The 57,481-nt window shown below is 70.6% G+C and carries 48 protein-coding genes, 2 pseudogenes and 1 CRISPR repeat array (2 of these 51 cut by a window edge); of the genes and pseudogenes, 22 read left to right on the top strand and 28 right to left on the bottom strand.

Going from position 1 to position 57,481, the window contains the following annotated elements; genetic code table 11:
• The 3 genes from OG700_RS10540 to OG700_RS10530 form a co-directional block, all read left to right on the top strand.
• A protein-coding gene (locus tag OG700_RS10540) for a MarR family winged helix-turn-helix transcriptional regulator (protein WP_405612133.1) crosses the window boundary here: on the top strand, positions 1-185 show its 3' end. Its footprint begins 325 nt before the window's first position; the window shows 185 of its 510 coding nt (coding positions 326-510); the start codon falls outside the window, past its left edge; its stop codon occupies positions 183-185.
• Positions 186-253: 68 nt separating this feature from the next.
• Positions 254-580 (top strand): DUF3817 domain-containing protein, encoded by a 327-nt coding sequence (locus OG700_RS10535; RefSeq protein ID WP_405612131.1) that lies wholly within the window; start codon positions 254-256, stop codon positions 578-580.
• Between the two features lie 108 nt (positions 581-688).
• Positions 689-2,407, top strand: a complete 1,719-nt coding sequence (locus OG700_RS10530) for a methylmalonyl-CoA mutase (RefSeq protein WP_405612129.1) — start codon at positions 689-691, stop codon at positions 2,405-2,407.
• A gap of 151 nt (positions 2,408-2,558) precedes the next feature.
• Here OG700_RS10530 and OG700_RS10525 read toward each other — a convergent pair whose 3' ends face one another.
• Complete coding sequence (locus tag OG700_RS10525) at positions 2,559-3,188, bottom strand: TetR/AcrR family transcriptional regulator (protein ID WP_405612127.1); 630 nt, start codon at positions 3,186-3,188, stop codon at positions 2,559-2,561.
• Between the two features lie 364 nt (positions 3,189-3,552).
• On the opposite strand from OG700_RS10525, the gene OG700_RS10520 reads away from it, so the two are divergent.
• The 4 genes from OG700_RS10520 to OG700_RS10505 all read left to right on the top strand — a co-directional run bounded on the left by OG700_RS10520 (position 3,553) and on the right by OG700_RS10505 (position 7,952).
• The gene (locus OG700_RS10520) at positions 3,553-4,530 is read left to right on the top strand and encodes a tetratricopeptide repeat protein (protein ID WP_405612125.1); all 978 of its coding nucleotides are present in this window, start codon (positions 3,553-3,555) and stop codon (positions 4,528-4,530) included.
• Positions 4,531-5,139: 609 nt separating this feature from the next.
• A complete protein-coding gene (locus tag OG700_RS10515; RefSeq protein WP_405612123.1) occupies positions 5,140-5,769 on the top strand; it encodes a DUF6230 family protein in 630 nt (209 codons plus the stop codon).
• A gap of 304 nt (positions 5,770-6,073) precedes the next feature.
• A complete protein-coding gene (locus OG700_RS10510; RefSeq protein WP_405612121.1) occupies positions 6,074-6,685 on the top strand; it encodes a DUF6114 domain-containing protein in 612 nt (203 codons plus the stop codon).
• Positions 6,675-7,952: a hypothetical protein gene (locus OG700_RS10505; RefSeq protein ID WP_405612119.1), complete on the top strand. Its 1,278-nt coding sequence runs from the start codon at positions 6,675-6,677 to the stop codon at positions 7,950-7,952. Before OG700_RS10510 ends, OG700_RS10505 begins: the two co-directional genes overlap by 11 nt.
• 141 nt (positions 7,953-8,093) lie before the next feature.
• Here the strand turns inward: OG700_RS10505 and pyk are convergent, their stop codons facing one another.
• The 3 genes from pyk to pta all read right to left on the bottom strand — a co-directional run bounded on the left by pyk (position 8,094) and on the right by pta (position 12,947).
• Positions 8,094-9,530 carry a pyruvate kinase gene (gene pyk, locus OG700_RS10500; protein WP_405612117.1) on the bottom strand — a complete coding sequence of 479 codons (1,437 nt, stop codon included), beginning with the start codon at positions 9,528-9,530 and terminating at the stop codon, positions 8,094-8,096.
• Positions 9,531-9,604: 74 nt separating this feature from the next.
• Positions 9,605-10,810, bottom strand: coding sequence for an acetate kinase (locus OG700_RS10495; protein WP_405612115.1), 1,206 nt, complete (start codon positions 10,808-10,810; stop codon positions 9,605-9,607).
• A gap of 49 nt (positions 10,811-10,859) precedes the next feature.
• Positions 10,860-12,947, bottom strand: a complete 2,088-nt coding sequence (gene pta / locus OG700_RS10490) for a phosphate acetyltransferase (RefSeq protein ID WP_405612113.1) — start codon at positions 12,945-12,947, stop codon at positions 10,860-10,862.
• A gap of 209 nt (positions 12,948-13,156) precedes the next feature.
• On the opposite strand from pta, the gene OG700_RS10485 reads away from it, so the two are divergent.
• Positions 13,157-14,182, top strand: coding sequence for an ATP-dependent 6-phosphofructokinase (locus OG700_RS10485; protein ID WP_405612111.1), 1,026 nt, complete (start codon positions 13,157-13,159; stop codon positions 14,180-14,182).
• 650 nt (positions 14,183-14,832) lie between these two features.
• Here OG700_RS10485 and OG700_RS10480 read toward each other — a convergent pair.
• Positions 14,833-15,201, bottom strand: coding sequence for a hypothetical protein (locus tag OG700_RS10480; RefSeq protein WP_405612109.1), 369 nt, complete (start codon positions 15,199-15,201; stop codon positions 14,833-14,835).
• A gap of 264 nt (positions 15,202-15,465) precedes the next feature.
• On the opposite strand from OG700_RS10480, the gene OG700_RS10475 reads away from it, so the two are divergent.
• Entirely contained in the window at positions 15,466-16,812 is a 1,347-nt protein-coding gene (locus tag OG700_RS10475) for a tetratricopeptide repeat protein (protein ID WP_405612107.1), read from the top strand.
• Positions 16,813-17,215: 403 nt separating this feature from the next.
• Here OG700_RS10475 and OG700_RS10470 read toward each other — a convergent pair whose 3' ends face one another.
• The 7 genes from OG700_RS10470 to OG700_RS10440 form a co-directional block, all read right to left on the bottom strand.
• Positions 17,216-18,478: a Clp protease N-terminal domain-containing protein gene (locus tag OG700_RS10470; protein ID WP_405612105.1), complete on the bottom strand. Its 1,263-nt coding sequence runs from the start codon at positions 18,476-18,478 to the stop codon at positions 17,216-17,218.
• Positions 18,479-18,577: 99 nt separating this feature from the next.
• Complete coding sequence (locus tag OG700_RS10465; protein ID WP_405612103.1) at positions 18,578-19,402, bottom strand: carbohydrate ABC transporter permease; 825 nt, start codon at positions 19,400-19,402, stop codon at positions 18,578-18,580.
• Positions 19,402-20,316 (bottom strand): carbohydrate ABC transporter permease, encoded by a 915-nt coding sequence (locus tag OG700_RS10460; protein ID WP_405621584.1) that lies wholly within the window; start codon positions 20,314-20,316, stop codon positions 19,402-19,404. Before OG700_RS10460 ends, OG700_RS10465 begins: the two co-directional genes overlap by 1 nt.
• An 88-nt stretch (positions 20,317-20,404) precedes the next feature.
• Entirely contained in the window at positions 20,405-21,757 is a 1,353-nt protein-coding gene (locus tag OG700_RS10455) for an extracellular solute-binding protein (RefSeq protein WP_405612101.1), read from the bottom strand.
• 85 nt (positions 21,758-21,842) lie between these two features.
• Complete coding sequence (locus OG700_RS10450) at positions 21,843-22,721, bottom strand: LLM class flavin-dependent oxidoreductase (protein ID WP_405612099.1); 879 nt, start codon at positions 22,719-22,721, stop codon at positions 21,843-21,845.
• Between the two features lie 169 nt (positions 22,722-22,890).
• Positions 22,891-23,595: a response regulator gene (locus OG700_RS10445; RefSeq protein WP_405612097.1), complete on the bottom strand. Its 705-nt coding sequence runs from the start codon at positions 23,593-23,595 to the stop codon at positions 22,891-22,893.
• On the bottom strand, positions 23,592-25,349 hold the full coding sequence (locus OG700_RS10440; RefSeq protein WP_405612095.1) for an ATP-binding protein: 1,758 nt from the start codon (positions 25,347-25,349) through the stop codon (positions 23,592-23,594). The genes OG700_RS10445 and OG700_RS10440 overlap by 4 nt, the downstream gene beginning before the upstream one ends.
• Positions 25,350-25,486: 137 nt before the next feature.
• Here OG700_RS10440 and OG700_RS10435 point away from each other — a divergent pair, with 137 nt between their 5' ends.
• Positions 25,487-26,890, top strand: coding sequence for a cation:dicarboxylate symporter family transporter (locus OG700_RS10435; RefSeq protein WP_405612093.1), 1,404 nt, complete (start codon positions 25,487-25,489; stop codon positions 26,888-26,890).
• A gap of 158 nt (positions 26,891-27,048) precedes the next feature.
• Here OG700_RS10435 and OG700_RS10430 read toward each other — a convergent pair whose 3' ends face one another.
• The 5 genes and pseudogenes from OG700_RS10430 to OG700_RS10410 form a co-directional block, all read right to left on the bottom strand.
• Positions 27,049-27,603 carry a hypothetical protein gene (locus tag OG700_RS10430; protein ID WP_405612091.1) on the bottom strand — a complete coding sequence of 185 codons (555 nt, stop codon included), beginning with the start codon at positions 27,601-27,603 and terminating at the stop codon, positions 27,049-27,051.
• Complete coding sequence (locus tag OG700_RS10425; protein ID WP_405612089.1) at positions 27,600-28,175, bottom strand: hypothetical protein; 576 nt, start codon at positions 28,173-28,175, stop codon at positions 27,600-27,602. The genes OG700_RS10430 and OG700_RS10425 overlap by 4 nt, the downstream gene beginning before the upstream one ends.
• Positions 28,176-28,353: 178 nt before the next feature.
• A pseudogene (locus OG700_RS10420) lies at positions 28,354-29,396 on the bottom strand (tetratricopeptide repeat protein); the annotation flags it as partial.
• Between the two features lie 54 nt (positions 29,397-29,450).
• Positions 29,451-30,080, bottom strand: a complete 630-nt coding sequence (locus tag OG700_RS10415; protein WP_405612087.1) for a DUF6879 family protein — start codon at positions 30,078-30,080, stop codon at positions 29,451-29,453.
• A pseudogene (locus tag OG700_RS10410) lies at positions 30,073-30,343 on the bottom strand (hypothetical protein). Before OG700_RS10410 ends, OG700_RS10415 begins: the two are co-directional and overlap by 8 nt.
• Positions 30,344-30,537: 194 nt before the next feature.
• Between OG700_RS10410 and OG700_RS10405 the strand changes: the two are divergent.
• The 5 genes from OG700_RS10405 (at position 30,538) to OG700_RS10385 (ending at position 34,865) form a co-directional block, all read left to right on the top strand.
• A complete protein-coding gene (locus tag OG700_RS10405) occupies positions 30,538-31,095 on the top strand; it encodes a hypothetical protein (RefSeq protein WP_405612085.1) in 558 nt (185 codons plus the stop codon).
• On the top strand, positions 31,092-31,490 hold the full coding sequence (locus OG700_RS10400) for a GntR family transcriptional regulator (protein WP_405612083.1): 399 nt from the start codon (positions 31,092-31,094) through the stop codon (positions 31,488-31,490). The genes OG700_RS10405 and OG700_RS10400 overlap by 4 nt, the downstream gene beginning before the upstream one ends.
• A gap of 94 nt (positions 31,491-31,584) precedes the next feature.
• A complete protein-coding gene (locus OG700_RS10395) occupies positions 31,585-32,013 on the top strand; it encodes a MerR family transcriptional regulator (RefSeq protein ID WP_405621582.1) in 429 nt (142 codons plus the stop codon).
• Positions 32,010-32,342: a thioredoxin gene (trxA, locus tag OG700_RS10390; RefSeq protein WP_405612081.1), complete on the top strand. Its 333-nt coding sequence runs from the start codon at positions 32,010-32,012 to the stop codon at positions 32,340-32,342. Before OG700_RS10395 ends, trxA begins: the two co-directional genes overlap by 4 nt.
• Positions 32,343-32,534: 192 nt before the next feature.
• Positions 32,535-34,865, top strand: coding sequence for a HelD family protein (locus OG700_RS10385; protein WP_405612079.1), 2,331 nt, complete (start codon positions 32,535-32,537; stop codon positions 34,863-34,865).
• A 57-nt stretch (positions 34,866-34,922) separates the two neighbouring features.
• On the opposite strand, the gene glgB is transcribed toward OG700_RS10385, so the two are convergent.
• The 5 genes from glgB to OG700_RS10360 form a co-directional block, all read right to left on the bottom strand.
• Positions 34,923-37,421, bottom strand: coding sequence for a 1,4-alpha-glucan branching enzyme (gene glgB, locus OG700_RS10380; protein WP_405612077.1), 2,499 nt, complete (start codon positions 37,419-37,421; stop codon positions 34,923-34,925).
• 76 nt (positions 37,422-37,497) lie between these two features.
• Entirely contained in the window at positions 37,498-39,003 is a 1,506-nt protein-coding gene (locus OG700_RS10375) for a maltokinase N-terminal cap-like domain-containing protein (protein ID WP_405612075.1), read from the bottom strand.
• 225 nt (positions 39,004-39,228) lie between these two features.
• Entirely contained in the window at positions 39,229-40,953 is a 1,725-nt protein-coding gene (gene treS / locus OG700_RS10370) for a maltose alpha-D-glucosyltransferase (RefSeq protein ID WP_405612073.1), read from the bottom strand.
• Positions 40,950-42,962: an alpha-1,4-glucan--maltose-1-phosphate maltosyltransferase gene (locus tag OG700_RS10365; RefSeq protein WP_405612071.1), complete on the bottom strand. Its 2,013-nt coding sequence runs from the start codon at positions 42,960-42,962 to the stop codon at positions 40,950-40,952. The genes treS and OG700_RS10365 overlap by 4 nt, the downstream gene beginning before the upstream one ends.
• Before the next feature lie 466 nt (positions 42,963-43,428).
• On the bottom strand, positions 43,429-44,346 hold the full coding sequence (locus tag OG700_RS10360; RefSeq protein WP_405612069.1) for an SDR family oxidoreductase: 918 nt from the start codon (positions 44,344-44,346) through the stop codon (positions 43,429-43,431).
• A 119-nt stretch (positions 44,347-44,465) separates the two neighbouring features.
• Here OG700_RS10360 and OG700_RS10355 point away from each other — a divergent pair, with 119 nt between their 5' ends.
• The 5 genes from OG700_RS10355 (at position 44,466) to OG700_RS10335 (ending at position 51,537) form a co-directional block, all read left to right on the top strand.
• On the top strand, positions 44,466-45,431 hold the full coding sequence (locus tag OG700_RS10355; RefSeq protein ID WP_405612067.1) for an AraC family transcriptional regulator: 966 nt from the start codon (positions 44,466-44,468) through the stop codon (positions 45,429-45,431).
• Positions 45,432-45,619: 188 nt separating this feature from the next.
• The gene (locus OG700_RS10350) at positions 45,620-47,095 is read left to right on the top strand and encodes a 4-hydroxyphenylacetate 3-hydroxylase family protein (protein WP_405612065.1); all 1,476 of its coding nucleotides are present in this window, start codon (positions 45,620-45,622) and stop codon (positions 47,093-47,095) included.
• A gap of 296 nt (positions 47,096-47,391) precedes the next feature.
• On the top strand, positions 47,392-48,768 hold the full coding sequence (locus OG700_RS10345) for an MFS transporter (protein ID WP_405621579.1): 1,377 nt from the start codon (positions 47,392-47,394) through the stop codon (positions 48,766-48,768).
• 250 nt (positions 48,769-49,018) lie between these two features.
• Positions 49,019-50,248: a monodechloroaminopyrrolnitrin synthase PrnB family protein gene (locus tag OG700_RS10340; protein WP_405612063.1), complete on the top strand. Its 1,230-nt coding sequence runs from the start codon at positions 49,019-49,021 to the stop codon at positions 50,246-50,248.
• Positions 50,245-51,537: a flavin-dependent oxidoreductase gene (locus tag OG700_RS10335; RefSeq protein ID WP_405612061.1), complete on the top strand. Its 1,293-nt coding sequence runs from the start codon at positions 50,245-50,247 to the stop codon at positions 51,535-51,537. The genes OG700_RS10340 and OG700_RS10335 overlap by 4 nt, the downstream gene beginning before the upstream one ends.
• A gap of 53 nt (positions 51,538-51,590) precedes the next feature.
• Here the strand turns inward: OG700_RS10335 and OG700_RS10330 are convergent, their stop codons facing one another.
• The 5 genes from OG700_RS10330 to OG700_RS10310 form a co-directional block, all read right to left on the bottom strand.
• Complete coding sequence (locus OG700_RS10330) at positions 51,591-52,115, bottom strand: hypothetical protein (RefSeq protein ID WP_405612059.1); 525 nt, start codon at positions 52,113-52,115, stop codon at positions 51,591-51,593.
• A gap of 38 nt (positions 52,116-52,153) precedes the next feature.
• Positions 52,154-52,285, bottom strand: coding sequence for a hypothetical protein (locus OG700_RS10325; protein WP_405612057.1), 132 nt, complete (start codon positions 52,283-52,285; stop codon positions 52,154-52,156).
• Positions 52,286-52,364: 79 nt separating this feature from the next.
• Positions 52,365-52,568 carry a hypothetical protein gene (locus OG700_RS10320; protein WP_405612055.1) on the bottom strand — a complete coding sequence of 68 codons (204 nt, stop codon included), beginning with the start codon at positions 52,566-52,568 and terminating at the stop codon, positions 52,365-52,367.
• A complete protein-coding gene (locus tag OG700_RS10315) occupies positions 52,565-52,744 on the bottom strand; it encodes a hypothetical protein (protein ID WP_405612053.1) in 180 nt (59 codons plus the stop codon). The genes OG700_RS10320 and OG700_RS10315 overlap by 4 nt, the downstream gene beginning before the upstream one ends.
• Positions 52,741-53,004 carry a hypothetical protein gene (locus OG700_RS10310; RefSeq protein ID WP_405612051.1) on the bottom strand — a complete coding sequence of 88 codons (264 nt, stop codon included), beginning with the start codon at positions 53,002-53,004 and terminating at the stop codon, positions 52,741-52,743. Before OG700_RS10310 ends, OG700_RS10315 begins: the two co-directional genes overlap by 4 nt.
• 39 nt (positions 53,005-53,043) lie before the next feature.
• On the opposite strand from OG700_RS10310, the gene OG700_RS10305 reads away from it, so the two are divergent.
• A complete protein-coding gene (locus OG700_RS10305) occupies positions 53,044-53,295 on the top strand; it encodes a hypothetical protein (RefSeq protein WP_405612049.1) in 252 nt (83 codons plus the stop codon).
• A 104-nt stretch (positions 53,296-53,399) separates the two neighbouring features.
• On the opposite strand, the gene OG700_RS10300 is transcribed toward OG700_RS10305, so the two are convergent.
• Positions 53,400-53,741 (bottom strand): DUF6415 family natural product biosynthesis protein, encoded by a 342-nt coding sequence (locus OG700_RS10300; RefSeq protein ID WP_405612047.1) that lies wholly within the window; start codon positions 53,739-53,741, stop codon positions 53,400-53,402.
• A 388-nt stretch (positions 53,742-54,129) separates the two neighbouring features.
• A CRISPR array of direct repeats spans positions 54,130-55,988; the repeat unit is 29 nt; unit sequence CGGAACACCCCCGCCTGCGCGGGGAGAAC.
• A 1,092-nt stretch (positions 55,989-57,080) separates the two neighbouring features.
• On the opposite strand from OG700_RS10300, the gene glgP reads away from it, so the two are divergent.
• Positions 57,081-57,481, top strand: the 5' end (the start) of a protein-coding gene (glgP, locus tag OG700_RS10295; protein ID WP_405612045.1) for an alpha-glucan family phosphorylase. It continues 2,206 nt past the right edge of the window; the window shows 401 of its 2,607 coding nt (coding positions 1-401); it begins with the start codon at positions 57,081-57,083; its stop codon lies beyond the right edge, outside the window.

Genomic DNA, 57,481 nt, shown 5'->3' with positions numbered 1-57,481 from the left:
CCAACGACGGCCGGGGCACGCTCGCCTCCATCACCGACCGGGGCCGCGAGGTCGTGGAGGCCGCGACCCGCGACCTGATGGCGATGGAGTTCGGCCTCGGGGCGTACGACGCGGAGGAGTGTGCCGAGATCTTCGCGATGCTGCGCCCGCTGCGCGTCTCGGCCAAGGATTTCGAGGAGAGCTGAGCCGAGACGGGGGCGTCGGCGGAGCCCCGCCGTCCGGGGGGATCTTTCGGGGCGTTACGCTCCTAGCCATGAAACAGAGCATCCTGACCCGCTACCGGGTCATGGCGTACATCACCGCCGTCTGGCTGCTGGTCTTCACCGTCGCCATCGTGCTGAAGTACGGCTTCGACACCGGCGACACGATGGTGATCTCCCAGATCCACGGTCTGCTCTTCATCGTCTACGTCGTGTTCGCCTTCGACCTGGGCTCCAAGGCGAAGTGGCCCTTCGGCAAGCTTCTGTGGGTGCTGGCCGCCGGCTGTATTCCGGTCGCCTCGTTCTTCGTCGAACCGAAGATCACCCGAGAGGTCCAGTCGCTGATCGTCCGGGACGAGACCGCCCCCGTCGAGGTCTGAGCCCCGCCCGAGCCCCTCCCCCCCACCCGCCCCCCACACACCGCCGCGCGGAAACTCGTGGCGGTCTACGTTCGACTTTTACTAGGACGTCCTAGTAAATTCGTGGGTATGGACGCTCACGAGCATGCCGAGACCGCAGCCATCGAGGAGGGCCGCCAGCGCTGGCAGGCCCGTTACGACAAGGCCCGCAAGCGGGACGCGGACTTCAGCACGCTCTCCGGCGACCCCGTCGACCCGGTCTACGGGCCGCGCCCCGGTGACACGTACGAGGGATTCGAGCGGATCGGCTGGCCGGGGGAGTACCCCTTCACGCGCGGTCTGCACGCGACCGGCTACCGGGGCCGTACGTGGACGATCCGCCAGTTCGCCGGCTTCGGCAACGCGCGCCAGACCAACGAGCGCTACAAGACGATCCTCGCCAACGGCGGCGGCGGCCTCTCCGTGGCCTTCGACATGCCGACCCTCATGGGCCGCGACTCCGACGACCCGCGCTCGCTGGGCGAGGTCGGCCACTGCGGCGTCGCGATCGACTCCGCCGCCGACATGGAGATCCTGTTCGGCGACCTCCCGCTCGGGGACGTCACGACGTCCATGACCATCAGCGGCCCCGCCGTCCCGGTCTTCTGCATGTATCTGGTCGCCGCCGAGCGTCAGGGCATCGATCCCGCCGTACTGAACGGCACGCTCCAGACCGACATCTTCAAGGAGTACATCGCGCAGAAGGAGTGGCTCTTCCAGCCCGAGCCCCATCTGCGGCTGATCGGCGACCTGATGGAGCACTGCGCGGCGTCCATCCCCGCGTACAAGCCCCTCTCCGTCTCCGGCTACCACATCCGCGAGGCCGGGGCCACGGCCGCGCAGGAGCTGGCGTACACCCTCGCCGACGGCTTCGGCTACGTGGAGCTGGGCCTCTCGCGCGGCATGGACGTCGACGTCTTCGCGCCCGGCCTGTCCTTCTTCTTCGACGCGCACCTCGACTTCTTCGAGGAGATCGCCAAGTTCCGCGCCGCGCGCCGGATCTGGGCGCGCTGGATGAAGGAGATGTACGGCGCCGAGAGCGACAAGGCGCAGTGGCTGCGCTTCCACACCCAGACGGCGGGCGTCTCGCTCACCGCGCAGCAGCCCTACAACAACGTCGTACGGACCGCGGTCGAGGCCCTGTCGGCGATCCTCGGCGGCACCAACTCGCTGCACACCAACGCCCTGGACGAGACCCTGGCGCTGCCCAGCGAGCAGGCCGCCGAGATCGCGCTCCGTACGCAGCAGGTGCTGATGGAGGAGACCGGCGTCGCCAACGTCGCGGACCCGCTGGGCGGTTCCTGGTACGTCGAGCAGCTCACCGACCGCATCGAGGCCGACGCGGAGAAGATCTTCGAGCAGATCAAGGAGCGCGGCCTGCGGGCGCACCCCGACGGGCTCCACCCCATCGGCCCCATCACGTCCGGCATTCTGCGCGGCATCGAGGACGGCTGGTTCACCGGCGAGATCGCCGAGTCCGCCTTCCAGTACCAGCGCGCGCTGGAGAAGGGCGAGAAGCGGGTCGTCGGCGTCAACGTCCACCACGGCTCGGTCACCGGCGACCTGGAGATCCTGCGGGTCAGCCACGAGGTCGAGCGCGACCAGGTGCGGGAGTTGGCGGACCGTAAGGCCGCCCGCGACGACGCCCGCGTCCGTACGGCGCTGGACGCGATGCTGGCCTCCGCTCGCGACGGGTCGAACATGATCGGCCCGATGCTTGAGGCCGTGCGCGCGGAGGCGACGCTGGGCGAGATCTGCGGCGTACTGCGCGACGAGTGGGGGACGTACACGGAGCCGCCCGGCTTCTGAGGGCTCCTCGGTACGGAGTCGGCCGGCCTCTCCCGCCCCCGCGAGCACGAACGTGCCCGGATTTCCCCGGCCGGCCGGCCGCGGGCGATCAGATCGCCGTACACGGTCTCGGAGCCGCTGTCCTGGTGGGCGCGGGGACCGGGTGGGGGCCTCACACCCCCCGGATCGCGCCCAGCCCGGTCACCAGCATCAGCGTGAAGTCGCGCGCCCAGTCCTCGTCCACCGGTTCCGCGCTCACCAGCGTCCGGTGCACCACCGCGCCCGCGATCACGTCGAAGATCAGGTCGGCGTTGCGGGCCGCCGCCGCGGGGTCGCTCTCGTACGGCAACTCGCCCCGCGCCTGGGCCCGTTCGCGGCCCTTGAGCACCAGGCCCTTCTGCCGGTCGACGATCGCCGTACGGATCCGGTCGCGCAGCGCGTCGTCGCGCGTCGACTCGGCGACCACCGCCATCAGCGCCGTCTTGGTCTCCGGCCGTTCCAGCAGCGCGGCGAACTGGAGCACGACCCCCTCGATGTCGGCCGTGAGGCTGCCCCGGTCGTGGATCTCGATCTCGTCGAAGAGGACGGCGACCGCGTCGACCACCAGCTCGTTCTTGCTCGCCCAGCGCCGGTACAGCGTGGTCTTGGCGACGCCCGCGCGGGCGGCTACGTCCCCCATCGACAGCTTGGACCAGCCCAGTTCGACCAGCGCGGCCCGGGTCGCCAGCAGGATCGCCGCGTCCGCCGCGGCGCTGCGGGGACGGCCGGAACGAGGGGGAGTGCGGTGGCTGCGGCTCAGCATGCCCGCGACCATACCCGCCGGTAGGGAATCCGCTGTGAGTCAGTTCACCGGATGAATCTCACACGGACGGGGGAGCTTGTCGGTTACGCTACGGCCCGTAGCGAAAGACCGTTTCTACCTTGCGGTTCTTGAGCGACGACCACTGACGCGGGGTGGGGACCCCGTGTCGAACCCAGGTCCCCCACGGGGGACTTGCCCCGTCCGTGTTCAGGTCATGCGCGGGGCTTGTGCAGGCGTGACGACCGTGTCCGTCCGTGCGCCCCGCAGCCGTCGGGGAACGCGGGGACGGGCGCGGTGGTGTGTGGGCGGTACAAACTGTCCGGTTGCTTTTCACATGCGCGGGCGGAGAGGGGAGGATGTACTCATGCAGCCTAGGAACATGTCCATGAGCGGCGTTGTCGATCTCGCCGCGGTGAAGGCGGCCGGTGAGGCCAAGGCCAAGGCCGAGCAGGCCCGCGCCGAGGCGGCCCGTCGGGGCGACACCGGTGCCGAATCCCCCTCCAGTCTGGTGATCGACGTGGACGAGGCGGGCTTCGAACGCGACGTCCTCCAGCGCTCCGCCGAGGTCCCGGTCGTCATCGACTTCTGGGCCGAGTGGTGCGAGCCGTGCAAGCAGCTCAGCCCGGTGCTGGAGCGGCTGGCCCGGGAGTACAACGGCCGGTTCGTTCTCGCCAAGGTCGATGTCGACGCCAACCAGATGCTGATGCAGCAGTTTCAGATCCAGGGCATCCCCGCGGTCTTCGCCGTGGTGGCCGGCCAGGCGCTGCCCCTCTTCCAGGGCGCGGCGCCCGAGGCCCAGATCCGCGAGACCCTCGACCAGTTGATCCAGGTCGGTGAGCAGCGCTTCGGACTCACCGGCATCACGGTCGACGCCGAGGGTGAGGCGCAGGCCGACCCGGACGCGGAGCCGGTGGAGCAGGCGGGGCCGCACGACGCGTTGCTCGAAGCCGCCGTACGCGCGCTGGACGCCGACGACTTCGGCGGCGCCGCGCAGGCGTACCGGAACGTGCTCGCCGACGACCCCGGCAACACGGAGGCGAAGCTGGGGCTCGCGCAGGCCGAACTCCTCGCCCGGGTGAAGGGGATGGACCCGCAGCAGGTGCGCAAGGAGGCGGCGGAGCGGGCGGACGACGTCCCCGCGCAGATCGCCGCCGCCGACCTCGATCTGGTCGGCGGCCATGTGGAGGACGCCTTCGGCCGGTTGGTCGAGGCCGTACGGCGTACGACGGGTGAGGACCGGGACGCGGCGCGGCTGCGGCTGCTCGAACTCTTCGAAGTGATCGGCTCGGACGACCCCCGGGTGACGGCGGCCCGGTCGGCACTTGCCAGGGTCCTTTTCTGAGTCGTATCCGCCTCTGTTCCGCGCCCCGGGCCGGCGCGTACGGATTTGCCGATTCGGCGACCGGGACAACCCCGCTTTACCAAAACTTGGTAAAGCGGGGTTGCTGTTACTCCGAGTAAATCAACTCACTTGGTCTGTCCGGTTATTGGTGGTATTCGCGAGTTCTGTCGGGGCGATTTGAGGCACCGTGTGTGCCCGCTCGATGCCGCCTCGCCGCCGCCTCGCCGCGCACCCGTTACCAGCGAGTAACGAACCCCCTTGTGTCCCGAGCGCGAATACACCACGATCGTCCACGCTCGGTCCAACAACGCACCGGCACGGCGATCCAGCCGTGCCCACCGCATGTCGGGTCCCCACCGGGCGGGTCGGTGGAGCGGTGGCGCCGACCCTGGGACAGGGGGGTTCCCGCCGACCGGCGGGGCCTGTCCCGCGGCCACGCGACACGCGTGGCTCAGTGGTTGTCGCTCGGGGGTGATCGTCGGTGATTCTGAGGCGGCTCGTTCCGCTGATACCCACAGGCGCTCTCCTTCCCGAGGACGTAGCACTTCTCCCATCCCAGGACGGGCCGACGCCCGATCCCGAGATGTACGTCCGAGAAGGAGGAAAGTGATGGAGTCCCAAGCACGTGGCGGGACCAGATGGAAGCGGTTCGCCGTCGTCATGGTGCCGAGCGTGGCCGCGACGGCCGCGATAGGTGTCGCTCTCGCACAGGGCGCGCTCGCCGCGTCGTTCAGTGTGTCGGGGCAGAGTTTCAAGGTCTCGGCCGACCGGTTGGTGGGCGAGGACTTCGTTCAGTACGGAAGCCTCGCCGAAGGCGCAGATCTCAAGGGCAACAAGACCCTCCACCCGGTGGCCGTCTCCGGTTTCAGCTCGGCGAAGATCAGCAACATGTGCCAGTCGGTGGTCACTCCGGACGTCCCGGTCTTCGGCAGCATCAGCCTTGAGCTGCGCGCGGGTACGGACAAGGCGAAGCCGGTCAGGGCGACCAACCTGTATCTGGACGTCGCCAAGCTCGAAGCCGACGCCAAGTTCAAGAACATCGACATCGGTGTGGCCGCCGGCGACACGAGGATCCAGCCGGGGACCGAGGAGAAGGTCAACCGCTTCGGCTTCGCACAGCGCGCCGACGTGGCGACGCTGACCAACGTGAAGCAGACGGCGTGGGCGACCACGGCCGGCACTTTCGAGCTCAGCGATCTGAGCCTGAAGCTGCACAAGGGCGTCAAGGAGTGCTACTAGGGCGTGTTGCGAAAGTAGCGCCGTCCGCCCGAAGGGCGGGGCCGACGGCGTCTGGTGCGTGCGATCGCAAGGCGGAGGGTCGTTCTCGTACTGGGCGTACTCGGATGCCTTCGAAAGACGCTGTCAACGCGGCGAGTGTGCGTGCCAGGCGTCGTCGGCCAGGCGGGACTTTCGAAATACGCCCTAGACCCTCACCGGGTCCTGAGCACTTCGCCCCATCGGGGCGGGCGCGCCGTATGACGCGGTCGCGTCCGCCCACTCCCCAATTTCTCACAGCAACACCGGTTCCAGGGAGCTGTTTTCCATGAGCGCCGAGCCTTCGGATCCCCGCGGCCGATTCACGTACTGGCGGCTGCGCTTCCGCGCCTGGCGGGGTACTCGGCCGTTCTGGGCGGGGCTGTTCACACTCCTCAGCGGAGTGCCGATCGCCTACTTCCCTTATGCCGACATCAAGATCGGCCATCTCACGATGACCATGGCCACCACCGCGGGCGCCGGCTCGCTGATCATCGGTGTCCTGCTCGCCACGCTGGGTCTGACGATGTGGTTCCACAGCATCGTGCGGGTGTTCGCCGGTGTCGCCACGATTCTGCTGGCACTCGTCTCGATACCCGTGTCGAACCTCGGAGGATTCGTGTTCGGCGCGCTGCTCGCCCTCGTCGGCGGCGGACTGTCCCTTGCCTGGGCACCCGGCCGACCGGCGGACGAGGAGCACGCGGACGATCCGGGTGACGGCCGGTCGGCCAAGCACGCGGCCGTACGGCGGCAGACATTCCAGCCCGACGGCGGCGCCGTCGACCCGGGCACCCCGGACGGGGTCGGGGACGGCCCTCTTTCCCCCGGCCCGTCCGACGGGGACCCGAACCTGACGGAGACGACTGCCCATGCCAACGGCGGGAGGAACAGTGCGGGGTGACGACACGCGGCCGGAGACGGCCGGAGGCGGGCAGGCCCGCGAGAGAAGCGGCCCGCGCCACGCCGCCCCCAGGAAGTCGCTGCTGACCAAACTCCAGATCCCGGCCGGCAAGGCGTTCGCGCTGGCCGCGATGCCGACGGCGGTGTTCGTCGGGATGGGGCTCACGCCCCGGCTCGCGCTCGCCGACGACGCCAAGGACATCCCGTTCGCGCCGGGGCCGTGTGTCACCCGCTCCGACGAGCCGCCTGAGGAGTCGGCTTCGCCGTCGCCGTCCGAGAAGCCGTCGGAGAAGCCGTCGGAGAAGCCGTCGGAGAAGCCGTCGGAGAAGCCGTCGGACGATCCGTCAGGGGATGCCACGGAGCAGCCGAAGCCGCCCACCGGCGGTGACGGTCCCGAGCCCACGCCCGGCGAGACACCACCCGCGTCCGACGCGGACAAGCCGGCCGCGCCGAAGGAGCCCGCACCGGAGCCGAGCGCGTCGGAGCCGAGGAACCCGCTGGACCCGCTGGGTGTGGGTGACGCGCTGGGCGACCTCCTCGGCGTACCGGACAAGGAGACCGACAAGCCGGCCGACCCGGCACCGGACAAACCGGCAGACCCGGAGCCCGAGAAGCCGGAGAAGCCGGAGCCCGGCAAGCCCGGCGATGCCGACAGCACCGAGGATGCCATCAGGGACGCCGCGGACAAGGTCGGGGCGGAGGTCGAGGAACTGGACGACGCCGCGAAGGGACTTGAGGCCCGCAAGGACGACGACATCCCCGAGGGCGCCGACGGCAAGCCGCGATTCCCCTGCCCGGAGGCCGACCCGGAGGCGCTGGCCGCCGCCGAACTGGAGCCCGGCATCCCGCTGTTGCCGGACGACCCGTGGAAGCTGGAGAGCACCAAGCTCACACTGCGGGGTCTGAACTACCACGGCATCGTCGAGGTGAAGACGGGCAGCGGGAAGATCAAGAAGGCGCTGAAGTTCACGGCGTCGGAGGTGGACATCAAGGACCTGCACCAGAAGGTCGTCTACCCCCAGGGCCGTACGGCGCACGTGGCGAGCAGGCAGGACTCGACGTCGACCATCCGGGACGGTCAAGTCACCATGTATACGGAGGAGTTGAAGGGCAACCTGTTCGGTCTGATCCCGATCACGTTCAGCCCGGAGACTCCGCCGCCGCTCGATGTCCCGTTCGCGTTCTTCACGGACGTGGAGGTGGTTCAGGCGGGGCAGTTCGGCGGGACGCTCACTGTTCCCGGCCTGAACAACTACATCACCGACTAGGTCGCGGGTTGGTTTCACCGGGTCCGGCCGGCCGGTGGCCGGGTCTGTCCTCAATCGCCGGACGGGCTTGAGATGCCCGGCGGACGGGCTGAAGTGCTTGCCGGGCGGGCCGCTCAAGCGGCCCGCCCGGCGGGCGTTCGGTCAGCTCTGGGCGGTGACCGTGTCGCCCAGATGGTGGACGCGGACCATGTTCGTCGTGCCCGGGACGCCCGGCGGGGAGCCGGCCGTGATGATCATCGTGTCCGCCTCGCTGTAGCGCTGGAGCTTCAGCAGCTCCGCGTCCACGAGGTCGACCATCGCGTCCGTGGTGTTCACGTGCGGTACGACGAACGACTCGACGCCCCAGCTCAGCGAGAGCTGGTTGCGCGTCGCCTCGTCCGTCGTGAAGGCGAGGATCGGCTGGCAGGTGCGGTAGCGCGAGAGGCGGCGGGCCGTGTCGCCGGACTGGGTGAAGGCGATCAGCGCCTTGCCGCCCAGGAAGTCCGCGATCTCACAGGCGGCCCTGGCGACCGCGCCACCCTGCGTACGGGGCTTCTTGCCCGGCACGAGCGGCTGGAGGCCCTTGGAAAGCAGCTCGGTCTCGGCCGCGACGACGATCTTCGACATCGTCTTGACCGTCTCGGTCGGATACGCGCCGACGGACGACTCCGCCGACAGCATGACCGCGTCGGCCCCGTCCAGGATCGCGTTCGCCACGTCGGACGCCTCGGCGCGCGTCGGGCGGGAGTTGGTGATCATCGACTCCATCATCTGGGTCGCCACGATCACCGGCTTGGCGTTGCGGCGGCACAGCTCGATGAGGCGCTTCTGCACCATCGGGACCTTTTCGAGCGGGTACTCGACCGCCAGGTCGCCACGGGCCACCATGATGCTGTCGAACGCCGCGACGACGGCCTCCATGTTGGCGACGGCCTGCGGCTTCTCGACCTTCGCGATGACGGGGACCCGGCGGCCCTCCTCGTCCATGATCTTGTGCACGTCGTTGATGTCGTCCGCGTCGCGCACGAACGACAGCGCGATCATGTCGCAGCCCATCCGCAGGGCGAAGCGCAGGTCTTCGACGTCCTTCTCGGAGAGCGCCGGGACATTGACCGCCGTACCCGGAAGGTTGATGCCCTTGTGGTCGGAGATGACCCCGCCCTCGATGACCAGGGTCCGGACGCGGGGACCCTCGACCTCGGTCACGCGCAGCTCGACGTTGCCGTCGTTGATCAGGACCTGGTCGCCCTTGGTGACATCGCCCGGCAGGCCCTTGTAGGTGGTGCCGCAGATGCCCTTGTCGCCGGCGACGTCCTCGGTGGTGATGATGAACTCGTCACCCCGCACCAGCTCGACGGGACCCTCGGCGAAGGTCTCCAGCCGGATCTTCGGGCCCTGGAGGTCGACCAGCACGCCCACGGCCCGGCCGGTGGCCTCGGCCGCCTTGCGGACGCGGTGGTACCGCTCCTCGTGCTCGGGGTGGGACCCGTGGCTCATATTCAGTCGGGCCACGTTCATGCCGGCCTCGATGAGCGATTTCAACTGCTCGTACGAGTCGACGGCGGGGCCTAGGGTGCAGACGATTTTGGAACGGCGCATAAGGCGGATCCTATCGGTTTGTTTCGGCTCGGAATATTCCGTCTGGCGGAATGTACAAATGGGCGGGGCGGCGCTCAGGCGTCGACCAATGCGAAGGTCTGGCGGGCGATCTCCATTTCCTCATCGGTCGGCACCACGGCGACGGCGACACGTGCGCCTTCCGGCGATACGAGGCGCGGCTCGCCGGACCGTACGGCGTTCAGCTCCGCGTCGACGGCCAGCCCCAGCTCCCCGAGCCCGGCGATCGCGGCCTCCCGCACCGGTGCCGCGTTCTCGCCGACGCCCGCGGTGAACACCACCGCGTCCACCCGGCCGAGCACCGCGTAATAGGCGCCGATGTACTTCTTCAGACGGTGGATGTAAATATCGAAGGCCAGCGTCGCCGCGGCGTCACCCGCGTCGACCCGGCGGCGGATCTCCCGCATGTCGTTGTCACCGCACAGCCCCGTCAACCCGCTCTTCTTGTTGAGCAGTTGATCGATCTCGTCGGTGTTCATCCCGGCGACCCGCTCCAGATGGAAGACCACCGCCGGATCGATGTCCCCGGAGCGCGTACCCATCACCAGCCCCTCCAGCGGGGTCAGCCCCATCGAGGTGTCCACGCAGCGCCCGCCCGCGACGGCCGACGCCGACGCCCCGTTGCCCAGGTGCAGCACGATCAGATTCAGTTCCCCGGGCGGGCGCCCCAGCAGCTCGGCGGCCCGCCGGGAGACGTACGCGTGCGACGTGCCGTGGAAGCCGTAGCGCCGGATGCGGTGCGCGTCGGCGGTCGCGACGTCGATCGCGTACCGCGCGGCGTGCTCCGGCATCGTCGTGTGGAACGCGGTGTCGAAGACGGCGACCTGCGGCAGGTCGGGACGGAGCGCCCGCGCGGTCCTGATGCCGATGATGTTCGCCGGGTTGTGCAGTGGCGCCACCGGCACCAGCCGTTCGATCTCGGCGAGCACGGCGTCGTCGATCACCGTCGGGGCGCTGAACTGAAGCCCGCCGTGCACCACGCGGTGGCCGATCGCCGCCAGCTCGGGGGAGTCGATCCCCGCACCGTCCAGGGCCAGTTCGTCGGCGACGGCCCGCAGCGCCTCGTCGTGGTCGGTGATGCGCTCCGTACGCTCGCGCGCCTGGCCGTCCGACGGCGTGTGCACCAGCCGGGACGCGCTCTCGCCGATGCGCTCGACCAGGCCGGCGGCGAGCCGGGTGCCGTCGCGCATGTCCAGCAACTGGTACTTCACCGACGAGGAGCCGGAGTTGAGTACGAGGACTCGGGTGGCGTGCGAGGTCACGGGCGGGACGCCTTTCGTTCAGGAAACGGTGTGCGGGAGCGGTGCGCGGTCACGCGCCGTCGCCCTGCGCCTGGACCGCGGTGATCGCGACGGTATTGACGATGTCCTGGACCAGGGCGCCGCGCGACAGGTCGTTCACCGGCTTGCGCAGCCCCTGCATCACCGGACCCACCGCCACCGCGCCCGCCGAGCGCTGCACCGCCTTGTAGGTGTTGTTGCCGGTGTTCAGGTCGGGGAAGATCAGCACCGTCGCGCGCCCCGCCACCTCCGACTCCGGCAGCTTCGTCGCGGCGACGCTCGGCTCCACCGCCGCGTCGTACTGGATCGGCCCCTCGATCCGCAGCTCGGGCCGCGCCGCGCGCACCAGCTTCGTCGCCTCGCGCACCTTCTCGACGTCCGCGCCGGAGCCCGAGGTGCCCGTCGAGTACGAGAGCATCGCGATCCGCGGCTCGACCCCGAACCGGGCGGCGGTCGCCGCGGCCTGCACCGCGATGTCCGCGAGCTGCCCGGCGTCCGGGTCCGGGATCACCGCGCAGTCGCCGTACACCAGCACCCGGTCCGCCAGGCACATGAAGAAGACCGAGGAGACACTGGACGACGCCGTCGGTGTTTCGATGGCTTTGATGATCTCGAACGCCGGGCGGATCGTGGCCGCCGTGGAGTGGACGGAGCCCGAGACCATGCCGTCGGCCAGCCCCGCGTCGACCATCAGCGTGCCGAAGTAGTTCACGTCGGCCACCACGTCGTACGCCAGCTCCACCGACACACCCCGGTGCGCCCGCAACTGCGCGTACCGCTCGGCGAACCGCTGCCGCAGCGCGTCCGTCGCCGGGTCGACGAGCTGGGTGTCCGCCAGGTCGATACCGAGATCGGCGGCCTTCTTGACGATGGTGTCGACGTCCCCGAGGAGCGTCAGGTCGCACACGTCGCGGCGCAGCAGCACGTCCGCCGCGCGCAGCACCCGCTCCTCCGTGCCCTCCGGCAGGACGATCCGGCGCCGTACGGCGCGGGCCTGCTCCAGCAGGTCGTGCTCGAACATCATCGGCGTCACCCGGCCACTGCGGGCCACCGACATCCGGGCCAGCAGGTCGCCGGTGTCCACGTACCGCTCGAAGAGCCCCAGCGCAGTCTCCGCCTTGCGCGGCGTGTCGGCGTTCAACTTCCCTTCCAGCGCGAAGAGTTCACCCGCCGTGGGGAAGGATCCCGCGACCACCGAGACGACCGGGGTGCCGGGCGCGAGCTTGGAGGCGAGGGTGAGGACCGAATCGGCCGGCCGTTCGTCCAGCGTCAGCAGCACGCCCGCGATGGGCGGCGTCCCCGCCGAGTGCGCGGCGAGCGCGCCCACCACCAGATCCGCCCGGTCGCCCGGCGTGACCAGCAGACAGCCCGGAGTCAGCGCGCCCAGCAGGTTCGGCAGCATCGCGCCGCCGAAGACGAAGTCGAGCGCGTCGCGCGCCAGCCCCGCCTCGTCGCCGAGCAGCACCGTGCCGCCGAGGGCGCGGGTGATCTGCGCGACGGTCGGGGCGGCCAGCGCCGCCTCGTCGGGCAGTGTGTAGCAGGGCACCGGCAGCTGCTCTTTGAGGTGCGCGTCGATCGAGTCGCGGTCCTCGGGGGCCACGCGGTTCACGACCATCGCGAGGATGTCGCAGCCCAGTACGGCGTACGCCCGGTGGGCGTTGCGCGCCTCGGCCTGTATCGACTCGGCGTGCTGGCCCTTGCCGCCGACCACCGGTATGACCGAGGCGCCGAACTCGTTGGCCAGGCGCGCGTTGAGCGCCAGCTCGTCGGGCAGCGTGGTGTCGGCGAAGTCGGTACCGAGGACGAGCACCACCTCGTACTCCCGCGCGACCTCGTGGAAGCGCCGCACGAGCTGCTGGACCAGCTCGTCCGTACCGCCCTCGGCCTGGATCCCGGCGGCCTCCGCGTAGCCGAGGCCGTAACCGGACGCCGGGTCCTGTGTGAGCCGGTAACGGGCGCGCAGCAGATCGAACAGCCGGTCGGGGCCGTTGGCGTGGACGAGGGGGCGGAAGACGCCCACCCGGTCCACCTGGCGGGTCAGGAGCTCCATGACTCCCAGCTCGACGACCTGCCGGCCGTCTCCGCGTTCGATCCCGGTCACGTACACGCTGCGTGTCACGCGTGCTCTCCTGTTCGACGAAGATGGAGTGGGGGCGGACCGGCGGCGGTGGGGCTGGAAGGGGGAATTCCTGTTTCCGCCGTTAGGCCCGTTAGGGTGGCAACGCCCTCTTGACAATACCCGTGGGGGTGGGTAGTGGCGCCTTCAGGCCCTGGGCGGCACAGCCCCGCACCGGACCACCCCCCCGAGCGAGCAGGAGACACAGCACGATGCGTATCGGAGTCCTCACCGCAGGCGGCGACTGTCCCGGCCTGAACGCCGTGATCCGTTCGGTCGTCCACCGCGCCATGACCGGACACGGCGACGAGGTCATCGGCTTCGAGGACGGCTTCAAGGGCCTGCTCGACGGCCACTACCGCCCCCTCGACCTCGACTCCGTCAGCGGCATCCTGGCGCGCGGCGGCACGATCCTCGGCTCGGCCCGGCTGGAGCGCGGCCGGCTGCGGGAAGCGGCCGAGAGCGCCGACGAGCTGGGCCGTAAGTACGGCATCGACGCGCTGATCCCGATCGGCGGCGAGGGCACCCTCACGGCCGCCCGGATGCTCTCCGACGCGGGCATGCCCGTGGTGGGCGTACCGAAGACCATCGACAACGACATCTCGTCCACCGACCGCACCTTCGGCTTCGACACGGCCGTGATGGTCGCCACCGAGGCCATCGACCGGCTCAAGACCACCGCCGAGTCGCACCAGCGCGTCATGGTCGTCGAGGTCATGGGCCGGCACGCCGGATGGATCGCGCTGGAGTCGGGCATGGCGGGCGGCGCGCACGGCATCTGTCTGCCGGAGCGGCCCTTCGAGGTCGACAGCATCGTGAAGATGGTCGAGGAGCGCTTCTCCCGCGGCAAGAAGTTCGCGGTCATCTGCGTCGCCGAGGGCGCGCACCCGGCGGAGGGCTCGATGCACTACGTGAAGGGCGAGATCGACCAGTTCGGCCACGAACGCTTCGAGGGCATCGGCAACCGCCTCGCGGGCGAGCTGGAGCGGCGCCTGGGCAAGGAGGCCAGGCCGGTCATCCTCGGCCATGTGCAGCGTGGGGGCACACCGACGGCGTACGACCGGGTGCTGGCGACCCGCTTCGGCTGGCACGCGGTGGAGGCGGTGCACAACGGTGACTTCGGCCGGATGACGGCGCTGCACGGCACGCGGGTGGCGATGGTGCCGCTCGCGGAGGCGGTCACCCGCCTCAAGACGGTGCCGGAGAACCGGATGTTCGAGGCGGAGTCGGTCTTCTAGGGCGCGTGGGTCGCGTCCGGAAAGTAGCGAACCCCGCCCGCGGGCGGGGTTCGCTGCGGCTGGTGCGGTGCATCGCAGGGGGGAGACTGACCGGCCGTGGAGGGCCTACCAGGTGAGGTGCCGCCCGTCCGGTCCGACGTGTAGTTGTAGACGGTCAGCGGGCGGCTTGTTGGCTTCCTGCCAACGGGTGATCTGGTCGGTGACGGCGTCCCACAAGCGGATGGGGCCGGACTGTCGGGCGTGCCATTGGTCTCCGTCTTTAAAGACGGCCGCCCATGCTCCGGCTTCTACGTCGATCAGTACGAGTTCAATTCGTCTGCGTTTGCGGGTCGATTCCCGCGTATCGCCACGGGGAGGACTCCCCGTTTCGCAGCGGAGCCAAGGGCGTCGTAGCAGATGAACAGGCGCCCGGTGCTGGTCACCACCGAATATGAGGACCCAACCGCAGATTTGGTGATCGCGGAATTGAACTGTGTTCAACGGTTCTTCCCTTTCTTACCTGGCACGAGAGCGGACGCCTCGCGTTTCCTGTCGTCCAGGCGTGCATCCGTCCCCGGCCGACACGCGGCCCTTCCTGGTGCCGGCCCGCAGGGGGCGGCGTCCGCCTGCTGCCAGGCGCCCAGTCCGTCCGGCTTCCCAGGCAGCCGAACTCACCGGACGACCCGACGTTCGATCACGGCATCGGTTTCGACGGTCAACTCCTCGTCCTCATCCTCCGACAGGGGAAGCCGGTCACCCCGGCTGTGGGCAACACGAAGACTGTTCCGCAGCGCCAGGCTCAGGTGAGTGATGATCGAGCGGAGTTCGGTGACGGAGGGCTTTTCCTTCGCCACGGTCTTCTGTACGTCGTCGAGAAGGTCTTCGGCCATTCCGAGTTGCACGACTTCGATGTCGTCAGCCAGCCGGGACAGGTACGAACCCTTGTCGTCCGTGCTGAGGTAGGCGGGCTTTCCGCCCTCCCCGGTCCAGGGCAGCAACCGCATCACGGTGCCACCTCCACCGCTTGCGGTCGGCTGCACGCGTACGTGGTCGAGTCGGCCACGTACGCGTGCACTGGCACGCCAAGCGCGGGCGGCCCTGACGCGATTACTCCGATGAGTTCGGCTCGTTGCCGGATACTGCTCATGGCTGCTCGCTCCGTTCGGGCGGTCCATGCCCCCGGGCCGGTCGCTCGGCCGCGGGGGTCCTGTCTCGCTCTAGGCAACCGGTCGGCTACGCACAGCGGTACCGTTGAAGCGCAGGGCGTTATTAAGAGCGTTAAATGCGGAGGGCGGGGCACACACATGGGTGACCGGCAACCGAACGAGGGTCTGAAGAGGCTGTACGCCGCTACGGGTTGGACGCTGCGACGGTTCGCCCAAGAGGTGAACAAGGTCGCAACCGAGCGCGGTACACCTACGCGGTACCAGCCGCCATCCGCCCACCAGTGGCTAGACGGACACCTGCCCAAAGAGGAGGTGCGCCCCCTGATCTTGGAGGCGTTTGCCCGGCAACTGCAACGCCCGGTAACGCACGCTGAGGCTGGCTTCCCCGTGCCTGTCTACGACAGGCGCGACGTCAGCACGGTCGAAGGGCTACTGGACCTGGGCAGGCAAGACGTAGATCCTTCACGCCGCAGTGTCATAGGAGCGGGGACGAGACTCTTCTCTGTGGCTCTAGCCGTTCCCGGATGGCAGGACGTCGTAGGCCGTATGGAAGCGATCCAGACTGGACGAACGCAGCATATCGGCATGCCCGAAGTTGAATCCGTAATTGCCATGACAGATCGACTGTCCGACCTTGATGATCAATTCGGCGGGCGATATGCACGCCCCATGGCCGCCGCCTTCTTGGTCAACATTGTTGCCCCTTATATGAAAGCAGACGCGCCAAGCGTAGTGCGTAAGGCAATGATGTCCGCCGCATCTTTCTTGTGCTATCTCACAGGCTGGATGGCGGTAGATGAAGGATCGCACGGAACCGCTCAAAAATATTACGTAAAGGGTCTGGAACTTGCGGGTGCCAGTGATGACCACTTGACCTACTGTCACATTCTCCGTGGGATGTCGGTTCAATCCGTAGACTTGGGTCATGGCCCGACAGCGGCGAACTGGGCTAATGCGGCAAGTGAGGCATCCCCTACGGCCGGCCCTAGAATGACGGCTTTCATGGCGGGTCAACAAGCCCACTCCTATGCCGTTGCAGGGGAACGCTCTAATGCCCTTTACAGCATCCGGCAAACCGAAGCCGCCCTGAACAAGGCAGACAGTCAGCGGGGGACCTTCGGCGGCTATAACGCCGCCACGTTTGCCTATCACACCGCGCAAGTCAGGTATGCGCTAGGCGATGTTGCCGGGAGCGTGGAGTCTCTACAGTTGTGTTTCCGTTTGCGCAATTCAAAAAATGATTCCCACCGAGGGGATTTGCGATTCGGTGCAATGTTGGCGGAGCGTCAACTAGCTATCGGTCATTTGGATGCGGCGTGCGCCACGTGGGGCACGGTAGTGGACGGCTGTCCTGCAATTCGATCTGGACAAGTCGATAATCACGTCACGGAAATGTTCCGGCTCATCCGCCCGCACCTCAAGAACTCAGCCGCGCGTGATCTCTACGAGCGGGCCCGGCTTGCCGCGCCATTGCTGGCAGCCTGAGCTAGTAGGTGCCCGTGAGGTGCGGGCGCTCCCACAGGTCCGTGCGTCTGCCCGGTACTGTCACTTCCCGGCGCGGTTCCGTCTTCGGCGTCGTCTCCAGTTCCGCCGCGCGGGCCTCCCGCTTAGCTATCTCCCCGGCCCCCAGCGCACGCGCGGCTGCCGACTTCGCGTCACGCTTGCGCGGGGTCAAACCCAGGGCGGGTGAGCGGAGTTCCGTCCGGCTCCCGGCGGGCGCGTCCCTCAGCGTTGGGTCGGTGAGGGCACCCCCGGTACGAAGGGCGTGTCTCGCGCCGTGCGTCTCGCCCTGTGGGCGGACGGGGCTCCGTCCGAAACGCGCGCCGGGTCCGGCGTGGGCAGCAGCCCGCCCGGACCCGGAGCTTCGGCGCGGGTGCGCCAGGTGACGTTAGGCTCCGAGCGACGCGTTCAGGCGGGTACGGAGCGCAGCCGGGTCCGCGCCGCACTCGCGGAGCAGGCGGGTGGGCGCGCCCTCGGGGTCGGCCAGCAGGGCCGCCAGCAGATGCGTCGTGCCGACCGTCTCGGCCTTCCGTTCGGCCGCCAGCAGCCGGGCCGCGGCCACCACCTTGTCCGCCTCGGCGCTCAGCTTCACGGCGCCCGGGCCGGGAGTCGTCGCCGACGGGCCCGCCGCCGAGGCCGCCGCGCGTACGAGATCGACCTGCCGTACCCCCTCCGAACGCAGCATGTCCGCAACGGAGTTGGCCGCCCACAGCTTCTCGGGCAGCGACTCCCCGGCCACGACGAGCCCCCGGTCCAGGGCCGGGACGGCGAGCAGCAGGTCCACCGGCTCCGCCGCCGTACGGCCGTACCGGACCGCCTGACGCCGGGCCTCGTGGTTGACCACCAGCAGGACCGGTGCCCCGTCGCCCGCCGTGCGCGCCATCCACGACAGCATGCCGCGCGCCCACCACACGCCGCGCTCGCCCAGAAGCCCGGCCCGGCCCAGCAACTGGACGCTGCCGGGCGCGGCTTCCTTCTCGGCGGTCCAGGGGGTGGCGCCTCCCCGTACGGCCTCGGCCTGGGCGTCCAACGCGGAGGCCGCCGCGTCCAGATCCACCCGGCACAGCGTCAGGGCCTCCAGCGCCCTGCTCCCGGGCGTCGCCAGCATGGCCCGTGCCAGATGGCGCCCGTGCGCGTCGGGTGAGCCCTCCTCACGGGCCAGCCGCAGGGCACCCAGCAGGGTTTGCCGCAGCGCCCCGGACGGCTCGGGCGGCTGGGGCGCGGATGCCGCCTCCTCGGGCTCACTCGGGCGCCGTCCGGAGTCGCGGATCTCCGCCAGCGCCTCCCGCCAGGCGGCGTCCATCTCGATGACGTCGTCAGGGTCGTCGGCGCCCTCGGCCCCGGCGCCGTCCGCCCCGGCGGACGCGCTGTCGTCGCGCGCCCAGTGCCGCTCGTCGCGAGCGCTGATCTGCGCGGATACGGAGGTGGACTCCCGCATGCCGGAGACCAGGGCGGACTCAAGCTCATCGGTGTCGTCCAGGAAGGTGAAAAGGAGGTGCTCGGTGCCCACGACGCCGCTCGTGCTGCCGGCCTCCTGACTCCCCGCCCGGCGCGTCGCCCGACGCACAGCCCGGGACAGCACCCCGATGGCGTCCGAGGCGAATTCGGTCGTCGTGACGGTGGTCGGCGCGGCGGTCTGCCCTTGCTCCATGGTGCGTCTCCTGGTTTCGGATACAGCGAACTACGCTGATGAGGACGCCCCTGCGCGAGCGGCCGGTTCATTCCTGACGAAGATCCGCCGTGAAGTCCACTACCCCTTCACCGCACCACCCAGCGCGAAGCCCCCGCCCAGCTTGCGCGAGATCAGGATGTAGAGCAGCAGCACCGGTGTCGAGTAGAGGATCGAGAACGCCGCCAACTGGCCGTAGACCACCGAGCCGTAGTTGCCGAAGAACGTGAAGATCGATACGGACGCCGGCAGTTGGTCGGGGGACAGCAGCAGCATGAAGGGGACGAAGAAGTTCCCCCAGAGCTGGATGAACGTGTAGATCATCACGACCGTCATGCCCGGCCCCATCAGGGGCAGCACGATCCGCGTCAGGGTCTGGATCATCGAGGCACCGTCCGTCCACGCCGCCTCTTCGAGGACCGTCGGCACCCCGTCCATGAAGTTCTTCATCAGCCAGATGGAGAAGGGCAGTTGGGACGCCGCGAGGAAGAGCGCCGTGCCGTACATCGTGTCGATCAGGTTGACCTGGACGAACAGCCCGTACACCGGGACCATGATCGCGGTGATCGGCAGACATGTCGTGAACAGGATGGTCAGCAGATACGGGCGGCTGAACCGCGAGCGGTAGCGGGACAGCGGGTACGCCGCCAGCGCCGCGCACACCACCGTCAGCAGCGTCGCACTGCCGCACAGCAGCAGGCTGTTGAGCATCGGCGTGAACGTGATCTCGTCGGTGAGGACCGCGCCGAAGTTCTCCGTGGTCGGCGCCGACGGCAGCCGTACCCGCAGATCCGCCTCGGCGTCGACCGAGGACAGCAGCAGCCACAGCAGCGGCAGCAGGAAGGCCGCGGCCACGGTCAGCAGCGCGGCGTCCGAGGCGAGCCGGACGCGAGTGGCGCGCTTCATCACACCTCCACCTTGAGTAGACGCACATAGACGATCGAGAACAGCGCGCCCACGAGAAGCAGCAGCAGCGCGACCGCCGTGCCGTAACCGATCAGGCTCTTGAGGAACGCCTGGTCGTACATGAACACCGGCAGCGTCTGGCTCCGGTTGCCGGGGCCGCCGCGCGTCATCGCCCAGATCAGTCCGAAGACGGACAGCGTCGAGAGCGTGTTGAGCATCAGATTGGTGGCGATGGAACGCCGGATCATCGGCAGCGTGACGTACCACAGCCGCCGTACCCCGTTCGCCCCGTCGACCTCCGCCGCCTCCGTGATCTCCTTCGGGATCTCGGACAGCGCGGCGGAGTAGATCAGCATCGAGAACGCCGTGCCGCGCCACACGTTGGCGAACGACACCGCCAGGATCGGCAGGGTGAACAGCCAGTTCTGGGACGGCAGATGGAGCCAGTCCAAGATGGCGTTCAGCGTCCCCTCGCGGCGGAAGAACGCGTACAGCAGGAACGCCGCGACGATCTCCGGCAGCACCCACGCCGCGACCACCACGGCGCCCGTGACGGTCCGCACCGGCCGGGACGCGGCCCGCATCAGACCGGCCAGCGCCAGCCCGATCGTGTTCTGGCCGACGATCGACGACACGAAGGTGAAGACGAGCGTCAGCCAGACCGCGTTACGGAAGTTGTCGTCCGCGAAGGCCCGCCGGAAGTTGTCCAGACCGACGAAGTCCGACGTGGACGAACCCGTCAACTGCGTGTTGGTGAAGGCGATCCAGACGCAGTAGCCGATCGGCCCGGCGAGGAACAGCAGCAGCAGGATCGTCGCCGGGGCGAGGGGCAGCCAGCGCGCGGGGCGCGCCTTGCGCCCGTTGCGGCCGTCATCGCCCTTGCCCCCGCGGCCCGCGCGGCCCCCGGCAGGCACCGCGGGCCCGCTCTTGCTCACCGGGCCGCCCGCGGTGCTCACCGCGCTCACGGCGCGCCCGCCGTCACCGCCGCCGCGGCTGTCGTGCTCACTTGTCGACCACCGAGCCGTCGGCGATGGTCTTCAACTGCTCGTCGTACGCCTTCGCCGCCTCCGCCGCCGACGCGTCACCCGTCGTCACCGACTCCATGGCCTCGCCGATGGCGGACGACACCTGGGGGTAGACAGGCAGCGCGGGACGGTAGTTGGTCACCTCGACGAGCTTGGTGAAGAAGTCGATACCGGGCATCGACTTCAGATACCTCGGATCGGCCGCCACGTCCTCACGCACGGCGATCTGCGCGCCGACGACGTTCCACTCGACGGCGTTCTCCGGCGTCTGCTGCGTCTTGATGAACTCGAAGGCCAGCTCCGGGTTCTGGGCCTTCGCCGGGATCGACCACGCCCACCCGCCGGACATCGACACACTGCCGGGCGCCTGCCCGTTCTGCGTCGGCATCGGCGTCTGGGCCAGCTCGGTGGACCACTCGGGCCACTCCTTGGGACCCTTGTTGATCCAGTTCTGCCCCATCCAGGAACCGTCGAGGGAGATCGCCAGCTTGCCCTCGGGGAAGAACTCGGTCGCGACGCGCGTCCCGATGTTGGGGTCGAGCGCGTCGGAGACGTCGGGCCCCAACTTCTCGGAGTACACGGTCCGTACGAAGTCCAGCGCGTCCGTGAAGCCCTTGTTGCCGGCCACCCACTTCTTCGCCGACGGGTCGTAGAGCGGGTCCGCGCCCGTGCCGTACAGCAGCATCTCGAAGCCCTGCATCACCGCGGCCTCGCCGGGACCCTTGCCGGTGTAGACGTTGAGCGGGATCGCGTCCGGGACCTCACGCTTGATCGTGCGCGCCGCGTCCAGGACCTCCGCCCAGTTCTTGGGCTGCCAGTCGGCGGGCAGCCCCGCTTCGGCGAAGATCTTCTTGTTGAACCACAGGCCGCGGGTGTCGGTGCCGTCCGGGACGCCGTACGTCTTCCCGTCCTCCGCCTTGGCGGCCGACTTCGCCGTGTCGACGAACTGGTCCCACTGGTCCCACTTGTTCAGATACTCGTCCAGCGGGCGCAGATAGCCGGCCTTGATGTCGGAGTTGATACGGAAGGTGTCCTCGTAGACCAGATCGGGCGCGGTCTTCGGGGAGCGCATCATCTGCTGCGCCTTGGTGGCGTAGTCGTTGTCCGGGGCCTGGATCGGGATCAGTTCGACCTTCTTGCCCGGGTTGTCCTTCTCGAACTGCTTCTTCACGGACTCCAGATAGGCGTCCTTGAAACGGATCTTGTTGTCCGTCGATCTGTTGTAGGCCACCTTCACGGTGTCCGGATCGCTGCCGGACCCGCCGCCGCACGCCGTGAGCGTACCGGCGGCCAGGACCGTGACGAGGATCAGTGGGGCGGTGGGGCGCACGGGCACGACCTCCTCTTTTAGCCACGAAGGGCTGCCCGGCGACCGTAGGTCTGCCTCAATCTCAAGGTCAATCCCCGTGCACCGCTCACTCCTTGCGGGGCACCAGCGGGCGGACCTCGGCGGCCGTGAAACGTACGAATCCCTCCGGGTCCGGTTCGTCGGGCGTCGGCTGGAGGACCACGGTGTCGGCCCCGGCCTCCGCCAGCGCCAGCACGGCCTCGGCGACGGCCTCCGCCGGGCCGGCGACCCCGTGCGGGAGGCCGGTGGCGTCCAACTCGGCGCGCAGCCGCGCGGCGGCGTCCGGGCCGGTCGCCGTGTGCAGATAGACGACCACCGGGTGGTGGCCGGTCCGCCCGGCCGACTCCCGCCCCTGCGCGATGAGTTGGCGGGAGCGGCGTACCTCGTCGGGTGTGGTGCCGCCCGTCAGGATGGTGCCGTCGGCGGCCTCGCCCGTCAGCCGCATCGTGCGCGGCCCGGTGGCCCCGGCGAAGACGGCGGGCGGCGCGGGGACGGTGGACGGCGGCCAGTCGAGGGCGACGCCGTCCAGCTTCACGTACCGCCCGTCCGTGGTCACCCGCTCACCCGCCAGCAGCGCGCGCAGCGCCACCAGGTGCTCGCGCAGCAGCGTCACGGGCGACTCGACGCGCGTACCGGTCTGCGCCATCCAGTCCTGCACCCCGTGGCCGACCCCGAGGAGGGGCCGCCCCGGAAACAGCCGGTGCAGGGTGGCGGCCTCCATCGCCGTCAGCGCGACATTGCGCAGCGGTACGGGGAGCAGCCCGACCCCGACACGCAGCCGCTGGGTCCAGGCCAGGGCCGCGGCGGCACTGGCGATGCCGCTCTCCAGGAAGCAGTCCTCCCAGAGCCACAGCTCCTCCAGGCCGGCGTCGTCCGCGGTGCGGGCGATGTCGCGGAGTCGTTCGGGGGGCAGTTGGGGGCGGAACACGGCGCCGAGAACAGTCATGGAGCCATTGTTCACCGGGCGGCGCGGGCGGAGCGACCGGGTTGACCGGCTGCCGCAAGTGACTTCGCGCCGCCGGAAGTCCGTGCTGAGTCCGCGCATCAGCCCGTGCCAAGTCCGTGCCGGGTCCATGCTCAGCCCGTGCCAGGTCCAGGTCCGTGCTCAGCCCGTGCTACCGGGTGGAGATGATCCACCGGTACTGCAACTCCGGGCGCCCGACCTGGCCGTACTGCGGGCTGCGGGCCGCCTGCCCGGCGCCCACCAGATGCTCCAGATAGCGGCGCGCGGTGATCCGCGAGATACCGAGCCTGGCCGCCGCCTCCGTGGCCGTCAGCCCCGCCCGCTCGTCCCGCAGCGCACGCGTCACCGACTCCAGCGTCGGCCCGCTGAGCCCCTTCGGCAGCGACGCGGGCTGCGGCGCCCGCAGCGCGCCCAGCGCCCGGTCCACCTCGTCCTGCCCACTGGCCTCACCGGCGGCGGCGCGGAACTCGGCGTACCGGCCGAGCCGGTCGCGGAGCGTGGCGAAGGCGAAGGGCTTGAGCACGTACTGCACGACGCCCAGCGACACCCCTTCGCGTACGACGGCGAGATCGCGCGCCGACGTGACGGCGATGACGTCCGCGTGGTGGCCGGCGGCCCGCAGGCTGCGCAGCAGCTGGAGCCCGTGCCCGTCCGGCAGATACAGGTCGAGGAGGATCAGGTCGACGTCCGTGCGCTCCAGGGCGCGGCCCGCCTCGACCCGGGAGTGGGCGACCCCGGCCACCTCGAAGCCGGGCACCCGGCCGACGTACAGCTGATGGGCGTCGGCGGCGACGGGGTCGTCCTCGACGACGAGTACGCGAATGGGGCGGGGGCCGCCGGCCGTGTTCCTGGTCATGATCCGCCGCGCTCCCCACCGTCGGTCGTGGCACCGGCCATCGACTCCGCCGCGTCGGCGCCCGTGCCCGTGCCCGCACCGTCCGTATCCGCGACCACGCCACCCGTACGCGTAGCCGTGCCGGTACGCGTTCCCGAACCAGCCGTATCCGCCTCGCCGCCCCTGCCCAGCGGCAGCCGTACGGTGAACTCCGCCCCGCCGTCCCGCCCCGGTGTCAGCTCCACCGTGCCGTGCGCCCGGTGCACCGCCTGGCGTACGAGTGCCAGCCCCAGCCCGCGTTCCGCGCCCCGGGTCGACCAGCCGCGCCGGAACACCTCCTCCATGTTCCCGGGGGCGACGCCCGGCCCGGTGTCCCGCACCCGCAGCAGCAGCTCACCGCCCTCGGCCGGCTCACCGCCCTCGACCAGCGCGGTGACCGTGACCCGCGCGCCGTCCGTGCCCTGGGCGGCGTCCACCGCGTTGTCGATCAGATTGCCCAGCATCGTGACCAGATCGCGCGGGGCGAGCGACGGCGGCAGCACCCCGTCGTCTATGCGGCTGTCCTCCGCGAGCACCAGCTCCACGCCGCGCTCGTTGGCCTGCGCCGCCTTCCCCAGCAGCAGCGCCGCCAGCACCGGTTCGGCCACCGCGCCGACGACCCGGTCCGTGAGCACCTGCGCCAGCTCCAGCTCCGCCGTGGCGAACTCCACCGCGTCGTCCACCCGTCCCATCTCGATCAGCGACACGACCGTGTGGAGCCGGTTCGCCGCCTCGTGCGCCTGTGAGCGCAGGGCGTGCGTGAAGCCGCGCTCCGAGTCCAACTCGCCCGACAGTGCTTGCAGTTCGGTGTGGTCCCGGAGCGTGGCGACCGTACCGCGCCGCTCGCCGCCGATCACCGGGCGGGTGCTGACGACCACGATCCGGTCGGCCGTCATATGGACCTCGTCCACCCGCGGCTCCGACGCGAGGAGCGCGCCGACGAGCGGGGCGGGCAGGCCGAGTTCGTCGACGTTGCGGCCCACCGCGCTGTCGTCGAGACCGAGGAGTTCCTGCGCGCCGTCGTTGATCAGCGCGATACTGCGCCGTCCGTCCAGCATGAGCAGCCCTTCGCGTACGGCGTGCAGCGCCGCCTCGTGGTAGTCGTGCATCCGGCTCAGCTCGCCCGCGTTCATCCCGTGGGTGTGCCGGCGCAGCCGCGCGTTGATGACGTACGTGCCCACACCGCCCAGCGCCAGCGCGCCCCCGGCCGCCAGCGCCAGCACCCGCACCTGCTTCTCCAACTGGCTGGAGATCCGGTCCACGGTGATGCCGACGCTGATCAGCCCGGTGATCCGGCCCCCGTCCCTGACCGGGGTCACCACCCGGGTCGAGGGGCCGAGCGTGCCCGTGTAGGTCTCCGTGAAGGTCTCGCCGAGCAGCGCGGGCCTCGTCGTGCCGATGAAGGGCAGCCCGATCAGCTGGGGATCCGGGTGCGTCCAGCGCGTCCCGTCCGGCTTCATGATCGTGACGAAGTCCACGCCTGTGTCGACCCGGACGCGCTCCGCGTACGGCTGGAGCGTGGCGGACGGATCGTCGGACCTGATGGCCTCGCGTACGGAGGGGGAGTCGGCCATCGCCCGCGCCGTGGCCGTGACCTGGCGCTCCGCGGTCTCCTCGGCCTGTGCCCGGTCCGTGAAGTACGCGAACAGCGCACATCCGGCCACCACGGCCGCGACCAGCACGACCTGCATGGCGAAGAGCTGGCCGGCGAGGCTGCGCGGACGGGGTAGCTGCATGACACAAGTCTGCCTGGCCGAAATTCGCGTGAACGAAATGCACGTAAGGGTGACCGGCGTCACACGCTGATAGATAGTCGCCGGGACCCCCTCGGGACGGGAGGGTCGCGTAGGGACAAACGAGTCAAGGAGGACCCGTGGCCGCTACTCGGGACCGTACCCATTATCTGTATCTGGCCGTGATCGGCGCGGTGATTCTCGGAATCACGGTCGGATTCGCTGCCCCGGGGGTGGCCGTCGAGCTGAAGCCCATCGGGACGGGCTTCGTCAACCTCATCAAGATGATGATTTCCCCGATCATCTTCTGCACCATCGTGCTGGGCGTCGGATCCGTCCGCAAGGCCGCCAAGGTCGGCGCGGTCGGCGGTCTGGCCCTGGGCTACTTCATGGTCATGTCGACCGTCGCGCTGGCCATCGGCCTCGTCGTCGGCAACATCCTGGAGCCCGGCGCCGGCCTGCACATCACCGACGCGACGGCCGACGCCGGCGCGGCACAGGTGGCCGGCGACGCCGAGAGCACCGCCGAATTCCTGGTCGGCATCATCCCGACCACGCTCGTCTCCGCCTTCACCGAGGGTGAGGTGCTCCAGACGCTGCTCGTGGCGCTCCTGGCGGGCTTCGCGCTCCAGGCCATGGGCCGCACCGGCGAGCCGATCCTGCGCGGTATCGGACACATCCAGCGCCTGGTCTTCCGCATCCTCGCGATGATCATGTGGGCGGCCCCCGTCGGCGCCTTCGGCGCCATCGCGGCGGTGGTCGGCGAGACCGGCATGGACGCGCTGAAGTCGCTGGCCGTCATCATGATCGGCTTCTACGTCACCTGTGCGCTCTTCGTCTTCATCGTTCTGGGCCTGCTGCTGAAGGTCGTCACCGGCATCAACATCTTCTCGCTGCTGAAGTACCTGGCGCGCGAGTTCCTGCTGATCGTCTCCACCTCGTCGTCGGAGTCGGCGCTGCCGCGGCTGATCGCGAAGATGGAGCACCTGGGTGTCAGCAAGCCCGTCGTCGGCATCACCGTGCCGACCGGCTACTCCTTCAACCTCGACGGCACGGCCATCTACCTCACGATGGCGTCGCTGTTCATCGCCGAGGCGATGGGCAACCCGCTCGCCATCGGTGAGCAGATCGGGCTCCTGCTCTTCATGATCATCGCGTCGAAGGGCGCGGCGGGTGTCACCGGCGCCGGCCTGGCGACCCTGGCGGGTGGCCTCCAGTCGCACCGGCCCGAACTGGTCGACGGCGTCGGCCTGATCGTCGGCATCGACCGCTTCATGAGCGAGGCGCGCGCCCTGACGAACTTCGCGGGCAACGCGGTCGCCACGGTCCTCGTCGGTACGTGGACGAAGGAGATCGACCGGGCCAGGGTGGACGAGGTGCTGGCCGGCCGGATCCCGTTCGACGAGAAGACGCTGGTGGACGACCACGGCGGGGGAGGCCCCAGTCTCACGAAGGACGCCGACGGCGCCTCGGACGGCTCCGCCGACGGCCCCACGGAGGTGCCGGAGCAGCGCGACGTGGACGGGGCGCCGGCGAAGGTCTGACCCGGGGTCGTCCGACTCCGCTCAGCCGCACCATCGCTCAGCCGCACCATCGCTCAGCCGCACCACCGCTCAACCGCCCTACCCCGGCCGGGGGTTGATCCCCCAGCTCCCCGGCCCTGCGAATGACCGGCCCGTACGGAGACGTCCGTACGGGCCGGTCACTTCTCTGTCGGGTGAGCTGCGAGGGCGGCCGTCACGCGGTCCAGCCGCCGCAGGGTGCGCCGCAGGACGAGAGGCTGACAGAACTGCGACAGGCTCATCAGAAGGAGCACCGCGCCGAACAGGGGCGCGCCGTTCAGGAACTGCGCGACGGCGAGCAGCACGAACAGCGCGCCGCCCACCATGTACGCCCAGCGGTAGCGCTCCGCCCGGACCGTCGTCCGGCGGTGTTTCGCCAGCAGCAGCCCCATCGCCGCCCGCTCGGCCGCGCCCTGCGGGATGTTCTCCTTCTGTACGCACCGTGAGAGAGCCGAGACGCGGTCGCGCGGCACGCCTATCTCGCGTGCGGTCGCGCGGTTGATCGACCGCACCAGGAGCACACAGCCGCCCACGAGCAGGATCAGCAGCAGTCCGGCGATCACCGCGCTGAGTGGCCGCCGGCCGAGTGCGCCCACGGCGACACCGCCCAGCATGAGCAGGACCACGAACAGCGCCGCCAGGGGGGCGGGCCGCCGCCGGAGCGGGGTGGTGTCGCCGGCGCCCTTGCCGCTCACGCCGGGCGCCGTACGGTGCCGAGGCCGGTGTGTGCGGCCGGGCCGGCCTCCAGCCGTCGCGTCAGCCGTGCGTACCGCGCGAAGAGCCTGCGCCGGTTCCACAGCGCCGCCGGGACGGACAGCGCGCCGACGGCCACCGTGACGACCGCCGGGACCATCGCGCCGAGTACGAGGAAGAGGCCGGCCATCAGCACGACGCACACCCCCAGCAGGGGAAGGGCCAACCGGCCGGCCGAGCGCAACTGCTCCTCGCGGCGCCGCACCAGGACCGCCATGGCACGCCGCTCCTCCGGGTCCTCGGGTATGTCCTCCTTGCCGATGCGCCGGTCGAGGCGTGGCACCTGGTCGGCATCCGTGCCGACCGCGCGGCCGTCCTTGCGGCGGCGCCAGGCGACGACGGCCGTGATCACCACCGCGTAGATCGCGCCGTTGATCACCGCGTTGAGCAGACCACTGTCCCGGTCGATCAGCAGCCGCACCCCCACCAGGATCAGGAACGCCAGCGGACCCGCCACCCACCAGCGGTTCAGCCACCAAGGCCACCCGCGCCGTCCCTCATGTGATTCCGTCATCTCGCCCCACCCACCTCAGGTTCGGAGCACTTCCGACTCACGTGCTCCCGGACCTCGCGTGTACCCCCGTTCGACCGCTTCGCACGACTGTGGGCTCCACAGGGCTTGTGTGGAGCCCACGTTGGGGCGTGCCCGGCGTGCCCGGCGTGCCCGGCGAGCCGGCGCTCAGCCGTACGGGATCCAGCAGGTGGGCGTTGACCAGGGAGTCGAGCAGTTGCCGGGTCCTGCTGACGGGAGCCCCGACGAGGGCGGCGGCGGCCTGTAGACCGAACTCGGGACCCGGATGCGGGCCGAGAAGACGGAACAGCCGGGCCGCCTGCCCGGACAGGGCTCGGTAGGACCAGGCGAAGACGGTACGGACGGCCTCCGCCTCCTCGTCGTCCCCCGTGCTCAGCGCGTCCCACAGAGCCGACTCGTCCCGCAGACCGGCGATCAGGTCGTCGAGCCGCAGATGCGGCCGGCTTGCCGCGCGCTCGGCCGCGATACGCAGCGCCAGCGGTAACCGCGCGCAGAGAATCGCCAGTTCGGTGAGCTTCTCCAGGTCGTCCTCAGGGCGGTATCCGGCGGTGACGGTGCGCAGCAGTGCCACCGCCTCAGCCTGCGGCAGTGTGCCGAGCGTGAGTCTGCGGGCGCCGTCGCGGACGGCCAGCGAGGAGAGGCGGCTCCTGCTGGTGACGAGGACGAGGCAGCCCGGTCCGCCGGGCAGCAGCGGACGGACCTGGCCGGCGGTTGAGGCGTTGTCCAGCGGCACGAGCATCCGGCGGTCCGCGAGCAGCGAGCGGTAGAGGGCGGCCGCGGTGTCAATGTCTTGCGGCACCGACCGCGCCGGTACGCCGAGGGCGGGCAGGAACCGGTGCAGGGCCTCCTGGGCGGTGACCGGCTCCCCGGGGTCGTACCCGCGCAGGTTCACGTAGAGCCGGCCGTCGGGAATCTGTCGCGGGCGTGGTGCGCCCAGCGCAGCGCGAGCGAGGTCTTGCCCGCACCTGCGGTACCCGCGATGACACAGACAGAGATGATCAGCGGGTCCCCGTTCTCCCCGGCCACGACGGCGTTCAGCTGGTCCAGTTCATGTACCCGGTTGACGAAACCGGCTACATCGGCGGGGAGTTGGCGGGGCGGCGGGCTCGCCGGTGGCCTGTCCCGCGCGTTGCCCGGCCCGTGGAAGTGGATGCCGCCGCTGACCCTTCCGGTCTGCACGACATCGCGGGACGACCCCGACAGGTCGTTCGTCGACGCGCCGGGGTGCTCCTCGTCGTTTCCGTGTCGGCTGATTGTCTACTCCGGCCTGCTCGTCGGTGCGGGGAGGTGGGCGACGACCCGTTCGAAGTACGACCCGATCTCGTCGCCCGACTCGTAGAGCGCCTTGATGTATTGCCCCCGTTCGGCCACCACTTCGGGGTCCGTGTAGCGGATCGCCCCCTGCGGATGACCGCCGTCGGAGTGGAGGATGTTGAAGAGGGTCCGGCCGCCGAGTACCACGAGTTCCGGCAGCGGTCCCGGGCGCTCTGCGGCGGCGACGGACTCGGCACTCACGACGCGCACCCGCGCGCCGAGTCGGGTCTGCTGCCGCAGCGAGTGCAATTCCCACTGGAGATAGGGCGTCAGAGGCTCTTCGACCACGCGCACGCGGTGAAAGGTGTGTCCCTGGCGTTCGTCCTCACGGGCGGCGGCGGCGAGTGCGTCGCGGCGTTCCCGCATGAGCCGCAGCGACTCCTCCCACTCACCCCGCCGAAGCGCGTCGCGGCTCGGGCTGCCCTGCTCCTCGAAATGCTGTCGCCGCTCCAGCTTCCAGGAGGCCGCGTCGCGGAGTAGGGCGCTGCGCTCGCGGAAGTCCTTTCGGTACGCCTCGCGGACAAGTCGCTCGCCATGCTCCGGTAGGAGGGCGGGCGCGTACGTCTCAGGCATCGGCGATGTCCGCCTTCGCGGCACTCAAGGTGCTTCCGGGAATGATGACCAGACGCTCGTCCGAGGCGAGTGCGACGCCTCGCGGAAGACGCGGAGCGTAATGGCTGGTCAGATCCCGGCCGATCACGGCGATGTCGCCGTTGTCGAGCCGCCAGATGTCGGGGCACTCGTCATTTGGCGTCCGAATTGCCGAGCTCGGCGGGCGACTTGCCGAGCCGCCGCTCGAACATGGCGGACGGATCCGCTTCCCAGGCACGGGCCATGCCTACCTCCACGTGGTGCGGTCCGGAGTGCTGGCGCGACACATTTTACGTTCAGTTGATTACGGAGAGCAACCGATGTGGGCGGTTTCGCGTCACGCTCCAGGCGTATCAACCACTTGACGCGGTTGTGTGGGGTCGGCGGATTGTCTCAGAGTGCTGATACACGTCATGATGCCTCGGTAAGGGCGGCCCGTATGTCCAATTCACTTGTCCCGGTCCGGAGTTGGCGGACCTGGGCCGACGCCCCCGTCCGCTGGGCCGGGCCACTCGTCGGCCTGGCGATCAATCGGGGCGTCACCTTCAGCCCCGAGCCCGACGTCGATCTCCTCTACGCCGTTCCCGTCTTCGGGCTCTGCTCCGTCGCCGGTGTGCTCCTCTTGTCAGGGGTTCACGTACGTCATCGGTCCCTGGCCGGGGCCGTACTACGCGTGGCCGGTCCTCGGTGGGCTCGTCGTCGGGAGCGTCGTCTGTGCGGCGACCCTGCGGCGCGTCACCGCGCGGGCGGGTGGCGACGAGCGGCGGCGGGTCGGGGCCGGGTGACCGTGGGTGCGTGGGGCGTGTTGGTGGCCACGCCGCTCTTCGCCGTATCGTCGACCATGGCCGTGGCCGTCTACACCCTCCCGTGCGGCGGGCGGGCCAGTGACCTGGGCGCGGTGGGCCTGGGGATCGTCGCGTTCCTCTCGGTCCTGACGGCCGGGTGGTGCCTGGTCGCGCTGCTCGTGCCGCGCGTTCACATCGAGGAGAGGCCATGACCGCCGGCGGGCTCACCATCCGGGTGGACTCCGGCGCGCCCGTGCCGCCGTTCGAGCAGATCAGGACGCAGCTCGCGGATCTGATCTCGGTGGGGCGGCTGCGCGAGGGCGACCGGCTGCCCCCCGTACGGCAACTCGCCTCCGACCTCGGGCTCGCCAACAACACCGTCGTGCGGGCCTACCGCGAGCTGGAGTCGGCGGGCCTCGTGCACAGCAGACGCGGGTCCGGTACGCGCGTGGCCGCGGGCGTGGCGGGTGCGGCGGACGACGACGCCAGGGCCGCGCTCGCCGAGCGCGCCCGCGACTTCGCGAGCGCCGCGCGGCTGCTCGGCGCCACCGACGAGGACGCGCTGGCCGCGATCCGGCACGCGCTGGCGACGGCGCAGGCGCCCTGACGCGGACTTACCCGCCCGCCGGGCGCCGCGCCCCCCCACAGCCGCCGCCTCGCTCGTTGCCTTGACGTCGGCGTCAAGGATTACCGTCGTGGACATGCGCATCGGCGAGCTGGCGGAGCGGGCGGGGACGAGTACCCGCACCCTGCGTTACTACGAGTCCCGCGGGCTGCTGCCCGCCCGGCGGGCGGGGAACGGCTACCGCACGTACGACGAGGACGATCTGCGGCTGATCCAGCAGATCCGGACCCTTCAGGACTTCGGGTTCGATCTGGAGGAGACGCGGCCGTTCGTCGAGTGTCTGCGTGCCGGGCATCCGGCCGGGGACTCCTGCCCCGCCTCGCTCGACGTGTACCGCGGCAAGCTCGCCGAGCTGGACGAGCTGATCGGCAGGCTCGGTTCGATACGCGCCCAGGTCGGCGAACAGCTCGCGCGGGCCGAAGCGATCCAGGCACGAGCCGTCGGGCGGCCCGAGCCGCTGTGCGAGCTGACCATGTACGAGCCGCGAGAGGGAGAAGACACATGATCCAGGCAGAGGGCGTCGCCGCGGTGACGGACGAGAGCTTCGACGACGAGGTGCTGAAGGCCGACCTGCCCGTGCTGGTGGAGTTCACCGCGGACTGGTGCCCGCCGTGCCGCCAGCTCGCGCCGGTGCTGAGCGCCGTGGCCCGGGAGGAGGCGGCGCGGCTGAAGGTCGTCCAGCTCGACGTGGACACGAACCCGCGGACGATGAACCGGTACGGCGTCCTCGCCATGCCGACCCTGCTGGTGTTCCGCGCCGGCGAACCGGTCAAGTCGATGGTCGGCGCCCGCCCCAAGCGCCGGCTGCTCCAGGAACTCGAAGACGCCATCTAGAGCGGCCCCCCCCCCGCCCCGCCCCGGCCCCGCGCCCCAGGTCGCCCCGGCGCACAAAAATACCCCGGTACCGAATTGACGGCCGGGGTATCGCTCTGCGTATATTTGGTGTTTCGGCTTTCGCCCGCACTTCAATGCCGACGGAAGTTCGAAATCAACTGACTGAGCAAAGCGTATCGGACAGGGGCTGAATTGTCAACCGAGGAATTGCGGAGCGAACAGCAATTCGTCTCGCTCGTCCACGAGCGTCTCGACACGCTCAGGGAGCAGGCCGAAGCCGCCATGCGGGCGTCGATCAGGCAGGTCAGCACGGGTCGGCAGGCCATGGTGGAGCGGGACATCCGGGTCGCCGAGCACTCCGGCACCTTCACCACGCTGAATGCCGTGGAGACCGGACTCTGTTTCGGCCGTATCGATCTCAATGACGGCGTCACCCATCACATCGGGCGAATCGGAATGCGGCTGGACGACGCGGAACGCACCCCGCTGCTCATCGACTGGCGCGCTCCCGTCGCCCGGCCTTTCTATCTCGCCACCGGCTATTCCACGATGGGCCTGCGCCGCCGCCGGCACATCACCACCGAGGGGCGGCGGGTCACCGCGCTCCACGACGAGATCATGGATCTCACCGACACCACCCGCACCGGGTACGAGGACCCGGACGGCGACGCCGTGCTGCTCGCCGCGCTCGACTCGGCCCGCACCGGGCGGATGAGCGACATCGTGCGGACCATCCAGGCCGAGCAGGACCGCATCATCCGCGCGCCCCACCGCGGGGTGCTCGTGGTGGAAGGCGGGCCCGGGACCGGGAAGACCGCCGTCGCGCTGCACCGGGCCGCGTATCTGCTCTACGCGCACCGCGAGCAACTGGCGCGACGTGCCGTGCTGATCGTCGGTCCCAACCCGGCCTTCCTCGGGTACATCGGCGAGGTGCTGCCCTCCCTCGGGGAGACCGGTGTGCTGCTGGCGACGACCGGTGAACTGTTCCCCGGTGTACGGGCGACCGCGACCGACACCCCGGCCGCCGCGGCCGTCAAGGGGCGCGCGGAGATGGCGGACGTGCTGGCCGCCGCGCTGCGCGACCGGCAGCGGGTGCCCGATCCGCACATCGAGATCGAGCACGACGACGGGACGCTCTATCTGGACCGCGCGATGGCCGAGGACGCGCGTGCCCGCGCCCGTGACGCGGACCTCCCGCACAACCTGGCCCGGCCGCACTTCGCCTTCTCCGTCATCGACTCCCTCACCGGGCAGCTCACCGAGCGGCTCGGGGCCGACCCGTACGGCGGCCCGAACCTCCTGGACGCCACCGACATCGCGCAGCTCGGCAAGGCGATCGCCACCAGCCCGGCGGTGCAGTCCGCCATCGACGAGCTGTGGCCCACCCTCACTGCGCAGGGCCTCGTCGCCGACTATCTGGCCGAGCCGACCCATCTCCCCGACACGGACGGTGAGTTGATAAGGCGTCAGATCAGCGGCGCCGATCACTGGACCGATGCCGACGTGCCCCTCCTGGACGAGGCCGCCGAACTTCTGGGCGAGGACGACACCGCCGCCCGGGTCGCCGCCGAGAGCGAACGGCGCGAGCGGATCGAGTACGCGCAGGGCGTGCTGGAGCTGAGTTACGGCTCCCGCACCTACGAGTTCGAGGACAAGGACGAGGAGGAGGCGGAGGTCCTGCTGGCGCACGACCTCATCGACGCCGAACGCCTCGCCGAGCGCCAGGAGGAGGCCGACACCCGCAGCGCCGCCGAGCGCGCCGCCGCCGACCGCACCTGGGCCTTCGGCCATATCGTGGTCGACGAGGCACAGGAACTGTCCGCGATGGCCTGGCGGTTGCTGATGCGCCGCTGCCCGGCCCGCTCCATGACGCTGGTCGGCGACCCGGCGCAGACCGGGGACGTCGCGGGCTGCGGCTCCTGGCGGCAGATCCTGCGGCCGTACGTCGGCGAGCGCTGGGAGCATGTCCGGCTCGGCGTCAACTACCGTACGCCCGCCGAGATCATGGCCGTCGCCGCCGGGGTGCGGCGGCTGGCGGACCCGGACTTCGAGCCGCCGAGTTCGGTGCGCTCGACGGGAGTCGGCCCCTGGGTACGGGAGGTGGCGCCGGACGACGTCGTCCGTACGGCCGCCGCGAGCGCCGTCGAACACGCGGCCTCGCACGCGGCGGAACACGGCGCCGACGGACGGCTCGCGGTGATCGCCCCCGCCGCGCTGCTGCCCGCGCTCGCCGCCGAACTCCCGGACGCCTCCTGGGGAGCCGACGCGGCCGGCCCCGACCTCACCCGGCCGGTCGTCCTGCTCGACCCCCGGCAGGCGAAGGGCCTGGAGTTCGACACGGTGATCGTCGTCGACCCGGAGGCCGTGCTGGACGGCTCACCGCGCGGCACCAACGATCTGTACGTGGCGCTGACCCGGGCGACCCAGCGACTCGGCATCGTACGCAACGCCGCCGTCCCGCCCCGGCTCGCCTACGAGGGCGCCACCGCGGGGCCGTCCGCGGGGCCGTCCGTGGGGCCGTGAACCCCGCCCGCCCCCGGACGGGCCGCACATGCGGCCCGTCCGGGGCCGGGGCGACGCTCAGACCGGCTTCAGCCACAGCGTCGCCAACGGGGGCAGCGTCAGCTGGATGCTCACCGGGCGGCCGTGCGTGGGGACCGCCTCCGGCTTGAGGGTGTCCGTGTTGAACACATCCCCGCCGCCGTAACGCCCCGCGTCCGTGTTGATGACCTCCGTCCAGCCCGAGACGCCCTCCGGGACGCCGACGCGGTACTGATGGCGCACCACCGGTGAGAAGTGCGAGACGGCGAGCAGCGGCGCGCCCTGCGCGTCGAAGCGCAGGAACGCGAACACGTTGTCCTCCCCGGCGTCCCCCTCCACCCAGGAGAAGCCCTCGGGGACGGTGTCGCGCTGCCAGAGCGCCGGGGTCCGGCCGTAGACCACGTTCAGGTCCCGCACCAGGTCCCGTACGCCCCGGTGGTCGGCCTCCGCCGCGTACGACGGGTCCAGCAGCCACCAGTCCGGGCCGTGGCCCTCCGACCACTCCGCGCCCTGGGCGAACTCCTGCCCCATGAAGAGGAGTTGCTTGCCGGGATGCGCCCACATGTAGCCGAGGTACGCCCGGTGGTTGGCCCGCTGCTGCCACCAGTCGCCGGGCATCTTGGAGACCAACGACCGCTTGCCGTGCACGACTTCGTCGTGCGAGATGGGCAGGACGTAGTTCTCGCTGTACGCGTACACCATCGAGAAGGTCATCTCGCTGTGGTGGTACTTGCGGTGCACCGGCTCCTTGGAGACGTAGTCCAGGGAGTCGTGCATCCAGCCCATGTTCCACTTCAGGCCGAAGCCGAGACCGCCGAAGCCGCCGGGGCCGATGTCGTGCGTGGCGCGGGTGACACCGTCCCAGGCGGTGGACTCCTCGGCGATCGTGACGACACCGGGGCAGCGGCGGTAGACGGTCGCGTTCATCTCCTGGAGGAAGGCGACCGCGTCCAGATTCTCCCGGCCGCCGTGCTCGTTCGGCTCCCACTCGCCGGCCTCGCGGGAGTAGTCGAGGTAGAGCATCGACGCGACGGCGTCGACCCGCAGGCCGTCGATGTGGAACTCCTCGCACCAGTAAACGGCGTTGGCGACAAGGAAGTTGCGCACCTCGGTGCGGCCGAAGTCGAACTCCAGCGTGCCCCAGTCGGGATGCTCGGCGCGCGACGGGTCCGGGTGCTCGTACAGCGGCCTGCCGTCGAACTGGGCCAGCGCCCACTCGTCCTTCGGGAAGTGCGCGGGCACCCAGTCCACGATGACGCCGATGCCCGCGCGGTGCAGCGTGTCCACCAGGAAGCGGAAGTCGTCGGGGGTGCCCATGCGGGAGGTCGGGGCGTAGAAGCCGGTGACCTGGTAACCCCAGGAACCGCCGAAGGGATGCTCGGCGACCGGCATCAGCTCGACGTGGGTGAAGCCCAGATCCTTGACGTACGAGGGGAGTTGGAGCGCGAGTTGACGGTACGTCAGGCCTGGTCGCCAGGAGGCGAGATGGACCTCGTACACGGAGACCGGCGCCTCGTGCACCGGCAGGTCCGCGCGGTGCGCCAGCCACTGTTCGTCGTGCCACACGTGGTGCGACTCGGTGACGATCGACGCCGTCGACGGCGGCACCTCGGTGCGCCGCGCCATCGGGTCGGCGCGCAGCGTGTGCGTCCCGTCGGGCCGGGTGATGTCGAACTTGTAGAGCGCGCCCTCGCCGACGCCGGGCACGAACAGCTCCCACACACCGGTCGAGCCGAGCGAGCGCATCGGATAGACCGTGCCGTCCCAGTAGTTGAAGTCACCGGAGATCCGCACGCCCCGCGCGTTCGGCGCCCAGACGGTGAAGCGGGTGCCCGTGACGCCCTGGTGGACCATGGGGTGCGCCCCGAGCACCTTCCACAGCTCCTCGTGCCGGCCCTCGCCGATGAGATGCAGATCGAGATCGCCGAGGGTGGGCAGGAAGCGGTACGGATCCCGTACCTCCAGTTCGTCGACCTCGTCGGCGGTGCCGCCCTCCTCGGCCGTGAGCCCGTAGCGCACCAGGAGGGTGTACTCGGGGACCTTGCGCCACGGCAGCACACCGGAGAAGAAACCGTCGCCGTCGTCGTGCAGTTGGGCCCGCAGTCCCTTGGCGACGACGGTCACGGCCTTCGCGTACGGCCGCAGCACCCGGAAGACGACGCCGCCCTTGCCGGTGCGGGCGCCGAGCACGGCGTGCGGGTCGTGGTGCGCGCCGTCGAGTAGCCGGTGCCGGTCGGACTCGGCGAGCGGCGGCGCGGGCCGTACGACATGGCCGCCGCTCTCCTGACGCGGCCTCGGGGGCGTACCGGCGGCCTTCGGCGGCTTCGCGGCCTTGGCGGACCTGCCGGCCGCCTTGCCCACCTTGCCCGCTTTCCCTTCCTTCCCTTCCTTACCTTCCTTCGTCTCCTTCGCCGGGGGCTCGTCGCGCTTGCGGCGCGCACCGGCGGGCCTGGCCTCACCGGCGGGGGCCGGGACGCCGTTGGCGGGGAGCGGGGGCTGCGGCTCTGACGGGTTCTCGGACGGCGGGCGGGCGGTCACGGGGGCTGCCTCCTCGGCGGGTACGACGGGGGTCTGGGGCCGGTGGGCCGACGGGTCGGCCCACCGGGCTTCGGTGTCAGGGGCGGTGGCCGGCCAGCCGGTGGATCGCCGCCATCGGGACGGGCAGCCAGTCGGGGCGGTTCCGGGCCTCGTACAGCACCTCGTAAACCGCCTTGTCCGTCTCGTAGGCCCGCAGCAGCTCGGAGTGCTCGCGCGGGTCGGTGCCCGTCGCCTCCGCGTAGCCGTCGCAGTACGCGGACCGGCAGCGCTCCGCCCAGTCGGGGTTCCAGGGCAGGTGGGAGCGGGCGGCGTAGTCGAAGGAGCGGAGCATGCCCGCCACGTCGCGCACCGCGGGCTGCGGGCGGCGGCGTTCGGTCAGCGGGCGGGCCGGTTCGCCCTCGAAGTCGATCAGGGACCACTCGCCGTCCGGGGTCCGCAGCGTCTGGCCCAGATGCAGATCGCCGTGCACCCGCTGCGCCCGCGTGACGAGGCCACCCCCGGCTCCCGCAGCACCGCCCCCGGCTCCCGCACCGTCCCCGGACCGGGCGAGCGCGTCGAAGGCGGTGCGCAGCCCGGCGACGTACGGCAGCAGCGCGGGCACCGCCTGCGCGGTGGCGTCCAGCCTCCTGGACATGGCCTCGGCCTGATGCGCGGTCTGCCGAGGCCCCAGGGACACGGTCGGCAGCGCGGCGGCGAGCGCGAGGTGCACCTCGGCGGTGGCCCGCCCCAGCGCACGTGACTCGTCGGTGAAGGCGGCGCCGCCGGCCAGCGCGCGCAGGGCCAGCCGCCAGCCGTCCTCGGAGTCCTGGAGGAACGGCTGGAGCACCCCGAGCGTCAGCGGCTCCGTCCCGGCCCCGCCGCCCATGTCCGCGCCCATGTCCGCGCCCACGGCCTCGAACCAGGCGACCGGCGACGGCACTCGGCGGCAGCCCTGGCCCGCGAGGGCGAGCGGCAGTTCCAGATCGGGGTTGGCGCCGGGGAAGACCCGGCGCAGGATCTTGAGGATGTACTCGTCGCCGTAGACGAGCGAGGAGTTCGACTGCTCGGCGCCGAGCAGCCGAGGCACCAGCCCGGCCGGGATCTCGACGGCGCGGTCGAAGCGCAGTGGCCCCAGGGCGCCGGGGGAGCGCAGCCGCTCCAGCAGCAGATCGGCCAGGCGCGGGTCGTGCAGCGCCTCGTAGACGACCCGGCCGGCCAGCGGCCCGGTGCCCGCGACGCCGATACGGGCGGCGGCGAGCCGCGGCGGCAGGGCGGACCGTACGCCCAGCAGGAGCTGGTAGCAGTCGTCGGTGGGGGCGACGGGGACCGGCGGCGCGTCCCGGTCGGGCGTGGAGCGCTGCTCGACGCGTACCAGCAGATGGAGGAGGCCGGGGGCGGGGCCGGAGGCGGCCGGCGGCATCAGTTCGGTGGCGGCCACCGCCGAGAAGCCCGTGATCGGCCGGCCCTTGCCCGCGAACCAGCGCTGGCGCGGCAGCCACTCGTGAAGCAGTGGCGCGAGCGATTCGACCAGTCTCCCGGCTCCGGCGGGCGAGAGCGCCGCACCGGGGCGTGGTGAGCTCCGGGTGGATGCAGCCTTCGACATGGCATCGCGTCCTTTCCCCGGGCACACCACAGGATGCGCAGAGTGTCCCGGATTGCGGCAACGGAGTCCGGCTGTGCGGGACGTGTCGGGTGAGGATGGCCCGTACGGACCGAAAGTCCGTACGGACGGACCCGATGTCGGGGATGGTGCCCCGTGCGGGGCGGCGGTAACCGACCGCCCCGCACCTGGGTCCTGTCCGGCCGGCCGTCGGGCCGGTGCCGGCGCTCAGGCCGGCGCGGGGTCCTGCCTGAGCCGGAACCAGTAGAAGCCGTGGCCCGCCAGGGTCAGCAGATAGGGCCAGTCGCCGATCGCGGGGAAGCGCACCCCGCCGATCAGCTCCACCGGGTGCCGCCCGCTGAACGCGCGCAGATCCAGCTCCGTGGGCTGCGCGAAGCGGGAGAAGTTGTGCACGCAGAGCACCAGGTCGTCGCCGTTGCCGTCCTGCGACGGCGCCTCGCGCAGGAACGCGAGCACCGCCGGGTTCGTCGACGGCAGTTCCGTGTACGAGCCGAGCCCGAAGGCCGGGTTCTGCTTACGGATCTCGATCATGCGCCGCGTCCAGTGCAGCAGCGACGACGGCGACGCCATCGCGGCCTCGACGTTCGTCACCTGGTACCCGTAGACCGGGTCCATGATCGTCGGGAGGTAGAGCCGGCCGGGGTCGCAGGACGAGAAGCCCGCGTTGCGGTCCGGGGTCCACTGCATCGGGGTCCGTACCGCGTCGCGGTCGCCGAGCCAGATGTTGTCTCCCATCCCGATCTCGTCCCCGTAGTAGAGGATCGGGGAGCCGGGCAGCGACAGCAGCAGAGCGGTGAACAGCTCGATCTGGTTGCGGTCGTTGTCCAGCAGCGAGGCGAGGCGGCGCCGGATGCCGATGTTGGCGCGCATCCGCGGGTCCTTGGCGTACTCCGCGTACATGTAGTCGCGCTCTTCGTCCGTGACCATTTCGAGCGTCAGCTCGTCGTGGTTGCGCAGGAAGATGCCCCACTGGCAACCGGTCGGGATCGCCGGGGTCTTGGACAGGATCTCCGAGACCGGATAGCGGGACTCGCGCCGTACGGCCATGAAGATGCGCGGCATCACCGGGAAGTGGAACGCCATGTGGCACTCGTCGCCGCCCTTGGCGTAGTCGCCGAAGTAGTCGACGACGTCCTCCGGCCACTGGTTGGCCTCGGCGAGCAGCACGGTGTCCGGGTAGTGCGTGTCGCAGATCTCGCGGACCTCGCGCAGCAGCGCGTGGGTGGCGGGCAGGTTCTCGCAGTCGGTGCCCTCCTCCTGGTAGAGGTACGGCACGGCGTCGAGGCGGAAGCCGTCGATGCCCAGGTCCAGCCAGAAGCGCAGCGCCGAGATGATCTCCTCGCGCACGGCCGGGTTCTCGTAGTTGAGGTCCGGCTGGTGGGAGAAGAAGCGGTGCCAGTAGTACTGCTTGCGGACCGGGTCGAAGGTCCAGTTGGACGTCTCGGTGTCGACGAAGATGATCCGCGCTTCCGGGAACTGCTTGTCGTCGTCGGCCCAGACGTAGTAGTCGCCGTACGGGCCGTCGGGGTCCTTGCGCGATTCCTGGAACCAGTTGTGCTGGTCGCTGGTGTGATTCATGACGAAGTCGATGATCACGCGCATGCCGCGCTGGTGGGCGGCGTCGACGAACTCCACGAAGTCGGCGAGGTCGCCGAACTCGGGCAGGACGGCGGTGTAGTCGGAGACGTCGTAACCGCCGTCTCTCAGTGGGGACTTGAAGAACGGCGGCAGCCAGAGACAGTCGACACCGAGCCACTGGAGATAGTCCAGTTTGGCGGTGATGCCCTTGAGGTCTCCGACGCCGTCGCCGTTGCTGTCCTGGAACGAGCGCACCAGGACTTCGTAGAAGACGGCTCGTTTGAACCAGTCGGGGTCACGGTCCTTCGTGGGGGTGTCCTCGAACGTGTCGTGGACGGGCTCATTGATGATCATGATGTGGGTGACCCTCCGATCGGCGGGGACGGTCGCAGAACGACGATGTGCGCGGGTGTCACACCCGGCTCCAGGCGCACGTAGTTGGCCCTGCCCCAGTGGTAGATCTCTCCGGTGAGCTCGTCGCGCACCGGGGCGGTCTCGTGCCAGTCGAGGCCGAGCCGCGGCATGTCCAACGAGACCGTTGCCTCCTGGGTGTGGTGCGGATCGAGGTTCACGACGATCAGTACGGTGTCGGAGCCCGAGCCCGAGCCCGAGCCCGAGCCCGACCGCTTGCTGTACGCGATGACCGCGTCGTTGTCGGTGTGGTGGAAGTGGATGTCGCGCAGCTGCCGCAGCGCGGGGTGCCGGCGTCTGATCCGGTTGAGCGCGGTGATGAGCGGGGCGATGGTGCGTCCCTCTCGCTCCGCCGATTCCCAGTTCCGGGGGCGCAGCTCGTACTTCTCCGAATGCAGGTACTCCTCGCTCCCGGGCCTGACCGGGGCGTTCTCCATGAGTTCATACCCTGCGTAGACGCCCCAGGACGGCACCATCGTCGCGGCGAGCACCGCGCGTACCTCGAATGCCGGACGGCCGCCCTCCTGAAGGTAGGCGTGCAGGATGTCGGGCGTATTGACGAAGAAATTCGGGCGCATGTACGACGCGGACTCGCCCGACAGCTCGGTGAGGTAGTCGGTCAGCTCCTGCTTGGTGGTGCGCCAGGTGAAGTACGTGTACGACTGCTGGAACCCGATCGCGCCCAGGGTGTGCATCATCGCGGGCCGGGTGAACGCCTCGGCCAGGAAGATCACATCGGGGTCGGTCGCGTTGATGCCAGCGATCACCCGCTCCCAGAAGACCACCGGCTTGGTGTGCGGGTTGTCGACGCGGAAGATCCGCACGCCGTGGCCCATCCAGTACCGCAGCACCCGCTCGGTCTCCGCGACCAGGCCGTCCATGTCGCGGTCGAAGGCGATCGGGTAGATGTCCTGGTACTTCTTGGGCGGGTTCTCGGCGTACGCGATCGTGCCGTCCGCGCGGTGGTGGAACCACTCCGGGTGCTCCTTCACCCAGGGGTGGTCGGGCGAGCACTGGAGGGCGAAGTCCAGCGCGATCTCCATGCGCAGCGACGCGGCCTTCGCCACGAAGGCGTCGAAGTCCTCGATCGTGCCCAGGTCGGGGTGGATCGCGTCGTGGCCGCCGTCCGCCGAGCCGATGGCCCACGGGACGCCGACATCGTCCGGGCCGGGGGAGAGCGTGTTGTCCGGGCCCTTGCGGTGCGCGGTCCCGATGGGGTGGATCGGTGGCAGATAGACGACGTCGAAGCCCATCGCGGCGACGGCCGGCAGCCGTTCGGCGGCGGTCCTGAACGTGCCGCTGACCGGCGGCTCGCCGGGGGTGACGACCGCACCCTCGGAGCGCGGGAACAGCTCGTACCAGGAGCCGTACAGCGCCCGTTCGCGCTCCACCAGCAGCTTGACCGGCTTCGACGCCGTGACCAGCTCGCGCAGCGGGTGGCGCGACAGGGCCTCGTCGGCCTCCGGGGTGAGGGCGGCGGCGAGCCGGGCGGGGGCGGGGCGGCGCTCGTCGCGCAGGGCGTCCACGGCGGCCAGGACCGCCTCGCGGCCTTCGCGCTTGGGGACGCCGGCCGCCGCTCTCTCGTAGAGCGCGGCGCCCTCGGCCAGCACGAGCGCGGTGTCGATTCCGGCCGGGATCTTGATCTGGGCGGCGTGGCGCCAGGTGGCGAGCGGATCGCTCCACGCCTCCACCTTGTAGGTCCAGTTGCCTTCGGACGTCGGTGTGACGTCGGCGCCCCAGCGGTCGGTGCCGGGGGCCAGTTCGCGCATGGGGGTCCAGGGGCCCGGCCGGCCGTTCGGGCCCCGCAGGACGACATTGGCGCCGATGGCGTCGTGGCCCTCACGGAAGACGGTCGCGGTGACCTGGAACGTCTCTCCGCTCACCGCCTTGGCGGGGCGTTTGCCGCAGTTGAGATGAGGGCGTACGTCCAGGACGGGAATGCGACCGATCATGAGATCACCTGAGGGCTGAGCGGGCGTGGCAGGCATGGCAGGTCGAACAGATGGAAGCTTCTGGGTGCTCTGTCAGCGTGTGACACGTTTCGTGTTATTTGTAGCTGATCTGTCGGTGACTGGCGGGCTGCGTGCATGGCCGCTCCTGTCCGCGTTCACTCCAACAGCGGTGGAATCGGGTGAAACGGGCGTGCTTGCCGTACGTACCGGATGAGCCTTCCCACGATGTTCGGGTCCACAATCCGCCGCTCCGTTAAGACCTGGGCAACTCTGGGAGCGTGGCCGTGATCGGCCGTGATCGGCCGGACCCGGGGCACGTGAACGCCCCGTCCCCGCGGGCCGCACGGGCGGCTTCCGCGAGAACGGGGCGGGATCAGGGGGCTTCCGTGGGGCGGGGGACGAGGGTGGTGAGGGGTGCGGCGGGCGGGGTGCGGCGAGGGGCTGCCCGGGGGAGTGGCCGGAGGTGTCAGCTCGCCTCTGTCGACCAGACCTGCCACGGCTGGCGCGTCACCCACTCGTCCACCGGCGCCGGCTTCACCGCGAGCGCGTCCGCCGCCCGTCCGCCGTCGCCCGCCATCAGCAGCGGATCGGTGCCCGTCGCCATGTAGTGGTAGATGCCCGCGACCCCGGCCGCCGCGTCGGCTCCGGCGACCTGCGACAGCGCCTGCTCGAACACCGCCGGGGGCAGCGGCACATACCGCACCTCGCGGCCCAGCCCGGTGCCGAACGCCGAAGCCAGCTCGTCGCCGGTCAGCGACTCGCTCCCGCCGATGTCGAAGGTCTCACCCACCACACCGTCCGCGGTGAGCGCCGCGAGGACCGCCTCCGCGAGGTCCCGGTGCGAGATCCAGGCGGCGGAGGTGGCGCCGGGCAGCGGGTAGGCCAGCGCGCCCTCGGCGACCAGCGCCGGGCCGTTCCACGGGCTGAACAGGTTGTCCAGATAGACCGGTGGCCTCAGCACCACCAACGGCACGCCGCTCGACCGCAGTTCCTCCTCGGCGATCCGGCGCGTCTCGAAGGCGGCGACATCCGTCGGCCGCGCCGGGATGCGTGTGTTGGCGTTGTAGACGATGCGCCGGATGCCGGCTTCGCGTGCCGCGTCGGCGACGTTACGGGCGTACCGCCGTACCTGCTCCGTCCCGTACACCAGCGGCATCACCACACAGGCGTGCGTCGCGCCCTCCATCAGGCGCCGCACGGCGGCGGGATCGGCCAGGTCGCCGCCCACGAACGAGGTGCCGGGCAGCGGCGGCCGGTCCGCCTCGGCGGCGCGGGTGAGCGTACGGACCCGCTGTCCGCGCTCGGCCAGCAGACGGGCCACGGCACCGCCCTGGAAGCCGGTCGCCCCCACGACGGCGACGCGCATCGGAATCTGATCGGACATGTGTCTGAAGGCCCTTCGGTAGGCTGTGTCTGCTGTCGATGACGGCTCTTTCACAAGGCTGGCGGCGTCGGCTTCGGCCGATCAATTAACAAACCGGGGCGGGGGTTGAAGGATCGTCCATGGAACCGATGGAGCCCATCAAGACCGAAGGTGACGATCTCCTGAGCGAGTTGCTCAAGCCGCTCAGGCTCACGGGGGTCTTCGACAGTCGTTGGCACGTCAGCGCGCCGTGGGCCATCGAGGGCGACGCCGAGCAGAGCTGCGCGATCCTGCACTACATCGTCGAGGGCGGCTGCTGGATCAGTGGCGAGGGCCAGACACCGGTGGAGCTCCGCGAGGGCGATCTCGCGGTCTTCCCCACCGGCACGGCGCACCGCATAGCCGACCGGCCGGACCGGAACAGCGGCCTGCGGCTCGGCGCCGTACTGCCCGAGCGGCTGCCGGGCACGTCGGGCGAGCTGAAGATCGAGGGCGGCGGGCCGGAGAGCCGGCTGCTCTGCGCCGGACTGCACTACGACGCGAGCGCCGCCACCGGCCTGTACACGGCGCTGCCGTGGGCGCTGGTCCTCGACCGCACCCAGGTGGACAACGAACCGCTGCTCCGCGACACGCTGCGGCTGCTCGCGTCGCCGACCCGCCCCGTCGGCCCCGGCGACCGCCTCATCACGCTGCGCGCCTTCGAGATGGCGCTGGTCCTGGCGCTGCGGCCGCTGCTGCGCGAGATCGCGGACAATCCGGCCTCGCTGCCGGTCCTGAGCCATCCGGGGATCAGCAGGGCGATGGTGATCATCGCGACGCGGTTCGCCGAGCCGTGGACGATCGAGTCGCTGGCGCGTGAGGTCGGCATGTCCCGGTCGGCCTTCACCGCGGCCTTCCGCGAACTGGTCGGGGAGGCCCCGGCCCGGCATCTGACGGGTCGTCGGATGCAGGAGGCGGCAAGGCTGTTGGGGGAGACGTCGCTGCCGCAGTCGGCGGTGCCGCAGCGGGTGGGCTACCGCAGCGCGGTCGGTTTCCATCTTGCGTTTCGCAAGTGGTTCGAGAAGACGCCGGGCGAGTACCGCAGTGGTGCGGTGCGCGCCGCCTGAGGCGCGCCGAGGTCGCGGTCTGGCCGGTTATTAAGGACCGCTGGACGGTCGTTCATTGCTGACGGCGCTTGCGCCAGGAAAGGCTCTCAAGGAGTGGGGGCAGCGTTCCTTCCGTGCTCGGTGTGCTCGGTGTGCCGGGTGCGTCATGTGTGCCGCACGATTCGTTTTGATCCGTTTGAGGAGAAGTTGTGACCAGATCGGGTCAGGAGTATCTGGAGTCGTTGCGCGACGGCCGGTCGATATGGCTGGACGGCGAGCGGGTCGAGGACATCACACTCCATCCGGCGTTCCGCAACACCGCGGGATCCATCGCCCGCCTCTACGACCTCGCGCACGACTCCGCGCACACGCCGGTGCTCACCCGGGACGGCGCGCACCGCGCGTTCGCGGTGCCGCGCTCCTACGAGGACCTGGTCGCGCGCCGGCGCGCGTACAAGGTGTGGGCCGAGGCGAGCTTCGGCTTCCTGGGGCGTACGCCGGACTACATGGCGGGCGGCGCGGCCGGCTTCGCCGCGGCGCCGGGCGTCTTCACCTCCGACGGCTTCGACGGCGCGCCGAACGCGCTCGCGTACCACCGGCGGCTCGCCGACGGCGACCTGTATCCGACCTTCACCATCACCAACCCGCAGGGCGCGCGCACCCCGTTCGACGCGGCGGGCGGCACGGCGCAGGACGATCCGGTGGTGCGGGTGGTAGCCGAGAAGGACGGCGGGATCGTCGTACGCGGCGCGAAGATGATCGGCACGGCGGCGGTCTTCGGCAACGAGGTCATCGTCGGGACGATCGAACCGCTCGCGCCCCGCGACGTGGAGCGCGCGGTCTGCTTCTCGATTCCCGTGGACACACCGGGCCTCAGCTTCATCTCGCGCGTCTCGTACGAGGGCCGGGCGCGCAGCGTCTTCGACAACCCGCTGTCGTCCCGGTTCGACGAGAACGACGCGCTGCTCGTCTGCGACGACGTCTTCGTCCCGTGGGAGTCCGTGCTCACCTACCGCAACGTCGACGCGAGCTTCGGGATGTGGTGGCGGACCCCGGCGTACGCCAACTTCGTGCACCAGGCCGCGACCCGCTTCTGGACCAAGCTCGAATTCCTGGCCGGGATAGCGATCCTGCTGACGAAGTCGAACGGGACGTACCAACTGCCGCCCGTCACCCAGGCCATCGGCCGGCTGCTGGGCAAGGTCGCCCAGGCCAAGGCGTTCGTGCTGGCCGCCGAGGCGAGTTACGAAGAGGTCGACGGCGGGCACGGCGCGGTGATGCCGGGCAAGGACATCTCCCTCGCGCAGCGCATCATGGCGGGCGAGCTGTATCCGCAGGCCGTACAGGAGATCAGACTCCTCGCGGGCGGCGGGGTCATCCAACTGCCCGCGTCGGGCGAGGACTTGCTCCACCCAGAGCTGGGACCGGCGGTGCGGCGGTACATGGCCGCGCCGGGGCACTCGGCCGAGGAGCGGATCAAACTGCTGAAACTGGCCTGGGACGCGCTGGGTTCGGAGTTCGCCTCCCGCCACGAGCAGTACGAACGCTTCTACCACGGCGCGCCGCACGTCTATCTGACGCAGCAGGTATGGGAGGGCGACACGGCGTCCTGCGAGCGGCTGGCCCAGGCATGTCTCGACGGCTACGCGCTCGGCGGTGAGCCCGAGGGGACGGATTCCCCGTGAGCGGCACCGGTAACGGCGACGGCACGCGCGGGAACGGGCGGGAGGACGCCGCCGAGCCGGCGCCCGGCCGCGCCGTGGGTCCGCACGGCAGCCGCGTGGGTCCGCACGGCCCGGCCGGCCCACCATCTCCCGGCGCCCTGGGGTCTCCCGCCCCCGGCCCCGCGGCGCCGGGACCCGACACGCGGAGGCCGCAGGCGCCGCAGGGGCCGCAGGCGCCGCGAGGGAAGGGCGGGGGGCGAGCGGCGCGTTCGGCGCGCAGCGCCAAGGCCGCACTCGCGTTACTCGCGTCCACTCAGTTGCTGCTCATCATGGACACCGCGATTATCAACGTCGCCCTGCCGTCCGTCGGGGCCGACCTCGGATCCGGGTCCGCCGGACTGTCCTGGGTCGCCAACGCGTTCCTGATCACCTTCGGCGGGCTGCTGCTCCTCGGCGGGCGCGCCGCCGATCTGCTCGGGCACCGCCGGGTGTTCCTCGGCGGGCTCGGGGTCCTCGGCGTCGCCTCCGCCGCCGGCGGGGCCGCCGGGTCCGTGGAAGTGCTCATCGCGGCGCGTGCCGCACAAGGCGTCGGTGCCGCGTTCGCCGCGGCCGCCGCGTTCGCCCTGCTGCTCAACCTGTTCCCCGACGGACCCGACCGCCACAAGGCCCTCGGCGCCTTCGCCGCGATGGGCGGACTCGGCGGCGTACTGGGCACCGTGCTCGGCGGCGTACTCACCGACCTCCTCGGCTGGCGCTCCACCTTCTGGCTGAACGTCCTCGGCGCGCTCGTCCTCGCCGTCCTCGCGCTGCGCCTCCTCGACGGCAACACCCGCAGCGCCGAACGTGGCTTCGACCTCGGCGGCGCCCTCACCGCGACCGCCGGCCTCGGGCTGATCGCGTACGGCCTCGTCGGCGCCGGTGAGGCCGGCTGGACCAGCGCGCGGACGCTGGGCGCGTTCGCCGCCGGGCTCGTACTCCTGGCGGCGTTCGCCGTCCTGGAGAAACGAATCGCCCATCCGCTCGTGCCGCCCGCCGTGCTCCGCCGTCCCACCCTGCGGCTCGCCAACTGCCTCAGCGCACTGGCCCAGATGGCGCTCTTCCCGATGTTCTTCCTCGTCAGTCTCTACCTCCAGAGCGTCCTCGGCCAGAGTCCCCTCTACGGCGGGCTCGGCCTGCTGCCGCTCTCCCTCGCCGTCGTCGTCACCGCCCCGCAGACCGGCCGCCTCATCCACCGTGTCGGGCTGCGCGCCACGATGACGCTCGGCTTCACGCTGCTCTTCGTCGGCATGCTCACCCTGGCCCTCGCGCTCGCCGCCGAGGGCACCTTCTTCTCCACCGTCCTCGCGCCCAGCCTCCTGCTGGGTGTCGCACTGCCGCTGGTCATGGTCACCACCAACGTCGCCGCGACCGCCGACGCGGCGCCGGGCGAGACCGGGCTGGCGTCCGGACTCATCAACACCAGCCAGCAGTTCGGCTCCGTACTCGGCCTCGCCGTACTCGTCGCCGTCGCCACCGCCCGTACCGACGCGCTCGGCGCGACCGGCGCCGCCGACGAGACCGCCGGTTTCAAGGCCGCCCTCCTCGTCGGCGCCGTCTTCGCCGCCTGCGCCGCGCTGCTCTCCATCCGGCTGCGGCTCCCCGCGCCGGCGTCCGCGCCCCCGCCCCAGGACCGGGTCGGTGGCGCCCTGGAGTAGACGCAGGAGGAGCGAGTGCGCAGGCGGGGCGGGGCCCGGTCGACGGTCCTGGTCGTGTCTTCGAAGTAGCGCCGTCCGCCCGTGGGGCGGGACTTCGACGACATGGCCAAGGGGGGATCGCCGCGACGGGGCACAGGGGCCGCCGGCCGGTCGGGGCGCGTGATCGAGCGCGACCGCGGCCGCGACGGCGGGACACCGCCCGTCCCGTGTCCCACCACCCACCCGACCCACGCCCGAGGGGGGCACTTCCATGACGTTGTACGACCTTGTCGCGCCCGCGATCGAGGCGCGCCGCGAACCGCGCTACCGCATAGCCGGCATACGCGCAGCCGATCCGCTGGGCGCCGACGCGACAATCGCCGCCGTCCCCGCGATGAACCGGGACGCCGCCGTCCCCGCACTCACCGCCGCCCTGCGCACGCTCGTACCCGATCCCGACCGCACAGCCACGCTGGGCGTGGTCGACGCGCTCGCCGCCGTACGCGACATCGGGCTGCTCCTCGGCTCGCTCAAACGGCACGGCGTGGAACCGGTCGCCGCCGTCCCCGAGGCCCTGCCCGTCCTCCAGGAACTGGGCCGCCGCACCGACATGGTGCCGCGCGACACCGTGCACCACTACACGACGTGGAACCCGCTCGGCGACCGCCAGCGCATGTACACCGGCGAGAAGATGGAGGGGCACCTCCAGGACGCGGTACGGATGGTCTTCCCCGCGCTCGTCGCCTCGCTCGGCAGCTGCTCGGAGCTGGCCGGGCTGGAACCGTACGACCCCCGGTTCGCCGACGCGCTCGACCGTACGGGGCGGCACGTCCAGGCCATGGTGGACTCCATCGACTTCACCGTCGCGCAGGTCACGCCGGACTTCTTCGCCCGCGGGCTGCGCCCGTACTTCGAGGAGGTCGACATCGCCGGCCACGACTATCTCGGCCCGGCGGCGGCGCAGGTGCCGCTGTGGCTGGTCGATCTGACGCTGTGGCAGTGCGACCGGAGCAGTCCGGAGTACGACGCGTTCCTCGACGAGTCGGTGCGCTACAGCCTGCCGTCGTGGCGGGCCTTCCACGCGGCGCACCGGGGCTCGACGTCCGCCGTGAGCAAGCTGTCCGCGGCGATCAGCTGGGAGTCGACGCCGCGGCTGCCGCCGGCGCTGGCCGCGTCGGCGCTTTCGCTGGCGCGGGTGCTGCGGATACTGAAGACGTTCCGGGCCAGACACATCGGCATCGCGCGCAAGGCGTACAGCGACGAACTGCGGCTGTACGACGCGGGCAGCGGGGGTGCGCCGATCGCGCTGCTGCGGTCGGTGCTCGATCTGACGCGGGACAACGAGACGTTGGTGCGGCACGCGAACGTACGCATGCACGCGCCGGCGACGGCGTCCACGGTCACATCGGCACCCGAGCCGGCGACGGCGACGGCGTCCGGGTCCGCGTCCGGGGCCGTGTCCGCCACATCACCGCTTCGTGAAAAGAGATTCACGGCATGACTCACATCATGATCGCGGGCGGCGGCATCGCCGGCCTCACCGCGGCTCTCTCCCTGCACGCCGCCGGTTTCGACCGGATCACCGTCGTCGAGGCCGCACGGGAGATCCAGCCGCTGGGCGCCGGACTGAACATCATGCCCAACGCGGTACGCGAACTCGACGCGCTCGGCCTGCTCAGCCGGCTCGACGAGTGCTCCGTACGCACCGGTGAACTGCGCTACTACCACCGCGGCGGCGGCCTGATCTCCCGCGAGCCGCGCGGCCTGGCGGCGGGCTACCGGTGGCCCCAACTGTCCATCCACCGAGGCGATCTGCAACGGGTGCTCGCCGACGCGGTACGGGACAGGCTCGGTGGCGACGCGATCGTCGCCGGGGTCCGGGTCAGCGGCCTTCAGACGTCGCGGGACGGCCGGGCGCGCGTCCTGCTCGCGCACCGCGACGGGCGCCGGGGCGGCGGGGGTGGTGCCTCCCTGGAGCCCGACGTACTGATCGGCGCCGACGGCGTCCGCTCGGCGGTCCGCGCCGCGCTGAACCCCGGCGAGGGCGAGCCGCCGTGGAACGGCATGCTCGTCTGGCGCGGTGTCTCGCGCGTCCCCGCGCACCGTGCGGGCACGTTCATGTTCATCGCGGGCGACGACCGGCACAAGGCCGTGGTCTACCCGATGACGCACCCGACCGGCCCCGAGCGGCACGTCCTGGTCAACTGGGCGCTGGCGATGCCCGCGACGGAGATCGCCGACGCCGGGCGCGGCGACTGGAACCGGCCGGTCCCGGTCGCGAAGTTCGCGCACCACTACGCGGGCTGGGAGTTCGACGGCGTCAGCGTCCCCGAGGTGCTGGCCGCCGCCGAGCGCGCCTTCGAGTACCCGATGGTCGACCGCGAACCGCTGGCGCGCTGGACCCACGGCCGTACGACCCTGATCGGCGACGCCGCCCACGCGATGTACCCGATCGGTTCGAACGGCGCGACACAGTCGATCGTCGACGCCCGTGCGCTGGCGCACGCGCTGGCGACGCACCCCGACCGGTCCGAGGCCCTGACGGCGTACGAGACGCGGCGCCGCCCGGCCATGACACAGCTGCAACGGGCCAACCGGGAACAGGGCCCCGAGGTCGTCATCAACCTGGCCCACGCGCGTGCCCCCGGCGGCTTCACCGACATCGGCGACGTGATCCCGCCGTCCGAACTGGCGGAGATAGCGGCGCGGTACGCGGCGACGGGTGCGTTCGACCCGGAATCGGTGAACACGGGCTCCCCGTACGAGACCACGCTGGGCGCGCGGTCTTGAGAGCGCGGGGCGGTGGTCCCACCGGGTCCCACCGCCCCCGCCGTCGAGCGGCCTCATCCGGCTGGCCCCGGCGTGACGCGGGGGTCACCGGGTGAGGGTCGGTCTTTCGCTGTCCGAGCGGCCGTGGGTGGGCAGCAGGGCGTGGGCAGCAGTGCGCGGGCCTTGGCCATCAGTTCGGGGTCGGTGAGGGTGAGGCGACCGGCGTGCAGGCGGTCGTGCCCGTAGACCGTCTTGAAGAGGTCGGTGGTGCTGTCGCGCTCCAACGACCATTGCGCGTGGTCCAGTTCGAGGGTGCCCGGCTTGCGGATCACGCGCCCGCTCCAGCCCACGCACATCAGCCAGCACGCCTCGGCGAATCCCGGTCCGCCGGCGGATCCGTAGACCCGCGTCGGCCGGTGCCGTGCGGCGATGTCCATGAGGGGCATGTCCGGGATGTCGGCGATGGGGATGTAGCCGATGACGGCGGTTTCTCCGAAGGCGCCCAGGGTGGTGTAGGTGAGGATGCCGTACCGATCCGGCCAGGTGTGGAGCAGTGGGAGCACGGTGACTCTTCCGGTGCCGGTCACGGGTGGTGCCATGTCCTTCCCTTCGCGACGGATGGGCCCGCCCTGGTGGGTCAGCGACTTGTGAAGCTGTCGTTGTCGCCGCAGCCGGCGGCGGGGTTGGAGCCGCTGCCGTCGCCGTCCTCGATGTCGGTGTTGTCCTCGTCGCCCTGGGCGATCGCCCAGCGCTGTACGGTCGTGGTCATGTGCCGTTCCCTTCCGGGGGTGGTGCGTGGACCCGTCCCGGCCGGGGTTTCTTGGTCGGAGTCACGGCCGGGGCGGGGGTCATTGGGGTTGCGTGTAGCGGCGGACCGGGTTCTCGTGGGCACTGCGGTGCAGCGCGAGCAGACGTTCGACACACGAGCGACAGGCATGAAGTGGCGTCTCGCCCTCCGGTCCGGTGATCTCGCCGATACGGGTGACCTGGAGCCCCGCGCGGTCGCAGCGGAAGCAATCGCCCAGCTCGTACACGACTGCTGGCGGGGTCACCGCCGCTCGTCCGCGTGGCGGGGCCAGGCGGCGCCGTTGACGCCGACGTAGGCGTTGGCGTGGTCGCCCGAGTGGTGCGGGTCCAGGCGGGTGCAGCGGATTGCCGTCTTCGGCTTGAGTGCCCAGCACAGGGGCTTGAGGCCGAGCGGCGTGGCCCCGGATCCCAGCGTCGTCATCGTCGACTTTCCCTCTCGGCGCGCACCAGCGCGGCGGCGGTCGGGCAGTACCCGCCGTCGGTACGCACGCGGCACGGGGTGCGGTGGTCCGCGTGGTCCATGACCGCTTGAAGCGCCGCCGCGTCCGGTGCCGGCGAGTGGGGCAGGTCTTCGGGGCGGATGGGGTCGCCCCGGAACAGCAGCGTCACGCCGTGCGCGACGCAGTACGCGCCCACGTCATCCTCTTCGGGGAACTCGTGCTCGCCCTTGACGCACATCATCTGGCCCCCTCCGCTCGCGCTACGACGGGCGCGGCCACGATGGCCTGGAAGGTTGTGGGGGCAAATCTGTTTGTCCAGATCGAGACTGGCACCGGCCGCACGGTGACGCACGGCCGCGATGCGATGCATGGCCGTGCCGCCGACCAGCGCGAGGCGGCTCACCTCGGCATCGCCACCGGCGATCCGATTCTCGCCGGAGCGCACGAGTGGAGCGACGCCGACGGCGTGATCGTCTACGGCGAATGGTGCCTGCCGCAGCGCCTGACCATCGGGTACGAGTACAAGATCTGACACGCCTGGCCCGTATCGGGCCGGGACGTGTACGGCGTCCCAGACGTTCCCGGCCGCCACGAGTTCGGTCGTCGCGATGGGCGGTGTCCAGGGCGTCACGGTCTTCACCTGGTCAGCGCCAGGCGCTCCACATGGGTGCACAGCGCCACGACGGAGCGTGCCAGGCACTCGGCGTACCGCACAGGGCCGAGCGAGCCGGGGCCGGCCGACAGCCTGCGCCGGGCCTCGCCGAGACCTGCCTTGGCGCGGGGATCGTCAGGGTCGCCCAGCTCGGAGATCAGCAGGTTCAGGTGACCGCGGAGTTGAAGCGTGAGCCGGTCCAGGGCGGCCAGGTCCGGGGGCACCACGCTGCCGTCAAGTAAGCCGCCCGCGTTGCAGAGCATGGTCTCGATGTCGATCGGCAGATCACTGGACAGGTCGGTGGTGGTCTGCGATGTGTTCAACATGCCGTCCCCGGTCGTAGGAATCCGTTGCTCAATCAGCGTCGACTCGCGCACGCAACTCCGGTATGACCAGCGGGGGTTACCGAGGCGGTAATACAGTCGTTGATGCTCCAGCAAGGCACACTCGCGTGCGTGGGATCGCCCTGGAAGTCGGCCCGCATGGACGCCACCACACCCGGCCCGCTCGCCCCCGAAGCCCTCGACAGAGCAGACGTACGGGCAGCACTCATCGAGCACGACTTCGCAGCCGTCTTCACCCTGATCAAAAAATGGGGCGGCATCTCCCAAAACCGGATCGCCTTGGCCTGCCAGCTCACCCCTGGCAAGGTGTCCACGATCATCAGCGGCGGCCAGCGCGTCACCAGCTTCGACGTCGTTCGCCGGATCGCCGACGAACACCCCCGCCTGCGCGGGGAGAACCGATCGAGCCCTACCGCTCACTCCCTCAGGACCGGAACACCCCCGCCTGCGCGGGGAGAACTCTGCGGCGCTGAACCACGCCATCGGTGATGTCGGAACACCCCCGCCTGCGCGGGGAGAACAGATGACGTACGGCGGGCGGCGGTCACGCTGGCGGAACACCCCCGCCTGCGCGGGGAGAACCCTCTCCTTCCTGGTCGACATCAAGACTGCAACGGAACACCCCCGCCTGCGCGGGGAGAACATCGTCGGCAACTGCGGCGTGAACAACCGATACGGAACACCCCCGCCTGCGCGGGGAGAACCCGTCCTGGCGCATCAGCCTCCCCATCGGAACCGGAACACCCCCGCCTGCGCGGGGAGAACAACAGCGCCCCTTCGCCGTGCTGGTCGCAGTACGGAACACCCCCGCCTGCGCGGGGAGAACGGGTGCCCATCAGGCGGCGCCCCTCTCTCCGTCGGAACACCCCCGCCTGCGCGGGGAGAACTCGGTACGAACCGGGCGCGGCAGTCGGAGTTCCGGAACACCCCCGCCTGCGCGGGGAGAACTCTGCCCTCAGGGGCATCTGAAGGCAGAGAATCGGAACACCCCCGCCTGCGCGGGGAGAACGTGATCGTGGCGCGGTCGCCGTGCGACCCGGCCGGAACACCCCCGCCTGCGCGGGGAGAACGCTGCGTCATGAACGCAGACTGACGCATGCAGCGGAACACCCCCGCCTGCGCGGGGAGAACTCCGCATCGAGGGTTTCGAGCTGAGCAAGGAGCGGAACACCCCCGCCTGCGCGGGGAGAACCTGACGGTGTGAGCGAGCGCGCCATCGAGGTTCGGAACACCCCCGCCTGCGCGGGGAGAACGACGTCGAGAAGGCCCTGGCCGACCTGATCAGCGGAACACCCCCGCCTGCGCGGGGAGAACGTCGTCCGCCCGTTCGGAGGGTGGGGCCAGAACGGAACACCCCCGCCTGCGCGGGGAGAACATGCCCATGCTGCAAAGATGTTGAAGATCTACCGGAACACCCCCGCCTGCGCGGGGAGAACCCAGCAGCGGACCCGACGGTTTTCATTCCCACCGGAACACCCCCGCCTGCGCGGGGAGAACCTGAGTTCACTGCATGGCCGAAGACGTCTCGCCGGAACACCCCCGCCTGCGCGGGGAGAACGAGTCATGGGGCCTGCGCTGGGGCATCGACGTCGGAACACCCCCGCCTGCGCGGGGAGAACGTGATCGTGGCGCGGTCGCCGTGCGACCCGGCCGGAACACCCCCGCCTGCGCGGGGAGAACGCTGCGTCATGAACGCAGACTGACGCATGCAGCGGAACACCCCCGCCTGCGCGGGGAGAACCCAGCAGCGGACCCGACGGTTTTCATTCCCACCGGAACACCCCCGCCTGCGCGGGGAGAACCTGAGTTCACTGCATGGCCGAAGACGTCTCGCCGGAACACCCCCGCCTGCGCGGGGAGAACGAGTCATGGGGCCTGCGCTGGGGCATCGACGTCGGAACACCCCCGCCTGCGCGGGGAGAACGGAACTCGGCATCCAGCAGGACGTCCGGACCGAGGAACACCCCCGCCTGCGCGGGGAGAACGGAATCACATACCTGAGAATCGGATCCCGATGCGGAACACCCCCGCCTGCGCGGGGAGAACACCGTCACTCTCGGAATGTTCACCATCGGATTCGGAACACCCCCGCCTGCGCGGGGAGAACCACCCGGTGTCGGCGCACAGCCTGGATGCCCTCGGAACACCCCCGCCTGCGCGGGGAGAACGTGATCGTGGCGCGGTCGCCGTGCGACCCGGCCGGAACACCCCCGCCTGCGCGGGGAGAACTCTTCGCGACCTGCGGATTTCAGGGGGCTTTGCCATCTCTTTGGAAAAGCTACCAGCAGGGGCCACAACATCAGTGTTGCAGCTCCCCGGCAGCTCAGGGCGCAGTCGCGTCATTCCCGGATGAGTCCGGTCAACGGCCGCCCCTGCCCGCACCAGCGAGGTTGGGGACATCGCCTGCGGTAGCACTCGCTGAGACGCGGGGGGACGGGGAGACGGGGAGACGGCCAGCGTTCATCCCTGCTGCACACACCCGCGTCGCTCGCGGACACGCGGTACCGGGTCAGGGCGGCCGGTGTGGCCGGTGTGGGCGGTCGATGGTCCGGGCTGAGCAGGAGTTCGAGCGGCAGCCCGACGGACCCCGGCAGGGCTGAGGTTCTTCAAGACCGGTGAGATCTCAGGCACGGCCGCGCTCTGCTTCATCGATCTTGGTCGGCCCGCCAAGGCCGTGGCTGTGGTGCGGTCCACGACCTTGAGGCGCAATGGACTTGCGGCGCGCGTGTGGCTTGAGCGGAGCCTGGCAGCGGCCGGCGAACTCGATGCGGCCCTCGCCTTCGGCGAGACTGCGCTCACCCTTCTCCACAAGGTGAGCAGCCCCGGATCAATCAGGGCTTAAGACGGCTACGGGACGACGTTTCCTGTACGAGGCGGGAACGCTCAAGCACACGCGTAGAGGAGATCGATCCGCAGGCGGTTCCCGCCAACCAGACGCAGGCATGCCCGATGAGGTCCGGCCGGGACAGTCACCGAGTGCGGGCAACGCCTCGCCGACGAGGTGCAGGGGGCAGGGCTCGCTCGACCGGCTGTGCGCGGCTCTCGGCGAGAAGCCGGCCTGACTTCCGACTTCCGACCCGACGGAGGCCGCCCCGCCCATCAGGACGGCGCACCCGGTGAGTCGACGCCAGGCGCTGCCGCCGGCCACCCGTACGGGCGACCCCGGCGCTCCCTACGCGCCGGGGTCGCGCGCCGGGCAGGCCCGGTGCGCTCGTGCGCCGTGGCTGGTGCCGGGGGTGCGGGGATACCGTCAGGGTGATGGCGGGGCGCACAGCGTGGTGCGGTCCGTCGGTCCGGATGTCCCCTGCGAAGGTGGAACGCGTGAAGGCAATCCGTCGATTCACCGTGCGTCCTGTCCTCCCCGAACCTCTGCGACCACTCAGCGGCCTCGCGCGCAATCTGCGCTGGTCCTGGCATCCCGAGACCTGTGAACTCTTCGAGGCCGTCGACCCCGACGGCTGGCGCGCCGCCGGGCGTGATCCGGTGCGGCTGCTCGGGGCCGTATCCGCCACGCGGCTGGTGGAGCTGGCCGGCGACCGGCCGTTCCTCGACCGGCTGGCCGGTGTCGCCGCCGGGCTTGACGACTATCTGCGCGGCGACCGCTGGTACCAGCAACACAGCGGCCAGGGTGCCGAGCTGCCCGCGGCCGTCGCGTACTTCTCGCCCGAGTTCGGCGTCACCGCCGCCCTGCCCCAGTACTCCGGCGGCCTCGGCATCCTCGC

The sequence above is a fragment of the Streptomyces sp. NBC_01508 genome (genome assembly GCF_045040315.1).
Lineage (GTDB): Bacteria > Actinomycetota > Actinomycetes > Streptomycetales > Streptomycetaceae > Streptomyces.
This window is presented reverse-complemented; position numbering and strand designations above follow the sequence as displayed.

Coding starts and splice junctions, on each gene's coding strand:
- OG700_RS10470 (WP_405612105.1), bottom strand. CDS start 18,478: ATGGAGCAAGGGCAGACCGCCGCGCCGACCACCGTCACGACGACCGAA.
- OG700_RS10475 (WP_405612107.1), top strand. CDS start 15,466: ATGGGTGACCGGCAACCGAACGAGGGTCTGAAGAGGCTGTACGCCGCT.
- OG700_RS10355 (WP_405612067.1), top strand. CDS start 44,466: ATGGAACCGATGGAGCCCATCAAGACCGAAGGTGACGATCTCCTGAGC.
- OG700_RS10335 (WP_405612061.1), top strand. CDS start 50,245: ATGACTCACATCATGATCGCGGGCGGCGGCATCGCCGGCCTCACCGCG.
- OG700_RS10440 (WP_405612095.1), bottom strand. CDS start 25,349: ATGCAGCTACCCCGTCCGCGCAGCCTCGCCGGCCAGCTCTTCGCCATG.
- OG700_RS10340 (WP_405612063.1), top strand. CDS start 49,019: ATGACGTTGTACGACCTTGTCGCGCCCGCGATCGAGGCGCGCCGCGAA.
- OG700_RS10360 (WP_405612069.1), bottom strand. CDS start 44,346: ATGTCCGATCAGATTCCGATGCGCGTCGCCGTCGTGGGGGCGACCGGC.
- OG700_RS10520 (WP_405612125.1), top strand. CDS start 3,553: ATGCAGCCTAGGAACATGTCCATGAGCGGCGTTGTCGATCTCGCCGCG.
- OG700_RS10510 (WP_405612121.1), top strand. CDS start 6,074: ATGAGCGCCGAGCCTTCGGATCCCCGCGGCCGATTCACGTACTGGCGG.
- OG700_RS10315 (WP_405612053.1), bottom strand. CDS start 52,744: ATGACGACGCTGGGATCCGGGGCCACGCCGCTCGGCCTCAAGCCCCTG.
- OG700_RS10395 (WP_405621582.1), top strand. CDS start 31,585: ATGCGCATCGGCGAGCTGGCGGAGCGGGCGGGGACGAGTACCCGCACC.
- OG700_RS10375 (WP_405612075.1), bottom strand. CDS start 39,003: ATGTCGAAGGCTGCATCCACCCGGAGCTCACCACGCCCCGGTGCGGCG.
- OG700_RS10425 (WP_405612089.1), bottom strand. CDS start 28,175: ATGACGGAATCACATGAGGGACGGCGCGGGTGGCCTTGGTGGCTGAAC.
- OG700_RS10310 (WP_405612051.1), bottom strand. CDS start 53,004: ATGATGTGCGTCAAGGGCGAGCACGAGTTCCCCGAAGAGGATGACGTG.
- OG700_RS10485 (WP_405612111.1), top strand. CDS start 13,157: ATGCGTATCGGAGTCCTCACCGCAGGCGGCGACTGTCCCGGCCTGAAC.
- trxA (WP_405612081.1), top strand. CDS start 32,010: ATGATCCAGGCAGAGGGCGTCGCCGCGGTGACGGACGAGAGCTTCGAC.
- OG700_RS10515 (WP_405612123.1), top strand. CDS start 5,140: ATGGAGTCCCAAGCACGTGGCGGGACCAGATGGAAGCGGTTCGCCGTC.
- OG700_RS10405 (WP_405612085.1), top strand. CDS start 30,538: ATGTCCAATTCACTTGTCCCGGTCCGGAGTTGGCGGACCTGGGCCGAC.
- OG700_RS10535 (WP_405612131.1), top strand. CDS start 254: ATGAAACAGAGCATCCTGACCCGCTACCGGGTCATGGCGTACATCACC.
- OG700_RS10445 (WP_405612097.1), bottom strand. CDS start 23,595: ATGACCAGGAACACGGCCGGCGGCCCCCGCCCCATTCGCGTACTCGTC.
- OG700_RS10465 (WP_405612103.1), bottom strand. CDS start 19,402: ATGAAGCGCGCCACTCGCGTCCGGCTCGCCTCGGACGCCGCGCTGCTG.
- OG700_RS10415 (WP_405612087.1), bottom strand. CDS start 30,080: ATGCCTGAGACGTACGCGCCCGCCCTCCTACCGGAGCATGGCGAGCGA.
- OG700_RS10305 (WP_405612049.1), top strand. CDS start 53,044: ATGGCCTGGAAGGTTGTGGGGGCAAATCTGTTTGTCCAGATCGAGACT.
- OG700_RS10525 (WP_405612127.1), bottom strand. CDS start 3,188: ATGCTGAGCCGCAGCCACCGCACTCCCCCTCGTTCCGGCCGTCCCCGC.
- OG700_RS10330 (WP_405612059.1), bottom strand. CDS start 52,115: ATGGCACCACCCGTGACCGGCACCGGAAGAGTCACCGTGCTCCCACTG.
- pyk (WP_405612117.1), bottom strand. CDS start 9,530: ATGCGCCGTTCCAAAATCGTCTGCACCCTAGGCCCCGCCGTCGACTCG.
- OG700_RS10300 (WP_405612047.1), bottom strand. CDS start 53,741: ATGTTGAACACATCGCAGACCACCACCGACCTGTCCAGTGATCTGCCG.
- OG700_RS10365 (WP_405612071.1), bottom strand. CDS start 42,962: ATGATCGGTCGCATTCCCGTCCTGGACGTACGCCCTCATCTCAACTGC.
- OG700_RS10530 (WP_405612129.1), top strand. CDS start 689: ATGGACGCTCACGAGCATGCCGAGACCGCAGCCATCGAGGAGGGCCGC.
- treS (WP_405612073.1), bottom strand. CDS start 40,953: ATGATCATCAATGAGCCCGTCCACGACACGTTCGAGGACACCCCCACG.
- OG700_RS10400 (WP_405612083.1), top strand. CDS start 31,092: ATGACCGCCGGCGGGCTCACCATCCGGGTGGACTCCGGCGCGCCCGTG.
- OG700_RS10450 (WP_405612099.1), bottom strand. CDS start 22,721: ATGACTGTTCTCGGCGCCGTGTTCCGCCCCCAACTGCCCCCCGAACGA.
- OG700_RS10325 (WP_405612057.1), bottom strand. CDS start 52,285: ATGACCACGACCGTACAGCGCTGGGCGATCGCCCAGGGCGACGAGGAC.